Here is a 57,671-nt window from a genome sequence, read left to right as displayed (position 1 = left end):
CGAGCGGCACGGTCACACATCACACGGCCGTCGCCGGACTGCAGGCCCCCAACCAGGTCGTGCAGAACAGCCCCCAGATGGTCGACATGCTCGCCAAGGCCGGCGTCGACCTGACCGCCGACCTCACCAACCTCGCCGCCGGGGCGACCGTGTCCGCCTCCCACACCGGATCCGGCAGCAACGTCTCCGGCGCGGTCGACGGCTATCCCATCAACGAGCCGTTCTGGGGCGCGGGTTCATCCCCGAACAGCCAGGACTGGTACGAGCTGAACTTCCCCGCCGCCCGCACACTCAACGAGGTGCGTCTGTACTTCAAGGACAGCCGCCCGGCGAGCACCACCTACCGGGCACCGTCCGCGTACACCATCCAGTACTACAACGGCAGTGCCTGGGTGAACGCACCCGGCCAGACCAAGAGCCCGGCCGCGCCGCGGGCCAACTACAACCTGGTGCAGTTCCCGGCGATCAGCGCCCAACGCGTACGGGTCCTGGCCACCAACGCCTCCGGGGCCAAGACGGGCCTCACCGAGGTCAAGGCCTACAACCGGGGCGGCGTCCAGCCACCGGCACCGGACAACCTGGCCGGGTCCGCGACGGCGTCCGCGTCGTACACCTCCTCCTGGGAGAGCGTCGCCGCGGTCAACGACGGGATCGACCCGCCGTCGTCCAACGACACCGTGAATCCGCGCTGGGGGACGTGGCCGGAGACCGGCCAGCAATGGGCCGACCTGACCTGGCCGTCGGCGAAGACCCTCAACAAGGCCGAGGTGTACTTCTTCGACGACGACCAGGGCATCGACATGCCCACCTCATGGAAGCTGCAGTACTGGAACGGCAGCGCCTACGCCGACGTGCCCGGTGCCGGCGCCTACCCGCTGGCCAAGAACCAGTACAACACCGTCACCTTCACCGCCACGAGCACCACCCGGCTCCGGGTGCTGCTCACCAGCAACGGCACCAGTTCCGTCGGTCTCCTCGAAGCGAAGGCATACGGCCCCTGACCGACCCTGACCGATGCAGGGGGGACATGCCTCCCCGTGCACGTCCCCCCTGCATCGCAAGAATGCCAGGAGGATCATCGTGTCTGAACATTCTGACCATGCTGTCTCCCGGAGGACGGTCTTCAAGGCGGTCGGCACCGCCGCGGTGGCCGGCACCCTGGGCACCACACTCACGGCAGGCCCGGCGCACGCGGCCCGGACCGACTTCGACGTCTCGGTCCATGAGTTCCCGCTGACGGCGGTGACCCTGCTGGACGGGCCGTTCCGGTCGAACATGCTGCGCACCCAGGCATATCTTGCCTTCGTCGACCCCGACCGGCTGCTGCACACCTTCCGTCTCAACTACGGGATCGCCTCCTCGGCGGCGCCGTGCGGCGGCTGGGAATCACCGTCCACCGAACTGCGCGGGCACTCGATGGGACACCTGCTGACGGCGCTGGCACAGTCCTATGCCAACACCGGCACCGTGGCGATGCGGACCAAGGGCGACCACCTCGTCGCCCAACTGGCGATCTGCCAGGCACGGGCCGCGTCCGCCGGGTTCAACACCGGGTACCTGTCCGCGTTTCCCGAGAGCTTCATCGACCGGGTCGAGGCACGACAACCGGTGTGGGCCCCGTATTACACCCTCCACAAGATCATGGCGGGGTTACTGGATCAGCATCTGCTGGCCGGCAACGCCCAGGCCCTGACGGTGCTGACCGCCATGGCGGCCTGGGTGAAGTTCCGGATGGACCGCCTCACCCAGACCCAGCGGCAGAACATGCTCGACACCGAGTTCGGCGGCATGAACGAGGTGCTCACGAATCTCTACCAGGTCACCTCGGACCCGGCACACCTCACCACGGCCCAGTACTTCGACCATGCGGAGGTCTTCGACCCGCTCGCGGCGAACACGGACGCGCTGAACAACTACCACGCAAACACCCAGATCCCAAAGGTCCTCGGCGCCATCCGCGAGTACCAGGCCACGGGCACCACCCGCTACCTGGACATCGCACGGAACTTCTGGGACATCGTGGTCGGCCATCACACGTACGTGATCGGCGGCAATTCGGACGGCGAGTACTTCAAGGCACCCGACCGGATCGCGAGCCAGCTGTCGGACTCCACCTGCGAGGTCTGCAACACGTACAACATGCTCAAACTCACCCGGCAGCTGTTCTTCAACAATCCCTCCAGAACGGACTACCTCGAGTACTACGAACGAGCGCTCTACAACCAGATCCTCGCCCGGCAGGACCCGAACTCCGCGCATGGCTTCGTGTCGTACTACATCCCCACCCGGCCCGGCGGCATCAAGACCTACAGCAACGACTACTACGACTTCACCTGCGACCACGGCACCGGGATGGAGGACAACACCAAGTACGCCGACTCGATCTACTTCCACGACGGCACCACCCTCTATGTGAACCTGTTCATCGCCTCCACCCTGAACTGGTCGTCCCAGGGCATCACGCTGCGCCAGGACACGACCTTCCCGGAGACGCCCGGCTCGAAGCTCACCATCACCGGCCCCGGCACCTTCACCCTGAAGATCCGCGTGCCCAGCTGGGCGACCGGTGCCACGATCAAGGTCAACGGATCAGCACAGAGCGGCGTCACACCGGGCTCACCAGCGACCATCACCCGCGCCTGGGCGTCCGGTGACGTCGTCGACATCACGCTGCCGATGGCCGTCCGCCGCGAGGCCACCCCGGACAACCCCGCGACCCAGGCGGTCCTGTACGGGCCGATCGTGCTCGCCGGAGCCTACGGGACGACCAACCTCGCCAGCCTGCCCACGCTCACGGCCTCCTCGATCACCGCGACCGGAACCCCGCTGCGGTTCACCGCGACCGCGAGCACCGGCACCGTCTCACTCCTGCCCTTCTACAAGCTCCACGGGCAGCGTTACACCCTCTACTGGAACATCACCGGCACCACACCCCTGCCGCAGTTCGTGGCGCACTACCCCTTCAATGAGTCGGCGGGCAGCACAGCCGCCGACGCCACCGGCAACGGCAAGACCGCCACCCTCACAGGTGGAGCCACCTGGACCACCGGGCGTACCGGCAACGCCGTGAACCTCAGCGGCTCGAACCAGTACGTGAGCCTCCCCTCAGGCATCCTGTCCGGCGCCGCCGCCTGCTCCATCGCCACCTGGGTCCGGTTGGACACGGTGGCCGCCTGGTCACGGATCTTCGACTTCGGCACCGGGACCGAGAACTGCATGTTCCTCAGCCCGCAGTCCGGGTCCGGCGGGGTCCGATTCGCGATCACCACCGGAGGATGGCAGGCCGAGCAGCAGATCAACACCGGCACGGCGCTCGCCACCGGGGCATGGACTCACGTCGCGGTGACCCTGTCCGGCGGAGTCGGCATCCTCTACCTGAACGGCGCCGAGGCGGCCCGCAACTCCACGATGACCGCCGGCCCGGCGGCGCTGGGCGGCACCACCCAGAACTGGATCGGCCGCTCCCAATACGCGGGCGACCCCTATTTCGACGGCGCGGTCGACTCCTTCCGGATCTACAGCAGGGCACTGAGCGCCGGCGAAGTGGCAGGCCTCCACACCACCGGCGCCTGACCGCCGGGCGGAACACCCTCCTACCGATGAAGGATGTGGATCAGTGACTCGATCCAAAATTTTGTTCGCGCTCACCGCCGTATTCACGATGGTGCTCGCCTTCCTGGTGGCGCCGCCCGCAACCGCCGCCGTCGCGTTCACGTCGACGGGGGCGAACCAGAACGGCGGTAACTGCCTGGAAATCCCGAACAGTTCGTCGGCCAACGGGACGCAGCTCCGTGCCTCCACGTGCAACGCCGGTGTGAACCAGAACTTCGGCTTCACCCCGGTCGCGGGGACGACAGACACCTACACGATCAGTACGCACGCCGCCGGCCAGTGTGTGGACGTCTATGGCGCGTCCACGGCGGACAACGCCACGATCATCCAGTGGAACTGCCACAGCGGAACGAACCAGCAGTGGCGGCTCGTCCCTGTGTCGGTCGCCGGAACCGACAAGACCTTCAACCTGGTCTCCGTCAGCTCCGGCAAGTGCGTCACGCCGAGCGGCGGCTCGTCGGCCTCGAACACCAACCTGGTGCAGCTGCCGTGCGGCACGGCGAACGCCAGGGTGTGGCGGCTGCCTGGCTTCACCGGCGGCGGTACGAGCCCGCACACGTTCACCAACCCGCTCTCCCAGCACGGGCCCGACCCCTGGCTCACCTACCACGACGGGTACTACTACCTCGCGACCACGACCTGGAACTCGACGGTCACGATGCGCAAGGCCAGCACCTTGGCAGGGCTCAAGACGGCCACCGACACGGTGATCTTCAACCTCACCCGGCCCAACGGGGCCGGCACGATGTGGGCCCCGGAGTTCCACCTGCTCGACGGCCCCAACGGGAAGCGGTGGTATTTCTACTACACGGCCGGGCAGGAGCCGTACAACCTGGGCACCCAGCGGATCCACGTACTGGAGAGCGCCGGCCTCGACCCGATGGGGCCCTACAGCTTCAAGGCCGACCTGCTCGACCCGACCCAGAACAACACCTGGGAACTGGACCCGAGCATCCTGCAGCTCAACGGCAACCTCTACCTCCTCGGCACCTACTACAACGGCTCGCAGCCGATGTTCATCCGGCCGCTGTCGAACCCGTGGACCGCCAGCGGCACCCGCAGGGTGCTGTCCACCCCGACCTACAGCTGGGAGACGGTGGGCGGCGCGGTCAACGAAGGCGCCGAGGCCATCCAGCGCAACGGCAGGACATTTATCGTCTACTCCGCCAGCCACTGCTCCACACCGGACTACAAACTGGGGCTGCTCACCTACAACGGTGGCGACCCGCTCAGCTCCTCCTCCTGGGTCAAGTCACCGAACCCGGTCTTCCAGCGGTCCAACGCCAACAGTGTGTACGGCCCCGGCCACAACGGCTTCTTCAAGTCGCCCGACGGGACCGAGGACTGGATCGTCTACCACGCCAACGACTCCGCCGGCGGTGGCTGCGACATGAACCGCACCACCAGAGCGCAGAAGTTCACCTGGAATGCCGACGGCACGCCGAACTTCGGCACCCCATCGGCGCTCGGCGTCACGCTGACCTCACCGGCGGGGGAGTAGCAGGGTGAAGTGATCCAGGTTCCTCGCTCTCTTCGAGGCCGCCGCCGCTGCCGACGTGGTTCGGCAGCGGCGGCGGCATGCCCACACCCCCTGACAGTAGATTTTCAACAAACTGTTGACGTTTCCGTGCCGGAGGGCGTTAGCTGTCCGCAGCCCGAACAGCGAAACCCGCACAGAGACACCCGCACAGATCAATCAGCTGAATCAGCCACGGAGGCTCCCGTGACGTCGATGCCGAGTCCGCCGCCGGGCCTCGCCCGGTTCAACACCTCACCCGACGGCGCGGCCCTGGCCGCCCTGCACGAGGTCTGCGCCAGCGCGGCATGGGGCACAAAGGTGCTCGCCCACCGGCCGTACGCCACCGTGGCCGCCCTCCTCGACGCCAGTGACGCCGCCATGGCCGAGCTCACCACGGCGGACCTGGCCGAGGCCATGGCCGGCCACCCGCCGATCGGCCGGCCGAATCCCGGGGACCCCGCCTCCTCCCGTGAGCAGCGTGGAATGGCCGGAGCCGCCGAGGAACTCAAGGCCGAAATGCTGGAACTGAACCTGGCCTACCAGGAGAGGTTCGGTCATGTCTTCCTGATCTGTGCCACCGGCGCGACGGGTGAGCAGATGCGCGACGCGCTCAAGGCGCGGATCGGCAACACCCCCGAGCAGGAGCGGGAGAATGTCCGTACCGAGCTCGGCAAGATCAACCGAATCCGGCTCTCCCGCCTCCTGGACGAACCCGCAGAGAAAGGTGAGTGACCTCGTGAGCGGCCAGACCACCGGCACCGCCTCGGTGTCCACACACATCCTCGACACCACCATCGGACGACCCGCCGAGGGCGTGGCCATCTCCTTGTCGGCCCGCGGCGGCGCCTCCGACGCGCAGTGGGTCGCGCTCGGCGGCTCCAGGACCGACGCCGACGGGCGCTGCAAGGACCTGCCGACACCACCGCCGGGCACACGCCATGTACGTCTCGACTTCGCCGTAGAGCCATACCTCACCCGCTTCACCCAGCCGGCCGACAGCGGTGCGTTCTTCCCGGAGGTGGCGATCACCTTCGCCGTCACTCCGGGCGAGCACTACCACGTACCGCTGCTGCTCAACCCGTTCGGCTACTCCGTATACCGAGGGAGCTAGCAGCAGTCATGCCCACGATTCTCGGCCAGAACCAGTACGGCAAAGCAGAGAACCGCGTCGTCAAGATCACGCGGGACGGCACAGGTGGCACCCACCACATCAAGGACCTGAACGTCTCCGTCGCGCTCTCCGGCGACATGGACGACGTCCACTACTCCGGCTCCAACGCCAGCGTCCTGCCGACCGACACCACCAAGAACACGGTGTACGCGTTCGCCAAGGAGTACGGCATCGAGTCGGCCGAACAGTTCGGCATCCACCTCGCCCGGCACTTCGTGACCAGCCAGGAACCGATCCACCAGGCGCGTATCCGCATCGAGGAGTACGCCTGGGAGCGCATCGGGACGGACAAGTCCCAGCACTCCTTCGTCCGCAAGGGCCAGGAGACCCGCGTCGCCCAGATCACCTTCGACGGCGAGAAGTGGCAGGTCATCTCCGGTCTGCGGGACCTCACCGTGCTGAACTCCACCGACTCCGAGTTCTGGGGTTACGTGAAGGACAAGTACACGACGCTCCAGGAGGCGTACGACCGTATCCTCGCGACCGAGGTGTCCGCGAAGTGGCGCTACAACTGGTCGTCCGAAGCGGAGCCGATGCCCGACTGGGACGAGTCCTACGAGCAGGCGAAGACCCACATGCTCCAGGCCTTCGCCGAGACATACTCCCTCTCCTTGCAGCAGACCATGTACCAGATGGGCGCGCGCGTCATCGACAGCCGCGGCGAGATCGACGAGATCCGCTTCTCACTGCCGAACAAGCACCACTTCCTGGTGGATCTGGAGCCGTTCGGGCTCAAGAACGACGTCGCCGACGGAGCTGTCTACTTCGCGGCGGACCGCCCGTACGGCCTGATCGAGGCCACTGTCCTGCGGGACGGCGCCGAGCCGCGCATCCCGGTCGACCTGACCAACCTGTGAAGGAAGGAAGAGCAACCGCCATGGCGGCTTCGCGCATCGTCATCGAGAACTGCGCCATCGCGACCGTGGACGCGCAGGACACCGAGTACGCCTCGGGCCACATCGTCGTCGCGGGCAACCGCATCGAGTCGGTCGGTGCGGGCAAGGCACCCGAACACCTGGAGGGCGTGGTCCGCCGTGTCGACGGCACGGGCCACCTGATCACCCCCGGCCTGATCAACACCCACCACCACTTCTACCAGTGGCTCACGCGCGGACTCGCCACGGACCACAACCTCTTCGACTGGCTGGTGGCCCTCTACCCGACCTGGGCGCACATCGACGTGCCGATGGCCGGCGCGGCGGCGCAGGGCTCCCTCGCCATGATGGCCCGCGGCGGCGTCACCACCGCCATGGACCACCACTACATCTACCCGCGCGGCTCCGGCGACCTGTCCGGCGCGATCATTGGCGCGGCGAAGGAGATGGGCGTCCGCTTCACGCTCGCCCGCGGCTCCATGGACCGCGGTACGTCGGACGGCGGCCTGCCGCCGGACTTCGCCGTCGAGTCCCTCGAAGGCGCGCTCGCCGCCACCGAGGAGACCATCGACAAACACCACGACGCCTCGTTCGACGCGATGACCCAGATCGCCGTAGCGCCGTGTTCGCCCTTCTCCGTCACCACTGAACTCCTGCGGCAGGGAGCCGAGTTGGCCCGCCGTAAGGGCGTACGGCTGCATACCCACGGCTCCGAGACCATCCAGGAGGAGGAGTTCTGCAAGGAACTCTTCGGCCTTGGCCCGACCGACTACTTCGAGTCCACGGGCTGGCTCGGCCCGGATGTGTGGATGGCGCACTGCGTCCATATGAACGACTCGGACATCGCCGCCTTCGCCCGTACGAAGACCGGTGTGGCCCACTGCCCGTCCTCCAACGCCCGCCTGGCCGCGGGAATCGCGCGGGTCCCGGACATGCTGGCGGCCGGAGTCCCGGTCGGCCTCGGCGTCGACGGCACGGCGTCCAACGAGTCCGGCGAGCTGCACACCGAACTGCGCAACGCGCTCCTGATCAACCGCCTCGGGCCGCACGGCGAAGCCGCGCTGACTGCCCGTCAGGCGCTGCGCCTGGCTACGTACGGTGGCGCCCAAGTCCTGGGCAGGTCCGCCGCGATCGGCTCCATCGAGCCCGGCAAGCTCGCCGACCTGGTCCTCTGGAAACTGGACACGCTCGCGCACTCCTCCATCGCCGATCCGGTAATCGCGCTTGTCTTCGGCGCGGCTGCCCCAGTCTCGCTCTCCCTCATCGACGGCCGGGCCGTTGTCGAGGGCAACCGGCTGACCACGGTGGACGAGGACGCCATCGCCCGCTCGACGCGCGACGAGGCACGACGCCTCGCGCGGATCGCCGCGGAGGCGTAACGGCTCTCGACCTGCCTCGGCGGCCACCCAGTACTCCGGTCGAGGGGGACGGCCCTCGACCGGCGGCCGTGACCGGGGTGTGCGGCACCGCTCGCCGGCGCCGCACACCCCGGGACGATGGCCCCACACCTCAGGCGGACAGCAGCGGCCGCAGGAACTGGCTCGGGCTGCCGTGCCAGAAGATGTCGAGACTGTCGCGTGCCCGCGTCGCGGCGACGAAGAGCAGCGACCGGGCCCGCTGCAGCTCCCGGCGGTGCCGCAGGGCATCGACAGCCCTCAGGCGCAGGATGTTCTCACGTGGCACGAGCCCCTGCGTCACACCAGCGATGATCATCCGCTGGTACTCGAGCCCTTTGAAGCGGAACATCGTGCCGATGTGCACACCCTCGTCGCCGCGTGGCCCGTCGGGGCCGATTTCGACCGCTCGGATGTCGAACTGCGCGAGGGAATAGGCAACTTCCTGCGCCATCGCATTGGTCGGAACGCAGATGCCGATCTGCTCCGGCGGAATGTCGTCCCACTCGGCGATCAGCGCGGCGATGTCCTCCCGCTCCGACTCCCAGTCCACGTTCGGATGGAACGCCGGCAGGCCTCCGCTCAGCACGGACCGGTAGCCCCCGAGGGTTTCCTCGTTGCCGTCCAGGTCGTCGAAGGACTCCCCACGCAGCACCTCCAGCGCGGAACCGAGGATCTGGCGCGTGGTGCGATAGCTCAGCGAGAGCCTGGCCGACCGGCCGCGGATGTTGATCCCAAGGCTGCCCAGCGTCACCTGGTTGCTGTAGATGCGCTGGTGTGTGTCGCCGACGAGGAAGATGTCGTTGCGGTCCCGGGCGACCATCGCGCGGAGCATCTTCCAGTGGCCCGGCTGCAGGTCCTGCGCCTCGTCGACCACGATGTGCCGGTAGCGATAGCGCAGCCAACCCGCTGAAGTGTCCTGCAGGTGGATGTTGTCGAGACCGCCCGCTTCCTCGCGCTGCCGCTCCACGGCCTGGATGCGCTGTTCCCGCTCCAGCTCCAGCCGGGCAGCGCGCTCGGCGACCTGCGCCCAGGTCTGCCTGCCCAGCCCGTCCAGCCGCTGGGCGAACCGCTCCGTCAGCTGCCAGATCTCGGCGCGCTCCGGCCGGGTGACGTTCCGGCCGCGGCCGGCCCGGCGGGCGCGGAAATAGTCCGTACGGGACGCGACGGCCTGGCCGAGGATCACCTGAGTCCACTCGTCGTGCAGGAATTCCGCTTCCCAGCCCGACTCGCCCAGCTCATCAAGCATCGACCGCCACTCGCGCAGCGCCTGACTGTCGTCGACGGTCTGCTTGCTGCTGCCTGGCTCCGCCTCGCGCACCACCCGCAGGGAGAGCTGGTCGACATGGCTGATTTCCACCCGCGCCAGCAGTTCCTCCCCGCCCAGTGCCAGCAGCCGGGCCCGCAGGTCCGCCGCCAGGTTCTTGTTGTACGTGGTCAGCAGCACCGGCTTGGTACGGCCGGGCGGCAGCTGTGACACCAGGTGCCTGACCCGGTGGAGCGCGACGATGGTCTTCCCCGTGCCGGGACCCCCGCCCACGCGCGCCGGACCGGAGTAGTCGCGCTCCACAAGCCTGGCCTGTGTGGGGTGCAGGAAGACCTTCCAGCGGCCGAAGTTGCCGCCCTCCAGTGCCTCGCGCAGCGCGTCGTCCGTGGTGGTGACCATGGTCGCCGGACGCTCCGCGGCTGCCTGGAAATCCTCGGTGTCCACCGGTTCCGGGGCGGCGACCGGGGCCGTGACGTACTCCAGGACCTCCTGGTACGGCTTGCCGTCGTAGAGGGAGAGCAGCACTTCGCCGGTCAGCTGCGGCGCGTACTCGACGAGGCCGAGCAGCTGGTCCTCCGTGGTGAGGGTGCGTACCACGGGCAAGAGGGGCAGGGCCACGCCGAGCTCGGTGAGCTGCTCGTCGGTGACCTGAGCGAACAACGGGACGGGCGGGGCAGAGGGGGCGGGCCGGTGCTCAGGAGTGGCCGGGTGTCCGGCCTGGGCCGGCGGCGCCGGTTCGGCGTGCGCAGGAGGAGGGGTCTTCGGCAACAGCCGCTTGGCGAGAGACTCCTCGACCACCTGTAGATCGACGTACTCGATGCCACCGGTGACGGGGTTGACGCCGTAGGCGACCCGGTCGTACACGTCCTTGCGATGCCTGACCGAGACGATCAGCCAGTCGTCGGAGTCGAGCCGCAGCAGCAGCGCGCGGTAGTCATCGCTGACCCGCGCGGACCACAGCCGGTTGTCGCCGCGCAGCTGCTTCAGCCGCAGCCCGGAGGCGTTCGGATTGGCCTTGAACTTGTGCTGGAAGTCGTAGATCGCGCCCTTGACCGTACGGGGGAGTCTCAGGATCTCCTTGTCTGCCTTGTCCAGCAGACGCAGAGTCACGCTCGCTGCGCTCATCGGTGGGATCCCCCTTGGGTTGTTCCGTCGTTGCGCTGATCACGGTGTCCGGCCGCGCCGCCGCCCTGCCCACCGAACCGGTCCGCCAGTTCCTTCGCCGACCAGGCTCCGGCCGGGCGCACCTCCCAGCCCGCCGCGGCGAAGGCCCGGTCCCGGTCCTCCGCCTCCGCGTCGGGTTCCCCGCCGAACGGTCTGTGGGCCAGGACCACCCCGACCTTCGCGTCCGGCCAGGCCAGTTCGGCCATCCAGCCGCGGTCGTCGAGCTCGTAGCCGTCCCTCGGCGCGGGAGCGCCGAAGGAGGCGAGCGCGACCGCCAGCAGTTCGAGACCCGGCTCGTCGGGATCGAGTAGTTCCAGCACCGACTCCCAGCCGCCGTCCCGCGCCCCGGCCGGCATTCCTCCCACGACCGGCTCCACCGGAGCTGCGACCAGGGGCGGTCCGGCGACCGCCGGCGGCCGTGCGGAGGCGGCCTCCTCGACGAGCGTGGTACGGGTGGACTCCAACCAGCCCGCACCGCCCGCGACGGAGAACTCCTGAGCCGAGAAGCCGTCCAGCAGGCTCGTGGTCAGCTGGGCACTGTCGCCGCCGCCACGCTCAAGGAACTGCAGCAGGTTGCTCCAGTACAGCCACGCCCGCCAGCGGCGCTTATGGCGTTCGTCCCCGGCGACGGCCGCGTCGCTGTCGTCGAGCACCGTGATCGCCGACCACACAGGCGGTGTCACCCGGCCGTCGGCCACGGCCACCACCCGGCAGCCGGATCCGTCGGTCGCCGCGAGCAGCCGCAGCTTGCCCGCCTCTGCCTTCGGAGGTGTCCCGCGCAGCGCGGCCTCGATCTGGGCAATCACCGATTCCCCGCCGACGACGGCGGCATCGGCCTGCGCCCCGGTCAGCCCCGCCACAGCGGCCTCCGCACGTGCCATCCAGCCGTCGGCGTCCGGTGAACGCAGATAGGCGATAAGCAGCTCGGCCGGGTTGACCCACACCGTCTCGGCGAGTTCCCCCGGCAGGCCGCGCCGGACCTTCTCGTAGTAGGCGCGCGCCTGGGCGAGGGCCTTCTCGCCGTACGGCCGCCACACGGGGTCGGCAGCGGTGGCGGGGGAGTAGCCCGTTTCGCGCACGCGGGTGCGCCACTCCTTCACGTCGTAGTACGTCAGCTGGAATACGCGCACCCCGTCGGCGCGCAGCCTGGCGCGCTTGACGGCGTCGTCGGCCAGCCGGTTGTGCCGTGGGCCGGCGTGGAACTCGTAGCCGTCCAGATAGAGGGCCAGTCGCGGTCCGGGTGCGTCGAGACGCTCGAAGAGCACGTCGGGGCGCGTCCCGTCCAGGATCCGTTGCTGGGACACCCGCCACCTGACCGTCGTGCCGTCGCCGCCGGTCAGGCGCAGGTCCAGGGAGTACGTCCCGGCGGCCGTCGTGTAGGCGTCGGCGGCGGCCCTCGCGTCGGGTTGCTCCGCCCACTCCTTCAGCGTCTCGACGTACATGACCTCAAGGTCGCTCTCCGCCTGCCGCTCCAGCGGAATGTGCTGGGTGGTGCCGACCGGTGTGGTCTTCCACGCCTCGCCGTCCTTGCCGAGCAACTCGTCCAGCATCTGGCGGACTTCGTTGCGGCTGACCCGGTCGTAGTCGCCAGCCGGCACCCGACGCAGCAGACAGCGGTGGCAGCCGTCCTGCCCCTTCTCGATGCAGGGGCAGTTCTCGATGACCTCGCGCGCTTTGAGCAGTACCTCGCGGAAACCGTCCGCCGACGCCAGCCGGTGCAGATACCCGGTGCCGCCGGGCAGCCGGTCGTATACGACGAGGAAGCGCCGGGTCCAGTCCGAGTCACCCCGGTCGGGCATGGACGCGGACGCGATGTCGATGTGGTCCGGGTCGCCGCCGTAACGGGCTGCGATACCCGCGAACAGAGCTGCCGTGAAGGAAGCGAGCCGTTCCCCCGCCCGGGCGACGGAGGCGGGCAGCAGAATCCGCACCGCTTCCGTGGTCAGCTCGTGCGCGAGCAGCAGCGGAAGGTCCTGCCCCTTGCCCTGCGCCTCGCCACCGCCCTTCGTCCTGCGGCGCGGGCACCACAGCAGATGGTGGGCGCTTGCCTTGGTGCCGGCAGCGAGTGAGTCGGTGAGCGCCTCCTGCGGCTTGTCGGCCACCGGTCGCCCGTCGGCGGTGGCGCCGCCGCAACTCGCGCACACATAGAAGGGGTTGATGCGTACGTCGTCGCCCGCGAGCGGGACCGTGCTGCTGCCGTCCTGCCGGTCGACGCCCAGATTCAGGGTGCGGATGACCGCACGCCGGGTGAAGTCGACGCCGAACGTGGCTGTTTCGTGCCGCCAGGAGTCCGGCGCGAGATGCACCGGGTCGATGTCAACGGTGGTGAGCATCGCGTACCGTCGCCGGTCGCGCTCGTCCTTGTCGTCCCGTACCCGGGCGTCGTCGCGTTTGTCACGGGCGATGACCCGCCTGGGCTGGAGCACGTACTGCACACACCCGGCGTCCGCGATCTCCCGCCCTGCGCAGCGCGGGCAGGGCGAGGCATCGGCCTGGGCATTGTCCGTACGGACGTAGCCGCAGGCCGGGCACAGCCGCCATACGGACCAGGCGCGGCGGTCGGGACTGCCAATGTCGAGGGCGCGCACCTGGTGGCGGTAGCCATTGACGTAGAAGCTGTTGCCGGGGGCGAGTTCGGAGAGGGCGAGCCGCCGTGAGCGCTCGTAGTCGCGCACCTCGCTGCGGTAGGTCTTGCGGCCACCCTCCGCCGCGTCGGCGCCGGTGGGCTCCTCGGTCCAGTAGAGCGTGGCCTCCAGCTGTGTGGTGGTGTCCGCGAGGCTGTAATTGGGCAGCAGCCCCAGGTCGACCAGGGCGCCATGAGCACCGGCCCGGCTGAGCTCGCGCAGCAGGTCGCCGGTGGTACGGCGCTCGGCCAGCAGCTCGCGGTACTCACGGTCCTGTTCGTCGTCGCCGCGGACCAGGCCGACCATGGCCTCGTCAATGGCGGCGATGCGCCGCCGCAGCTCCTCGCGCCGCCCGGTCCAGTCCTCCTCGGCCTCCTGCAGGACGCGGACGACGTCGCCGGTCGCGTACGCCCGCAGCTCGTCGGCGGCATGGATGGTGACGCCCTCGCCGTCGTCCGCACCACCGGCCGGGAACAGCGACAGGAACTCCTCCACTAGACGGGCCCCGTGGGTGACAGCGGCGTCGGCGAGATCCTGGCACCAGCCGGAGGACCCGAACAGTGCGGACACCAGCCGGGGCACGGGCATCAGCCGCTCGCCGTCGGAGGTGGTGAGTGCCCCGCGGGCTGCCAGGTCCAGCAGATGGGCCGTGTACTGGCGGCGCAGGATCTCCACCGCGGAGAGGTAGCAGCCCGGCGGCACGATGTCGCCCGCGATCATCTCGCGCGGATCGTCGAGGTAGTACAGGTCGCGGGCACGGCGTCCGCCGAAGGCGACGATCAGCGCGTTGCCCGTCCTGCGCCCGGCGCGGCCCGCCCGCTGGACGTAGTTGGCCGGGCCCTTGGGCAGTGACCCCAGCAGTACGGCCGACAGGTCGCCGATGTCGATGCCGAGTTCAAGGGTGGGCGTGCAGGACAGCACATTGGGATCGGTGTAGTGCGTCCCCGACCGGAAAGTGCGCTCCACCCGTTCGCGCTGGGGGCGGGTCAGCATACCCGTGTGCTCGGCGGTGACGACCCGGAAGGTCCCGCCGGTCAGATACAGGCGCCGGTAGTAGTCGTCGCGGTAGTCGCGGGCGCGCGTCCCGCCGAAGCCGCCCGACGCGAAGCCGCCGGAGCCGCCCGAGCCGGTGGAGGTCAGGTCGACCTGGGGGGCCAGCAGCATGCCCTGGCACCGGTACCGCGGGCAGGGATGCCCGTACCAGCGAGTGCGGCGCTCCGGCGGCACGACCTGCTGCCAGCCGCAGTCCGCGCAGCTCACGAACGCCTTGTTGACCACGTCGTCGTTCAGCAGCCGCGCCTCGACATGGCCGGGCTGGAGACCGTAGACCCTGGTCGTGCGGTCCTGCGCGGTACGCACCGACAGTGCGTGTTCCTCCACCAGGACGGGCAGGAGCCTGCGCAGATACTCCGTCGCCCCGGCCGCGTCCAGCCCGAGGCACCGCTTCGTCCAGTCCTGGTACCAGCCGAGCCGCCCGGTCACCGCGTCGAACACCGACCGGTCCTTCTGCCCGTCCAGCAAGAACCGCGGTGCAGCGATCCCGTCGGGGAAGGCGGGCATGCCGTCGGGACGGCCGCCCCAGATCTTGTAGCGGGCCACACCGGCATCCTTGATCCACGGCTCCAGCCACCGGTGCCGCACACCACCCCTTAGTCGGATGCGCTCCAACAGGCCGCGCACATAGGCGAGATACCGCTCCGGCGTCGGCAGCGCGTCCATGACGACCAGCTGACCCGGAAGCGAAAGATGCAGGTCGCGGGCGAGCGAGGCGATCCGGTCGGGCTCGTCGATGACAACCTCGGCCGCAGCCGTACGCGTCAGCTCCAGGGTGCGCCCCTGGCGTGAGCGCAGCCCGAACTCCATCACCGTGGCGAACGCCAGCCGCTCGCCGATGAGCTTCCAGGTCCGCGCGTCACCCGTGCCCCGCCCGGACAGCAGCCGGTCCACGCCCGGCTCGTCGTGCAGGTCGGGCGGCACCACGGCGGCCAGCGCCTGCGGGTCGTCCACCGAGTTCAGCACGTTGCCGATGAGGTCGTTGAGTGCCACCGGGGCCCCGGACTCGTCCAGGTTGTGCGCCAGCAGCGATCGCAGCGAGAACTTGTACGACGCGTTGGCCACATATCCGGCCCGGTGCGCGGCGTCCTGCGTCGAGTCGTTGAACAGCAGCGTCTTGCGCTCTTCCGGTACGAGTGCGATGTCACCGCCCGTGAACAGCTGGGTCACGGTCGCCGAGGCGAGCGCGGCCAGCGAGGTGCCGAGGAACCGTATGCCGTTGTCCGTGTTGCATGCGGGGCAGCGGTCGTCCGAAGCCGCCTTGTCCGCCGATTTCTTGTCCGTGATGGCGAGCGCGAACCAGGCGTCCTGCAACTCCTCGGCATCGCTCAACGCCGGCAGCCGGTACGTGCCCTGGGCCCCGTCCAGCACCAGCACGGACAGCGGATCGGTGGAGCCGGACTTCGGCTTCGCGCCCGTCAGGGCGTTCAGCGCGTCCTCGGCCTCCGCCGGGGTGGCGGCGATGAAGTACCGGATACGCCGCTTGTCCCGGCCGAGCCCCGCCCGCCACACCTTGTCCTGTGCCATGACGAGCTGCTGCGGATCGGACTCCGGCGACAGTGCCGCCCAGCCCGAACGGCCGCAGTTGCGGCAGTAGACGGCGGGCAGCGAGACCGCCGCCTCGCGCCGTGCCGTGTCCGTGCCCGGGATGGCCTGAGGCCGGCGTGTGTCGGCCGGCCGGCCGCCCGAATCCTCACCCTCGCCGCCCGTCGGCGGCGCGGCGATGAGCGCGGCCCGCCTGGCGGCCGTGCGGTCGTCCTCGTACCACCGGAACTCCGGCGCTCGCCCTACCCCGCGCAGCACCCGGGACACCGGCCGCACCCACAGATGCGCCTCGATGTGCAGCAGCGGCCTCGGCCGCTTCTCGCTCGACTCGGGGTCGCGTGCCGCGGACAGCAGCGCCACGAACCGGGACAGCGCCTGGAGCGCGAGCCTCGGATTCTCCCGGGCGGTGCGCCCCCACGCGTATCCGAGACTGCCGAGCAGGTCCCGCAGCTCCCACTCGCCCCGCGGTTCACCGCCGAGCAGGGAAAGCACCTTGTGTGTGAAGTCGTGGCGCTTGAGCAGCCTGCCGATCCGGAAGGCGTCCAGCCCGCGCCGGTCCAGCAGCCGCGCCGCGAGCCCGTCGAGGTCCAGCAGGTCGGGGTGCGCCTCCACCCCCGGCCCGCCGGAGGCTTCGATGACCTCCTTCGGCCCGGGCGGCTCGGGCAGTTCGTAGTCGACCTCACCGGCGAACTGCCCGGCGGTCATCCGTTCCTCGCCGATCACCGCGTCCGCGCCGAACTCCACCCCGAACACCTGCGTCGCGACGTGGAGTATCCCCGTGTGTCCGCCGTCGCCCCGGCCCTCGCCGAGGGTGGCCGACGTCGCCACCGGACAGATCCCGCCGAGCGGCCGCCCCGGCCTGCTCTGCCCGGTCGCCGCCGCAAGCCGCCGCAGCAGCATCGCCACGTCCGTGCCCTGTGCGCCGTCGTACGTGTGGAACTCGTCCAGCACCACATACGTGATGTCGGCGTCCTGCCACAGCGGCAGGTCCTCGCCGCGCTGCAGCAGCAGGTCGAGCATCTTGTAGTTCGTGATCAGCACGTCCGGCGGCGAGATCCGCATCTCCTCGCGCCGCGTCATCACCCGCCGGAAGTCCGTGTCCGGCCGGTCGCCGATGTACAGACCGGCCGTCACCTGAGCCAGCTCCGGCCGCGCCAGATAATCGCCGATACGCCCTGCCTGGTCGGTGGCCAGCGCGTTCATCGGGTACAGCAGCACGGCCTTGATCCCGCGGTGCCCGAGCGCCTTCTGCCTGCGGCAGTGGTCGAGCACGGGCACCAGGAACGACTCGGTCTTTCCCGACCCGGTCCCGGTCGTGATCAGCGTCGGCCGCGCGGGCCCGTGCAGGGTGCTCAGCCGCTCCCACGCCTTGGCCTGATGCCGGTACGGGGCGAAGGAGGGCACCCAGTCGAGATGGCGCTGCCACCCGTCGTCCGCGGTGTGGAACGGCGTCCTGATCCGCAGATACGGCCCCCGGAAGATCCCGCTCTCCGGATGCCCGAGGAAGCGCTCCAGCGCGAGCCGGGTGTCCTCGTCGGCCAGCGCGTACGTCGTCGTGAGGTACTGGGTCAGACTGCCCCGCAACTGCGCGGCGGCCAGCGTCGGCCTCACGTGGTGCCCCCTTGGTCCTGCTGCGTGCGGGTGAACTCGATCAACCGTATATCCCACCTCCGACATCGCGTCCCGTATCGGTCATGACGGAATACAGCCCCTGGCCACAAATGCACCTATTTCGCAGAGAAACGCCACGCTTCGCCCTGCGACCAGGGGCGATACGACGCAGAGCGGTGGGGGAGCTGTGATGGTCGAGTCGACGTACCTGCCGGACCAGTGCGGCGGGGTCGCGATCGGGTGGCGCCCGGGGGCGATCCTCCAGAAGGTTGTCCTGATCCCCCGCGCGAGCTACCGGGGCACGGGCACCTCGACCACCGCCCACACCGTCTTGCCGGGACCGGCAGTGCGCGGCGTGATGCCCCAGCGGGTGGCGAGCGCGTCGACGAGGAGCAGGCCGCGGCCCGACTCCTCGTCGGGGGATGGCCGTTGGGGATCGCGGCGGGGGCACTTGTCGGTGCGGGTGTCGGTGACCTCGATCCACAGCGCCGTCGGGGTCCCCGCGAGGCGCAGATGGAAGTCCCTCCCGGGTACGTGGCCATGGCGGACCGCGTTCGCCACGAGCTCGGCCGTGATCAGCGTGACCGTCTCATTGGCGGTGGACTCGTACGGGTGGCCCCACTCGTGCAGCCGGTGCGAGACAAGCCGCCGGGCAAGCCGCGCGCCGCGCGGCGTCGAGGTGAACCGCATCGTGAACTCGTGAAGGGCCGCAGGGTCGTGAACGAGCCCCGCCGACGGGGTGGTTGCCGGTTTCATGGCGCCAACGCTTCCGCCTTGCCACCAGCGTTGACCAGTGGCGACGCGCGGACGGACACACGGTGTACGCGCATGTGAGAAGGGTGTACGTGCCCGTGGTGCGGGGCACTCGACGAGCGGGCGGCCCGCCGTAGGCGACGGCCGCCAAGCGTTTCCCCTCATCGCGGCATTGTGCCGGGGGGCCGGGGTGCGGCAACATACCCCGGCTACCCGACTGGGGCGGACACCCCCTCCTCAACGCCGCATGACAGGGCGGGCCGCGAGCAGGCTCAACCGACAGGGACCCTCTCCTTGAGAAAGCCGATCAGTAGATCGGTAACGACCGTTGGCTGCTCCAAGCTGGGAAGGTGACCTGCCCACGGCAGTTCAACGTGGTCGGCGTTCGCGAGCAGCTGCGGCAGCCGGGCAGCGATCTGCCGGAAGTCCGCCAGATCATGCGCGCCCGACAGGACAAGGCAGGGCGCTTGAATTGCCGCCAGATCAACCACGGCCTCGACTGGCTCTAACTCCTCAGCGGCTGCCAGCTGCAGCTCGAAGGCGTGCCGCTGCATCTGGCGTACCGCCTCGCGCGCGGTCTCGTCGGCGTCCGGGCCGAGCCACGTTTCGACCATCAGTTCCGTCGCGCCGACGATGTCGCCTCCTTCGGCGTAGCGACGAAGGGCGAACCGACCAAGGTCAACGGCAGCCCCGCGATTCCGTTGGTGGTGACCGACGAGGCGGACAAGGGGGGCTCCTACACCTTTTACGTCGCCACCGAGGGCAAGCCGTACATCCTCAAGGTCGTCTACAAAGGCGCCGAGTATCGCAGCACCACCTCGTTCAGCGCCTTCGACAAGCCGTTGGATGTGCGGCCTCCGGCCAAGGCCGACGTGCTGGACGCGAGCGGCATCGGCCGCTGAGTCACGCGAAACGCGTCCGCGCGGAGACCATCACGCGGAGGAGCGAGGGTGGTGCTGGTCGCGCCAGGCCCGAGGCGAGATTCCGTATGCCTGTTTGAACACCTTGCTGAAGTGGGTCGCGTCCACGAAGCCCCAACTCCGTCCTATCGCCGCGATGGTCCGCAGCCGCCCGTTCGGGTCGGCCAGCTCCCGCCTGCATTCGGCCAGGCGGTGTGTACGGATCCAGTCTCCGAGGCTGATGCCCGACCGGGACAGCACAGCGTAGAGGTGACGTACGGAGATGTCGTGTGCGGCGGCTATCCGTGCCGCCGACAGATCGGGATCGGCCAGGTGCTTCCGGATGTAATGAGTGACCCGCAGGCTGAGCGTCGCCTCCAACGGCGCCTTGGCCAGGCTGGAGTTACCGTGCTGGGACGTCAGGACGGCACGGAGCAGTTCGACGCTGGGTTCCACGACGGCCTCGGCGTGCACACCCTGGTGCAATTCGTCGCTGACGGCCAGTTGGGAGAAGTACGTGAAGGCGAGGCGCGCAACGGGGTTGTCGGATCCCAGGGGGACCGCGGTGATGTCTCGTAGCAACCGGTCGGGGAGCGCGAGTGCCGCGCGGGGGAAACGCAAGAAGCGGTAGTCGACTCCCTCGTCGAAGAGAAGTGTGTAGGGAGCGATCGATTCGTAGACGGCGCAGTCTCCCGGCCTCAGCAGGCACTCGCGACCGTTCTGCACCACCACGCTGCTGCCCGTCATCTGAACACCGAGAGTGACGGCCGGCTCCTCGTCCTCCCGGGCCAGCCGCTCCGTCCGACGGAGCGTGGCCGCGGTCGCCCGCGCTGAACAGATCCTGATGGGCCCCACGGTGCCGAGCCCTATGCGAACGGAGATGTCCTCAGCCGGAGGATGGTGGTCGATATCGACTGCCACCATGGCTTCCCACACCGCGTTCCGGAGGACTTCCTCCCGGTCCCGCGGCGGAATGAACGCGGTGTCCAGGACCGGGCTCATGAGGCAGACCTTCGTCTGCGGCGGTCATAGATCCGGCCTGACAGTACCTCGGCCCGTTCCCCCACAAGCCACCTTTCGACACGGACGGTTCCAGACATGAGTTTGGCGGGATTCTCTCTTGTGCGCAATGGCTTTCGACGGGCACGCGCGGGGCCCCTGCCTGATGCGGCGTCAACTTGAGGCGGTGCAGGCGGTGCACTACTGACAAAGTTCCCTGCATGAATGACAAAGTCCGAAGCCCACGATGTCCCTAAGGTCCATGGGTGAGGCCGTCACTGAGACGACATCACCGACCAGAAGGATTGCATCGTGCAACGAGTATCCATGACGCTCCGCATGCGGATCGCAGTGTTGGGGGCTTTGGCTCTCCTCCTCGCCTCCGGCCTGATAGCCAGCCCGATGATGAGTACGCCGGCCCACGCCGCCTACGGTCCCTGCAATACCACCTCGTTGCGCGACGTGCCCAATCTCGCCGGGGACAACGTATACAAGTTCCCAGCCCGCTCGGACAACGGGCTCTCCTGCTACATGGGCTACCAGCAGGGTTCCACGTCGGCGGTCCGAGCTCTGCAGGAGGCCATCATAGTGTGCTACGGCGGCACCTGGGCCGCCCAGAGGGTCGGCAACTCCGGTGGCGCCGACGGCATCTACGGCACTGCCACGGTCGAGGCCGTCAGGTGGCTCCAGATCAACAAGCTCGGACTCTCCGGCAGTGCCGACGGCGTCTACGGCCCCCTGACCCGGAGCCGTATGCTGTGGCCTTACAACTACCATGGTGCGGTGCTGTACCACTGCGACAACCCATCGGCGTACTGACCGAACTGGCTGGGTCGCATCCGATGACGTGACCAGACAGACGCGAGGGCCACCAGCGACTCATCGTCGCTGGTGGCCCTCGTGTGCGTCGTCTCCGCAGAGCCTGCGCCGTCCGCGCACATCTATGACGTAGCACCGCAGCGGTGGGCGATCCGGCGGGTCGAGATCGCGAGGCGGACGGGTACGCGTCGGGCCTGAGATTGGCCCGTCCCCCGCCTCAGTTCAGCGCATAGTTTGTGGGTGACGCACCGAGGCGAGCTCCAGAAGGGATGTATGAGATGCCCAGGACCACCCAGCTCCGTACGTACACCGTTCGCGACGGCATGCTCGACGAGTGGGTGGAGCGGTGGCGTACGGAAATTGTGCCGCTGCGGCTGGAGTTGGGATTCTCCATCGGCGGGGCGTGGGTCGACCGCGAGCGTAACCAGTTCGTCTGGCTGATCTCCTACGAGGGTTCTGAGACGTTCGCGGAGCGCAACGCGATGTACTGGTCGTCACCTGCCCGCAAGGCGATGAATCTCGTTCCTGACGACTATCTGCTGCACACCGACGACCGGACGGTCGAGGAGCGGTACTGACTACGACGGGGCGAGCGACAGCATGTGCTGACGCCGTTCATCCTCGCTGAGTGTCCGGAAAACCCGTCCGCGCGCGTGTGCTTCGAGCCGGTCGAAATCGGGGACTGCGGACCATACGCGGGCTGTTCCGTCGAAGGAGGCGGTGAGCAGCCGCGTGCTGTCCCGTGACCAGGCGACCGCCGTCACCTTGTCCTGGTGGACGCCGACGACGCCGATCTCCTCGAAGGTGGCGGAGGACCAGACGCGGACGGTGTGGTCGTCGGAACCGGTGGCGATGAACCGTCCGTCGGGAGACCAGGCGATGGCGCGGACACGTCCTTCGTGGCCCTTCAGCGTGTCGACACGGCGTCCTGTGGTCGCGTCCCACACCGCGGCGGTCCAGTCGCCGGAGGCGGTGGCAATACGCTGCTCGTCCGGGGACCAGGCGACATCGTCCACGTAATTGTCGTGGCCGCGCAGGACGGTGAGCTGTCGGCTCTCGGTGACGTCCCACACGCGGCAGGTGCGGTCGTCGGAGGAGCTGGCGAGCAGCCGGCCGCTGGGTGACCATGCGATCCGGCCCACCCAGTCCTGATGTTCAGCCAGGGTGATGAGTTCGGTCCCGGCGTGCACCGACCAGACGCCCACAGTGCCGTCGTGCCCGCCGGTGGCGATCCGGTTGCCCTCCGGTGACCAGGCACAAGCCTCGATGACCTCGCCATGATGCTCGAACAGAGTGCTCCCTGCCTCGTCCACGACACGGAACACCCCGTCGTTGGTGCTCAGCGCGAGCCGATCACCCTGCGGCGACCACGACACGCTCCACACCCGGTCGCCGAGCCGGACCGTCCGTCCGGTTGGAGCCCCGGTTGCCGCGTCCCAGACGCGGACGGTGCCGTCGTCGGAGGCGGTGGCGAAGCGGCTGTCGTCACAGGACCACGCCACCTGGTTCACAGGACCGCGGTGCCCGTCGGCCCGTACGTGCTCGGCACCTCGCGGCCGGAGGTCCCAGACCATCCCGGTGCCGTCGGTCGAACTGGTGGCGAGCTGCGCGCCCGAGGGTGACCAGGTCACCCCCCAAACCGTGTCGGTGTGGCCACGCAGTACGGCCAGGACCTTGGCGTCCTTGGTGCTGACGATGCGTACGGTCCGGTCGGACGAGGCGGAGGCGAGCATACGGCCGTCCGGGGACCAGGCCACGTTCCATATGTAGTCGGAGTGTCCGCGCAGCAGCAACCGCAGGTCGCCGCTCTGCGCGTCCCAGATGCGCACGGTGTGGTCGCCGGAGCCCGTGGCGATGCCGCGACCGTCCGGGGACCACGCGATGCCCTCGACGAAGTCCGAGTGACCGGTCAGCGTCGTCACGGCCGCGCGAGTCGCCATGTCCCACACGATTGCCGTCTGGTCGTGGGAGGCGGAGGCGAGAGGCGTGCCGTCCGGTGACCAGGCGACGCCCCAGACATCGTCGCGATGCCCACGCAACTCAGCGACGAGATCGCCGGTTTCGGCCTCCCAGACCCTTACGCCACGGTCCCTCGATGTGGCAGCCACCAGTCTTCCGTCGGGTGACCAGGCCACCTGCCTGCCGATGTCGGTGGCGCCGGTCAGCAGCCGGACCGGAACGCCGGAGGCGGCGTTCCAGATCCGCACCACGCGGTCCCGGCCCGTGGTGGCGAGACGGCAGGAGTCGGGTGACCAGGCGACCGACTCGACCATCGTGCCGTCCGACGGGAGGATGAGCACCGACCGCCCGGAGCGGGCGTCGAAGACGCGTGCGGTGCCGTCTCTCGACGCCGTGGCCAACCGGCGGCCGTCCGGGGACCAGGCGATGTGGCGGACGGTGTCCGTGTGTCCGTCGAGTCGGGTACGAAGGTGGCTCGACGCCAGCGCCGTCATGAGACCGCGGAGTGCGGCCGGCGTGGGCGTGCATTCCCCGAGGGCAGCCAGGGAGAGGAGGATGGCCCGCTCGGGCCGGCTCTCCGCGCTGCCGAGTACATGACGGCCGATGCTGTCCGAGACGCGGCGTAGGAAGGCCAGATCTCGTCGCTCCGAGGAGTGGACGAGTGAGCGTGCTGGTTCCGAGGCCTGTCCGGCCTCCTCCAGTGCGGCGAGCCAGCGCTGTGCCAGAGCGAGTCGTTCTCCGGTGAGAAGGTAGTCGTCGCTGCGGCCGGAGTGCTCCCAGTCCTCGGCCCACCGTTCGAGCTCGGCGCGTTCGCGCAGCTGCTCGACGCGTGCTTCGACCTCCTGCCTCAGCGGAGCCCACTGGCGGAACAGCGCCTCGTGCGTCACCTGAGCGTAGGGCTCTTGGCCAGAAGGAGAGTCGCCGCGTACGTCGGACATCAGCAGCCGTGCGTCCACGAAGGCGTCCACGACACGGCGCTCCCGGTCCGTCAGTTCGGACAACGGAACGCGCCTGCGGGCGACTTCCTGTCCTTGGACCGTGACGAACCTGAGCAGGACCCGGAGCACGAAGTCGATTCCGTCGCCGGTGCCGAGCTCGGCCACGGTGTGATCTGCCTGCCGCGCGAGGGCGCCTGCCGCACCGCCAAGGTTCCGGTACAGCTCATTGGTGACCGTCTCACCGGGGCCGGAAGCGAAGTAGAGTTCTTGCAGGAGGTAGGCGAGCAGCGGCAGGGCGTCGTCCGTGCCCACGTCGTCCACGATGGAGTCGGTCACTCCGGGCGCGAAGGAGAGACCCACCAGGGCTCCGGGACGCTCCACCACCTGGACCAGCTGGCTTCTGCCCAACGCGCCGATGGCGATGGGACGTTGGACGAGGTCGGCGTGGCCGGTGCCGAGAAGCTGCCCCAGGAAGTCCACCCGGAGTGTGGCCAGCACCCGGATTCCGGAGTCCTGCTCCACGCAGGAGCGGAGCGCATCGAGGAACTGTGCGCGCTCCCGTCCGCCGGCGAGAGTGACGACCTCTTCGAACTGGTCGATCACCAGGAGCGTGCGTCGGAACCGGCCGCCGCGCAGCCGCGACAACTCCGCACCCAGCGAACCCGGCCCCTGGCGTAGACGCCGCAGGACAGCGCTCACCTGTTCCTGCCCTCCACCGGCGACCGCGATGGCCGAAGCCAGGGCCCCGAGAGGGTTCGGCCCGGGAGAGACAGCGGGCAGGACCGTCCACCGGCGCCCTCGCAGCCGAGGCATTACACCGGCTCTGACCAGCGAGGACTTTCCGCTGCCGGATGCACCGACGAGTACCAGGAACCGGTCGCCCGACCGCTCCGCCGATGCGTGCAGCCTGCGCGTCAGTTCTTCGGCCTGGGCCTCCCGGCCGAAGAAGACGGCCGCCTCGTCTTCGACGAACGCGTCCAGACCGGGATAGGGGACGCGGTCACGCGGCCATTCGACCGGCGGCGGAGCCGGGTTCTCCAGCCGGTACACCACGACCTGCCCCACCACCATGGCAACGACCAGCAGCCCGATGGCGGGTACGGACGCCTGTTGAATGGCCTGTAACAGCCAGGGCGCGTCGTCCGCATTGGTGGCGTAGTTGGTCACGATGCCGAGCAGGCTCGCGACAAGTACCAGCATGATCTGGAGAGCCAGCTGCATGCGGTGCCTCATGAGGCACCAACCTCGGCCTGGTCGATTGCCGCCAGCACTCCCAGCCTCCGCTCCCACCGCCGAAGATCCGGCACCGGCTTCGGCCGGTGAACGTCCGGCACCGGTGTCCACGAACATCATCGGAGGCAGGGGAGGCGAACTCAACACCGTGCGGGGAAACGAGCCACGCACGTGTGACCCGTCGCCGGTCCGAGGGACGCCTCACGCTCATCGACGAACTGGGGTGGGCGCGGTGGCGGTGGCGAGGGCGCAGCGCGCCCGGAGTGACTGGGGTCGGGCTGCGGGAGTTCGTCCGCTGTGCTTTCAGTGGCTTCGTGTACGCCGATTCCCATCGGACTGGAATTGGCGTACACGAGAAGAGGCCAACGACCCATGCGGCGGTGGCGTCGCCTTCGACGTCGACCCGACGGCAGCGGATGGGCGGGGCGGGCTCGCCCAGATGGGGGATTCGTGGGGATCTGCGGCCGAACTGGGTTGTGGCGTGCGTACCGTTGATCGGGGACGGGGTGTGACGGGAGGCGGACGCTGTGTACGTGCGGGCGGGGTGGTTGTACGCGGCGCGGGGCGTGCCCGACGGGGTGGTGGGGGCGTTGGCGTTAGTCGGGGTTCTGGGAGGTGGCGGAACATGATGGACGAGCGGGAACGTGAAGCGGACCGGGATGTGGACGCGGAAGTTGACCGGCAGCCGGATCGCCAGGCCGGGTCGGGCATCCTGCATGTGTTCGGGCGGCAGTTGAAACGGTTCCGGGAGTGGGCGGGCCTGGAGCGCGCGGAGCTCGGGTCAAGGACGGGGTACTCGGCGTCGACGATCGCGTCGTACGAGCAGGGGCGACGGATCCCGCCGCCGAGGTTCATCGAGCAGGCGGACGAGATCTTGGGCGCGCGGGGCGTGTTGCTGGAGATGAAGGAGGAAGTGGCGCGGGCGCAGTTCCCGGCATTCTTCCGCGATGCGGCGAGGTTGGAGAGTCAGGCGGTCGCGCTTCATGTGTACGACAGTCACGTGGTCAACGGCCTGTTGCAGACGAAGGAGCATGCACAGGCGGTATTCGCGATGTGGCGGCCCTTACTGGACGAGGAAGTCATCGAGCAACGGGTGGCGGCTCGTCTTGCCCGGCAGTCGATCTTCTCTCGGCGGCCAGTCACACACATGAGCTTTGTGATCGAGGAAGCGGTACTACATCGGCCCACCGGTGGGATGGCCGTCTGGCGGGGCCAGTTGGAGCAGATTCTACTGATTGGGCAGAGGCGGAACGTAGAGATCCAAGTCATGCCCTCGGCTCGCGAGGAACACGCGGGACTGGCCGGACCGTTCACCTTGATGGAGACCGCAGAAGGGCGGAGGATCGCCTACACAGAAGTTCAGGGCGACAGCCGGGTCCACACAGAGCGCGGCAAGGTACGGGAACTTGAGACTGCTTATGGCACCATCCGTGCGCAGGCTCTCACTCCGTCGGAGTCGCTTGCTTTGATCGAGAGGTTGTTGGGAGACAGATGAACGGGCAGGTGGCCGGTCAGAGCACGCAGAATCTGGCCTGGTTCAAGAGCAGTTACAGTGCCGGGGACGGCGGTCAGTGCGTTGAGGTGGCCGTCACCTGGCACAAGAGTGGCTACAGCGCTGGCAACGGTGGCGACTGCGTCGAGGTTGCGTCCTGCCCCGACGCCTTGCATGTCCGGGACTCGAAGAACACGAGCGGTCCCATGCTCACGATGACGCCTGGTGCTTGGGGTGCGTTCGTGGGCTACGTGGTGGAGCGTCGTACCGCGTAGCGGGTGCGTGTGGCTTGATGTGGGGCGGCTCCCGACGAGTATCGGGAGCCGCCCCACGGTTGTTCGTACGTCAGCCCTCGGTCGGGACACTGATGACCGGTGCTGGGTCGGGTGGGGACCAGCGCCCAGCGGCGACCTCGGCATCGAGGCGAGCTTGGAAGTGCGCGTGCGCGGCACGCATCTCGCTCTCGCGGTCGGCCTTGTAGAAGGGGACGGTGTAGCCCTCGGGGGGTGGAGTGGCGGCGGGGTTGGCCAAGTGGTCGAGGAGCGCAGGGTAGGACACCTTGTTCTGACCGTGGCCGTAGGTGTTGTGGTTGCGGGCGATCTTGCGGCCGTTCGCGTCGAAGTACATTTCCGCCTCGTAGTCAGAGAGGACGGGGTAGCGGGATTTGTAGATCGCCACAAGCTGGTCGGCGGTGATTCCGAGCCATACAGACACGAGTGCGTCGAGCTCAACGAGGGCGGCGCGACGCTCGTACTCAGTTCGGAGAGGGGTGCTGTACTTCCAGGTTGGGGTGAGATGTGTTGCGAGGGCGGCCAAGTTGGGCCAGGCGTTGGCCCACACTTCGTAACCCGGCCAGGTGCGGTGGAATAGCTCCTGCCAGAGGGGAGCGTAGGCATTCGTCAGGCTGTTGAGGCGGAGGGTTCGCACCAGAAGAGGATGGGCCAGTGGGTGGCCGGGGACGGCAGCAGGCATCTTCCTGGCCTCGGCTACTTGCAAGTCGGAGCGACCGGTGATGCGAAGAAGGTAGTCCAACGGAAGGGCAGCCCAAAACCCGGCATTAAGCACAGTTAGCTGATTATTTTCCAAAGCCATGGACTGCACAGTGTGGACGTGAGCGGGGCCAGGGGGGATGACTGCGGCGAAGAGGCTGCGCTCATTAGAAGAGGGAATCATGCGCCGCCAAGCCAGCCTATAGTGCTGGGTGTATGGATGTTCGCCCCACATATCCTGATATTTGATGTACTTTGCGGAATCACAGGCGCGGATGTAGTTGGTGACTGGAACGATTGCTGCAGGGGTATTAGAGTGATCCCAAGTCGACCAGTCGTTCTTGTTTCGGCACGGAATATTTGGCTGCTTGTTGAATGGTGTAGCGACTCCGAAATGCGGACCCTGTAGTACCACGTCGGCAATCGAGTCGGGCAATTGGGATTCCCACCGAATGAAGCCGTCTTCCTTTCCCATCTTCTCGTGGTAGCCCGAGCTGATGTGTGGACGATAGAAATTCAGTCGTGGCGCTGCGGCCGATAGGGCGGTAATGGCGTCCTGCTCCTCCGTGGTCACCGGGTAAAGAAGTGCTGTTTGTGAGGTAGGGGTTTCGCTATCTCCGGCGAGTCGACTCCACTCGGTCAACCTGTTCGCGTCCACTGTGACGAGGCGGGAACTGTGTGGTCTAGTGTCCCACCGCCTGTTGAATTTAGTGCCGGGGGCTTTCCCTTCTCCGGAATGTTTGATTGAGTCGAGCACGGTTTCTGGGGTGAATAGCCAACTCATATGGGTAAAGGTGATGCTCCCCTTGGCGGCGTAGATGTTGATTGAGAACTCATTTCGATCTCGAATGTCGAACAGGAATAGCGAGTTCATGAAATGTGCATGGAATCTCAGGTGCTTATATGCCTCGGCTCGAAAGCGTCCTTCCTGTGCCCCGGTAAAGTGTGTTACGGGATGCACCAGTCCAATCGATCCGACACTGCGCAGGTGACTCCAAGTTTGGCACATGAATGCCCGATAAAGATTCGGCTGAGTCCCTGTAATCAGCGGGTAGGTTGAAGGTGCACCAAAGAATGTAACGGAACCGAAATTGGCCGCCAGTGCGTCAAGGCAGTAGTCCAGTGCATTTCTCGACTGATTGAGTACTCTTTGCTTGCGGAGCCTCCACTCGGTCACACTAGGTTTCTCTGTGAGGGCGAACCATGGCTCCAGTTCAGCCAGCACCAAGTCCTCCCGCCAGGTGGGCCTCACCCACGGCGGATTCCCCACCTGCAAGTCATACCCACCCCGCCCAAACACCTGGGCGAACTCCAACTCCCAGTGGAAGAACCCCTGCTGGACCGCCACATCCCGCGCGACCCCCGCCCACGGGTACCGCTCCTCCAAGTGATGCGCCCGGTCCATGCCCATGAGGTCCGGCAAGTCGTCCTCATACGGGGTCAGTTCCGTCAGCGACTCGAACTCCGACACCAGCGAGTCCGCCGGGACCTCCTGCGTGCCCAGCAGCGACTCCGCGAAGTCCAGCCAGTCGTCAAGGCCCGCCAGCGGGATGACCGCCCGGCGCTGCTCCCGCACGGCCTCCTTTCGGCTGCCGCCCCGCGCCCGGCGCTTGTCCACGTCCTCCCGCGTCAGCTCCAACTGCTGTGCGTCCGCCTCGAACCCCGGAAGCGCGTCAACCTCCCACGACATGAGCACACCGTCGTTGCCCTCTGCTTCCACCGCGAATGCCCCCGCAGTCTCCGACGGCGCCACCCCCCGCGCGTACCGCGCATCACTCCCGTCCAGCAGCCCCGCGCTCTGCACCGGCCAGAACCACAGCGCGCACCACGCGTCCATCAGTGTCTTCAGCCGCCAGTACGGTGTATCCACCGCCTCCAGGTCAGCCAGCACGTCCTCGCGCTGCACCGCCTCCACCGGCTGCCGCAGCCAGTCGCCATCCGCGCCCCACACCTCGATCCGCCGCGAGATGTCCCGCTCCGAGATCTCCAGGCGTCGACAGACCAGCCCCCACAGGTACTCCGCCCGCCGCGCCAAGCCCTGAAGTCGCGCCGTCTGCTTGGCGCTCGGCGACTTGGTGATCGCCTTCCGCCACCCGCCCAGCTTCTTCGCGTCCTCCGGGGCGAGCGCCCTTGCCTCCTTCTCCCCGGCGACCGCGCCCCACTCCTTCGCCGGCAGCAGGAAGTGGTGCACCGCTCCCTCGGGCAGGCCGCTCGCCGCCTCCGTCAGGGGGAAGCGTTCCGGGGTCGTCCCGAGCCAGCCGCCCTTCTTCAAGCGCTCAGCCGCGTAGATCTCCCTGCGCCCGCCGATCAGCGAGTTGCCCCGCCGCAGGTGCAACCCGAACCACGGGGCCTCCATGCCCGGGTGCATGGTGTTGAGCCAGAGCGAGACCTCCGCCAGCTCCACCGCCGTCGAGTTGAGGTCGACGCCGTACGAGTTGTGCAGCGCGATGTACGCCTTGACCTTTTGGAATTCGACCGTGTACTTCTCCGTGTCGATCGCCTGCCCGGTCTCCTCCTGCCGTCGCCGCAGGTACTCCGCCGCGACCTGGTTGATCGCCTCGTTGAGGAACGCGCCCGACCCGAGCGCCGGTTCGCAGATCTTCCAGTCCAGCAGTTCCCGCGCCTCGGTGGTCGTCCCGTCCTGGTCCAGGCGGTGCTGCAACGCCAGCTGCACCGTCACCTTCGTCAGCGACTCAGGCGTGTAGTACGACGCCGACGTCTGACGGTCGCGCCCCGACAGCCGGTACACGAACGCGCCCGGCCGGTACCGGACCCGTAGCTCCTCGCCGGTGTCCTCGTCACGGCGGCGTACGAAGACACCGTCCGCGTACTCGTCGGCCTTCGACGCGGGCACCAGCCACGAGCCGTCCTTCGGGTCGCCGCCCTTCGCGACCTCGTACAGCTCCTCGCCCGCCACGAAGCCCGAGTACGACATCAGGCCCTCGTACACCGCGCCCAACTGGTTGATGCCGAGCTGCGCGTACGAGATGAAGCCGCCCCGCTCGCCCTTCTTGCCCTTGGTGAGCATCAGCAGCCGCAGCACCTTGTACAGGGTGGCGTTGCGCAGACGCGTGTCCAGGTACTGCGGGCCGCCCTCCGCGTCCTCGTCGTGCCGGGGGTCCGGTACGGCCTGCGCGCCGATGAGGCGGATCGACGCGGACTCGAAGAGCTTGGAGTGCAGCGGCTCGAAACGCAGGCCGATGTCCTCGGAGATAGCGGTCCCGGAAGCCTCGGCCGCCGGCTTCTGCGCGTCCGCGCCGTGCGTACGCCGGGGGCGGTAGCCCTCCTGCACCTTGCGGAACAGCAGGTCCAGCGACTCGTACAGGTAGTAGCCCTCGCGGGCTTTCTCGCCCACCAGGTCGCGTTCGGCGACCAGTTCACCCAGGCGCCCGAGGCCGTAGCCCTGGTGGTACTCGGGGTAGTCGGACGGCAGGATGCCCAGCTCGGGGCGGGCCTCCGCGTACAGCAGGAACAGGATCCGGTACAGGTAGCGCAGCGACTCGCGCGTCAACTGCTGGGCAAGTTCCGGGAGTTCCTTGAGGTCCGCCAGCCGTACGCCCTCATGGGCGCGGATACGGTCCAGGACCTCGTTCGCGATCAGCTCCACCGACAGGCGCAGCCCGTCGCGCAGGTCGGAGGAGACGCCCACCGCGTGCTTGGTCGACTTGCCGACCAGACCCGCGAGGGGGTTCTCGCCGCCCTCCTCCGGAGTGCGCAGCGAGTCGGCACCGAACAGGGCGGCCAGAGTGTCGAGTTCCTGGCCGTCCTTGGTGTTGTTGCGGTCGAGCGCGGTGTCCAGGGAAGCCGCGAGGTAGCGGCCCTCGCCCCAGACGGCCCGGTCGGCCAGCACGATCACGCCGCCCGCGAGCAGCAGCACATACCGGGGGGCGTCCTCGCAGGCGAAGAGGAACGAGGCGAGCTTGGACCCGGTCCGCAGCGTGTTCGCCGCGTCGAGCTGTACCGGGTTGAGCAGACGGCCCGAGCCGTCCGGGTCCAGGGCGGCGTCCGGCTCGGCCGCCCAGCCGCAGTCGAGGGCGACCAGGCCCGCCTCGGCGTGCGCGACCTCGATGTCGTACGGGTTGTCCGCGCGGCGGACGGTCAGCGTCTGCGGCTTGGCGTCGTAACCGAGCGCGCGCAGTACGGAGCCGTTGAGCTCGGCGGCCCGCCCCTGCCACTCGGGTGTGCCGTACGTCGTCGCCTCTTCGCCGGTCGCGGCGGCCTCGGCGAAGAAGGCGCGGGACCTGAAGTACGGGCGGCGCAGGGCACGCAGGCCCATGCGCGGAGTGACGGGCAGGGCGTCCGCGGCAGGCTCGGAGTCCTCGGCTGAGGCAGAGGCCGTGTCGGCGGTCGCCGCCTTCGCCTCCTCCTCGCGGACCTTCCACGTCGTGAGCAGGCCCGACTTGAGGTCCTTGGGGAAGACCTCGGCCAGGTAGTGCGCGGAGAAGTAGTCGCCGCGGTTGACCAGGGAGTCGTACGTCATGGTGCGGGAACCTCCTGGTTCAGTCGCGGGCGGAAGACGAGGAAAGGGCGGCGGGGCCGGGGGAGTCGAGGACGGCGAGCACACGCAGCATCGGGCGGCCGGTGGTCAGCAGCGAGTCGGCCAGCCGCGCCAGGTCGGTCCTGGTGGTGCCTCCGGTGAGGGTGGGCTGCTCCCAGTCGCCGAGCCGTTCCTTGTACTGCCTGATCGGCTCGCGCAGGGCCTTGTCCCAGTCGCTGCTGCGCCGTTCGAGGAAGGTCTCCGCGGCGGTGAGCGCGGCGGGGATGCCCGCACGAAGCGCCTGAAGGTCATGGCGGTGCAGAGGGTTTGCCATGGTGGGGCCGACCCCGGTGCGGCGCAGTGTGGCGACCATGTCGTCCGTGACGTCGCCGCCCGTGACGGTCATCCACTTGATGACCGTGGGGCGGCCGAGCGCGTTGGAGTAAATGCCCTGGATCAGATACGTGGGCGCCTCGACATCGGCGGTGATGACGGGGGCCTCCTGCCGGCCCAGGCTCACCAGCACCTTGTCGGTCAGCCACTCCACCACCGGATGCAGGTCGGTCAGCAGCGAGATCTCCGGCCAGCTGGAGGTGGCCGACTCCCGGGCCCGTACCAGGGACAGGTCGGCGAGCTTACGGTTGAGGGTCACCAACAGCCGCTCGTGCAGGCGCTGTTCACGCCGGTAGTCGGGCGGCAGGGACTTCATGCGGTGGATCAGGTCCGACGGCGGCCGGAAGGAGATCAGGCCCGTCTCGGTGTCCCGGTCCATCTCCAGCTGCCGCTGCGCGTCCGGGAACACCTCCGCCAGCGCCTCGTCGATGAACTCGCGGGTGCCCTGGAACAGGCGCGGTACGTTCGCGGGCGGCGGGACCGCGTCCGGGTCCTCGGCCGGTACGTCCTCGCCGACGGAGCCGACCGAGCCGAAGAAGCCGGCGAGGAAGTCGTCGTCCGCGTCCGCAGCCTCGGCCGCTGTGTGCTGGAGCGACTCGTCGACCGTGCGGCCCCGCAGGAGATCCTGGATGAGGGACTTCTCCTCGGCCTCCGCCCGGTACAGCCCGCTCACCGCCTCCGCTGTGCCCAGGCTCCGGTGCGCCTCGTCCTCCCGCTCCATCAGACGTTCCGCCACTGTGCGGTCGTCCTTGGCGTCCGTCACCGCGCTGGTGAGGATCAGCGCGCGGAACTCGGGCCGGTGGGCCTGGCCGTAGCGGTCGATACGGCCGTTGCGCTGCTCGATGCGGATCAGCGACCACGGCACGTCGTAGTGGATCAGCTGGTGGCACTGGCGGTGCAGGTTGACTCCCTCGGAGGCCACATCGCCCGTGAACAGCATGCGTACGGGGGTGTCGGCGAGACCGAAATCCTCCACGCACTGCATCTGCTGCTCGTCGGACAGTCCGCCGTGCATGACACGGGCGGCCTCGTCGAGTGACTTGCCCCTGAAACCGAGCGCCACCGGCACGGTCGCGCGCAGCCACTCCAGCGTCTGCACCCGCTCGGAGAAGACCACCACCCGGGTGTCGGACCTCGGGCCGACACCGATCGCCCGCAATTGCTCGACGAGCGCGGTGAACTTCGCCGAGTCGGACTCCGACATCCCGTCCGTCAGCTCCGCGAGCCGCCGCAGGGCCAGAAGCTCGGGTGAATCGGGGTCGGCGAACTCCTTCCCCAGCAAGGTCTTGATCCGTGCCCCGACCGTGGACCGGAAGGCGGTGTGCGAGGAGAGGAAGGACTTGAGCAGCGTGTACGGGAAGAGGGGCACATCACTGACCGACTTGCCCTCGGCCGGCAGCCACACCTGCGCCAGCTCCTCGAACACCTTCTCCTCGGCGGGGGTTGCCGAACAGCGCACCGACTCGGAGGGGCCGCGGTCCGCCCACTGGCCCTTCATCTGGTCGCGGACCTCGGGGCTGACCTTCGTCCGCCGGATGAACAGGTGCTTGATGTCCTCGGCGTCGTACCGCTCGGGGTCCCGGATCGCGGCCGGGTCGAGCAGGGCGATCAACTCGGCGAAGGAGCGGGCGTTGCCGTTGTGCGGGGTCGCGGAGGCCAGGATCAGGGCGTCGGTGCGCGGGGCGAGGAGCTGGGCGAGCTGGTTGCGCAGCGAACCGCGGTTGATCAGATTGTGGGACTCGTCGATGACGACCGCGTCCCAGCGGATCTGCTCCAGATGATGCTTGTACTGGTCGGTGTTCTTCAGGGTGTCGATGGAGACGATGACCCTCTTGAAGTACGTGAACGGGTTGCGGCCCGCCGGGATCTCGCGCTGCACCTTCTCGATGCCCGCCGAGTCGAGCCGGATCAGGGGGATCGCGAACCGCGTCCACAGCTCGTGCTGGAACTGCTCCAGGACATGCTGTGGGGTGACGACGAGGATGCGCTCGCCCCGGCCGCGGCGGATCAGCTCGGCGAGGGTGAGGCCGATCTCCAGCGTCTTGCCGAGACCGACGACATCGGCGATCAGCAGGCGCGGGCGCAGGTTGCGGCCGGAGAGCGCGAGCTGCGCCGGGCGGTGCTGGTAGGGGAGCGGATCGAGCAGGAAGCTGTCGGCGAGGGCGAGACCGCGCTCGGACTGGGGGAGCGGGGTCTTGCGCAGTACGGCCTCCAGGAAGAGGCGGCTGCGGCGGAAGTTGGCCGACGTGTCGTCGATGAGCTTGGTGCGGGACGGGTCCATCAGCTCGACATCGTCCAGAGCGGTGAAGAAGACCGCTTCCTGGTCGCGGACGAACTCCGAGACGCCGACCGCCTCGATCCGGTCGCCGTCGTGGGCGGTGCGCGTCACGTTCCGTACGAGCCACTCCTCGTCGCGTACGACGATCTGCGCGCCTGGTGGGTACTGGGCGTCCTCGGCGGCAGCGCCGCCGGTCCGGTCCACGCGCTCCTGCTCGACGGTCACGGGCGCTGCCTCCTGGGCTGGTGGTTCTTGCGGGGCTGGGCTGGGGTGGTGCGGGGCCGGTCGCGGGCGGCGGTGGTGGCCAGTTCGTGAAGGGCGGGCGCGTCAGAACGCGGCGCGCTGCGCGTAGGTCTCGCGGAGCTGCTGGGCGACCTTGCGGGCCTGGACCGAGTGGATCAGGGGCGCGGGGGCGGCGGGGCGTTTGGGCCGGTCCCGGGGCGTCTGCTCGCGCGGCGTCCCTTTGCGATGCGTTTCCTCGCGTGGCGGTGGAGCATCGCCCGTACCGCTGCCCGCATAGGCATCGGCATAGGCAGGGGCCGGCTCGGCCTTGACGGTGGGCGTGTACGCGTCGACGGGCTGCGGGAGGGGGAGCGTCGGGGCCGGCACGGTGCTCACCCGCGGCAGGGGGTGCGTCGTCTGCTCGGCGAGGATCGCGGTATCGGAGGCCGACGGCGGGGCGGACGGTCCTGAGGACGCGGTGAAGGACGTCAGCCGACGGCGCGCCTGCGCGACCTTCAGGCCCTGGGCCTCGATGACGGCCCGGCACTGCTTGACCACGTCGGGCAGGCCGGGACGGTCACCGGGGGCGTACGACAGCATCACGGTCAGCAGCGGCACGAGCACGTCCGGCGCATCCGTCAGGTCAGGTTCCCTGGACTGGTCGGTGATCATGTGGAACAGCACCTGGATGTTGTCGGCCTGGTACGGGTAGTGGCCGGTCGCCGCGTAGAGCAGGACGGACCCCAGGGCGTACACATCCACGGGAGCGGTGAGCGGCTTGACGCCGCCTGCCTGCTCCGGGGCCATGCACGCGGGGGTGCCCATCACCGTGTTCGGCGCGGTGAGCGTGACGTTCGACTCCATGAAGACCGCCAGGCCGAAGTCGATGACCTTCGGGCCGTTCGGGCCGAGGAGAACGTTCGCGGGCTTGAGGTCGCGGTGTACGAGACCCTGCTTGTGCACGCCGGCCAGCGCTTCGGCCAGGGTCGCTCCGAGAGAGGCCACGAGTACGGAGGGGAGCGGCCCGTGCGTGGTGATGTGCTTGCGCAGATCCGGGCCGTCGACGTACTCCGTGGCGAGCCAGGGGCGCTCCGCCTCCGGGTCGGCGTCCAGGAAGGCGGCGATACGCGGGCCCCAGATCGTCTTGAGGACCTCGATCTCCTGCGCGAAGCGCAGCCGCGCCTCGGAGTCCACCACCGACGCCTTGATCACCTTGACGGCCGCGGGCTCACCGCCCTGCGACTCACCGAGATAGACCTGGCCCATGCCGCCCTGCCCGATCCTGCCGAGCAGCTCGAAGCCGCCGAGTTCGGCGGGATCCTCGGGGCTGAGCGGGGTCGTCTGCACGCGGGTCCTTGTTCGGGCTGATCAGGCAATGTATGGGCGGGTAACACCGTAGTCGACTGTGATGCCCGGCAGGAGGCGGACCGGGGATTCACATCCGCGACAGCCTGCGACGGGCGGGGCCGGCGAACTACCAGGTCCTGCGCGCCGTCGGCGGCCGAACGCACGAGGCGCGGTCGTGGGGCGGTCGTGGGGCGTCTGCTCGGCCGATGCGCCGCCGACTCCCGCTCGGTCGAGGCGCCTCGGCTCACGTCGAGCGGGCGATTCGCTTCATCGCGCCATTGGCACCGACTGGGGCGTTGTGATCAGCGCACAGCCCCCATCTCTCCGGCGGGTTGGGAACAAACCACATCGGCCCACGGTTCCGCCGATCATGACGACGAAGCCCGCAGTGCTGCGCTACACCGCCTTCTCCGATGACCCGGAGGGCGGCAACCCCGCCGGTGTCGTCCTCGATGCCTCGGGACTCGGCGACGCCGAAATGCTCAAGATCGCCGCCGACCTCGGGTACAGCGAGTCCGCGTTCCTGTCCGCGCCGCCCGAGGGGCTTGGCGGGGAGCCCGGACGGGCGTTCACCATCCGGTACTTCAGCCCCAGAGCGGAGGTGCCGTTCTGCGGCCATGCCACGGTCGCCACGGCCATCGCCCTCGGCGAGCGCATCGGGACCGGCGGCCTGGTATTTGCCACGCGCGCGGGGACAGTGCCGGTCACGGTGAGCGGGGAGGACGGGGCACTGCGGGCCACACTCACCACGGTCGAGCCGCACAGCGAAGCGATCGCGGACGCGGACCTCGCCGAGGCGCTGGCCGCGCTGGACTGGCCCACCGCCGATCTGGAGCCCGCACTACCGCCTCGTATCGCTTTCGCCGGCGCCCGGCACCTGGTGGTCGCCGCCGCGACCCGCGAGCGGCTGGCGGATCTGGCGTACGACTTCGAACGCCTCGAAGCTTTGATGCGCCGCCTCGATCTGACCACGGTGCAACTGGTGTGGCGGGAGTCGGAGAGCGTCTTTCATGTGCGCGATCCCTTCCCGGTGGGCGGCGTGGTGGAGGACCCGGCGACGGGCGCGGCGGCAGGCGCGTTCGGCGCGTACGCCCGCGAACTCGGCCTGGTCCCTGAGTCGGCGGTCCTCACCCTCCACCAGGGCGAGGACATGGGCCGCCCCGGGGTGCTGACCGTGGAACTGCGCGAGGGTGACCCGCGGGTGCGGGTGAGCGGGACGGGGACATCGATCGTGTGATGCGGGGCCGGCCGCCCTGCTGGGTCTCCACGGCGCATCTCCGGGGCGCCGTGCCCGGAAAACCGGGTGATCAGCCTGCCCGGCAGCTGTTACGGTCGCGGGGCGCGGGGCGGCTCCCGAGTGTGCTTCCTTCTCATACTCTCCTGATGAATCAGCGTGCTCACTTCCCGCCCCGCGCGACACCCGGCCGTCCGGGAGGGGGAGAACCAGCTTGTCCAGCACCAAGGCCGTCGGCCCTGCCACCATCGCCGGCCCACGATCCCTTGCCACCGTGCTCCTGTCGCGCCGTGGGACCGTGTATCTGCCGACACCGGCAGTCGTCACGGACCCGGCCGGCGACAGCGGAGCAGCACTGATCGAGGCCGACCTCATCAACCGCGGCTACCTGCTGGCCCCGCCGCTGCGCGCCGCGTTTGCCGCGCTCGACGCGCGCGCCATGGGCGCGGTGGGCCGGGCACTGCTCCACGACATCGACCGGGCCCTCGGCGCCGACCGACCGCACGTGCCCCTGCTGCGCGACTTCCCGGACAGCACCCCGCGCGACACCTCCGCGCACTACGCCGACCGTGTGCTCACTGTGCTGTTCCAGCGGCCGGAGCAGCCGTGCGTACTCTGCGGCACGGTGGACTCCGTCGTGCCTGTCTCGCCCTGCGCCCACCTGGTGTGCGGCTCGTGCTTCGACGGCGCCGACTTCTCGGCGTGCCCTGTGTGCGAGCGCCGCATCGACCCCGCCGATCCGTTCCTGAGCCCCAAGCGCCCGCGCCGCAGCATGTTCCGCCGGGCCGCGCCGCCCGAGCGGCTGCGTCTGCTGTCGTACGGCGGCGACTTCGCGGCCCGTCAGGCCGACGCTGCCGGCGAACTGGACACCCTGCTCTCCCGCACGGGCGCCCTCAGCCCCCAGGACACCGACGACCTGGAAACCCTGCTCGCCGCCAGGACCCGCGACGACCTCGACGACCTCGCCCGGCTGCCGGCCACGGTGCCCGGCCGGGAGACGAAGGCCCGCCTCGTCGCCTGGCTGCTGGCCGACCCCGCGGCCGTCCCGGCGACCCTTCCCGTAGCGACCGGGCTCATCGACACCGCCACCGATGTGCTGCGCGTGCTCGTGGTCCGCTCCGGCGGAGACGCCGGACTTGTCGAGATCCCGCGCTTCGCCCCCGTACCCCGGCCCCTTCGCCGCGCCCTGCTGTCTGTTTTCGACACGCTGAACCCGGCACAGGCGGCCCAGGACATGCGGCGGCACCGGCGGGCCTGGATCCACGCGGCGGAACTTCTGCACCCCTTCGAGCACACGGGCCGGTTCCCGCGAGCGGCGCTCGCCTTCGCCGCGCTGCGCGGCACCCGACTCGGCGACGACGCCCTGTCCGCGGCCCTGCGCGCGGCGGCGGAGACTGCCGACGACATCGACGTCACCGGCCCGGCCGTTACGGCGTACAGCTGGAGCGGCCAGGTCGAGGCCGCCCTCGCGGCCCGTGACCTCGCGGGGGCGCTCACGCTGCTCGAACAGCGGCCGGGGGAACTCGTCCGCCGCCTCGACCACCTGCTGCGCCTCATCGGCGAGGAGAACCAGGAGAACGAGGGGGACGAGGACACGAGCGTCGTCTCCGTCGTCTCCGCGCTGGAGCGCGTGGTTCCGCGGGTGGCGCCGGCCGTTCTGCTGTCCGCGCTCGGTGCCATCCGCACCCGGACCCGGCAGCGGGCGGCACGGGTGTTCTTCCCGAAGGGCGCGATGGCGAAGACCCATGTCATAGACGACGACAGGCCGGCGCTGCCCGCCGCCCTTGTACGGATGGTGGCCGACGTGCTGACGGCGGAGCTGCTGCGCAGGGCGGGGACGGGGGCACCCGTGGAGGTCGCGGTCGTCGACGCCGCGCTGGACGGCGTCGTCGCGCCGTTCACCGAACGGACCGCGTCCCGAGCCCTGGTGACCCTCCCGCGCGGCAGCGAACTCGCCGTACCGGACGGCAGGACGCTGCGTCTGTTCCTGCACTGGATGGAGAGCCCCACCTCGGGAAGGACCGACCTGGACCTGTCGGCCGCGATGTTCGACGCGGACTGGCGCCAGGTCGGGGTCTGCGACTACACCAGCTTGCGGTTCGCGAGCCAGGCCGCGGTCCACTCCGGAGACCTTCAGGACGCGCCGCCTCCGCTCGGTGCCAGTGAGTTCGTGGACCTCGACCTGGAGCGGCTCGGCGCAGCCGGGGTCCGCTACGTCGTCGCGGTCGTCTACTCGTACAACAACGTTCCCTTCGGCGACCTGGCGGAAGCCTTCGCCGGGCTCATGCTGCGGGACGGACCCGGGAACCGGGGGCCGGTGTTCGACCCGCGCTCGGTCGAGCAGCGCTTCGACCTCACCGGGAGCAGCCGCGCCTGTGTGCCGCTTCTTATCGACGTACGGGCGCGCACCATGCGCTGGTTCGACGTCGTCAAGGGCGTCACCGGTACGCACCACGCTGTGTGGCGGCACGCGGACGCGCTCGCCACGCTCGCCCACCGGCTGACGGACCTGTTCGCCTCGGGCTCGCGCGTCGGCCTGGGCGAGCTCGCGGTGTGGCAGGCCGCGGCACGGGCGGCCACGGTCGTCCTGCGCCACACGGACGGTTCGCGAAGCGTGTACCGGCGGCGGGACGGCGAGGACGTGGGCGGCTTCGCCGCCCGGATCGGCTCGCCGGAGACGGACACGGACGCTCCCGAGGGCGTGGGCGGCGAGGGTGACGGGCCGTCGGCGGGACCGCGGCTGGCCTATGTGCTCAGGGGCGACCTGGAACTGCCCGAAGGGAGCGAGGTGTTCGCTCTGTATCCGCTCGGCCAGGACGCGGCGCGGGTACGTCTGCTTGCTGCCGCCGACATGGTCACGGCCCTCGCCCCTCGGTGACCGACCGTCGACGGCTCAGTCGATGTGGAAGCTGTCGCCGTACACCTTCCAGTCCAGTGGCGTGTTCAGCCCGAAGTTGTTCTTCTGGACGAAGACCCGCTGGGCCGTGTCGACCCGGCTGGTGTCCTCATGCGCCTCCTCCTGCTTCATCGCCCACACCCGGGCGTCGAGGAAGGCGTTCAGATAGGCCTTCTCGTTGCCGCCCTGCGCCGGGGACTTGGCCTTGGCCAGCGCCTTCTTGCGGATACTGCTGAAGCTGGTGGAGTCGCCGCCGTCGCCGTGCATCACGATGGCGTCGTAGTAGATGAACTGCCCGAGGACACCGACCCCGTCCTGCTTGCCACGCTTGACCGCGGGGTTGAAGTAGACCCGGTCGCGCTCGTCGTTCTGGGCCTTTTTGAACTCAGCGTCCTGGGCTGCCTTCTTCCAGTCACGCGTGTAGGTGGGGTCGAGTCCCTGGTGAGAGTCGCTGCCGTCCACGTTGCGCAGGGCGGGCAGGTACGAGGCCAGTACGTTGCCGGGTTTGCGGGCGGTGTAGAGCTCAACCAGATCGAGCATGTCGCCAGTGCCGGAGCAGAAGCCGATGATGCCCGCGGTGTAGCCGCGGCCGTCGTCGATGTCCTCGATGTACTTGTACTGCGCCTTCCAGTCCAACGAAGAGTTCTCCGCGCTGGAGACCAGCTTCATCGCGATTTCCTTCTTCGCCGGATCGTCGAGCCCGATGGCCGCGGCGGCCTCGGCCGACTCGGGGGCGGTGGCCGCGACGGCGTTGGCCGGTAGTGCGACCAGTGTCAGGCCGAGCAGTATGCGGGAGAGAAACTTGAGCGGGTGGTGCGGGCTGCGTAAGCGGGGGGTGGCCACTGTGCCTCCATGGGGAGTTTTCGTTGGCTGCACTTGTTAGGAAACTTTCCTACCAGTAGGACGACGGTGGCGTACACCCCTGTTCCTCCGGCAATTCAGTCACTGTGCGGGCCGCAGTTGCGGTACTCCGGTGGCTGTCGAACAGTGGGACGGAGTGGAACGGCGTCTGGTCCAGGACGCCTTGTTCAGGAAATTCCCCGTCGAAAGGGCGCAGTGATGAGCCTGCACATCGACAGCATCGAGCCTCCCGAAGGCCGGCAGGGCCAGGAGTACGTCACCCTCCGCGGTGAACTGGAGAGCGTTACCAAGGTGGTCTGGGGAGACACCGAGCTCAGCGAGAACGACTGGTACGAGGAGACCTACCCGGACGGACACACGGAGCTCGACGTCACGGTTCCGGCGGGTGCGGGGACCGTGCACGTCGTCGCGGTCAGTGAGGGCGAGAGAAGCAACGACGTGGAATTCACCTATGTGTGACCCGGACCGGGGAGCCTGCCCGGTGGGTGGGCCGTTGGCTACGCACCGGACACGCTCTCAGTCACCCGGTCCCGCTCACGAGCGCCGCGAACAGGGCGTCTCCGCCTGACGCCGGTCAGTCGCCCGGCTGCCAGTCGGGCCGACGGCCGCTGAGCCCGATGACCCGGTCGAGCAGCGGCGCGCTCTCGGGCACCTCCACGACGGGCCCGAAGATCTTGTCCCGGAACGGGTCCTCTTCCCCGGACGGCTCCAGTAGCCCGTACGACACCCGAAGGCTCGCCTCCCCGGGGTCGTACTCCTGCCCGGTGGCACGAGCCAGGTCCCAGCCGTGGATCACGACCTCGTTGAGGGCGACCTGCCCGGCGACCGGGGCAGGGAGTGCGACCCCGCCGGCCTGGGTGTCGCCCTCCCAGGCCGCGGGCTGCCGCCAGGCCTCCGCCAGCTCGTCCAGCCGCTGCGGAAGCACGACGCGCCAGTCCGAATCGAGCACGGGCAGCGCGGACCCGGGGTCGGTATTGGTCGTCGGCCCGAACTCCTTCCGCGCGGCATCCCGGAAGGCGGTGGCGAGCCCGACGAGATGGCCGAGCAGCTCCCGTACGGCGTACTGGGGGCAGGGCGTGGGATCCGCCAGCTGCTCGTCCTGGATGGAGCCGAGGAGCCGGGCCACGGCGCGGGCGGCGGGGTAGAGGTCGGGGAATGGGGTCTGTGTGTGGGAGTCCATACAGACCAGACCGGACCGCCGGCCAAAACTCATCGCTCCCGGTCTCCTCGATCGACTCGATGTCCTCCAAGGCCACCACCGGCCCGGTGCTCACCCTCCGCCCCCGACGCCTGGAACGCCTTCCTCGGCTTCGCCACCGCGAGGTCTTGAAGTCGGGCCACCGTGCGTGTCATATAGGTCTGGACCAATCCCGTCATCCGCGGAGGTCCGACCGTGCAACGTCCCCCCACATTCGCCGCGTTCGCCTGCGCCACCGCCGTCATCCTTCTCACCGCCTGCGCCGGTGACGACAAGGACACCGAGCCCCCCGCGCCTCCCCCCGGAGTGACCGCCCAGGTCGGCAGCGCCACCTCCGTGCACGTCATGTGGGAGCAGGCCGCCGACAACAAGGCCGTCACCGGCTACGACGTGTTCCAGAAGGGCGTCAAGGTCAAGACCCTGCCCGCCGCCAAGCGCATGGTCGACATCGACCGGCTGGCCCCGTCCACCGCGTACAGCTTCACCGTCCGCGCCCGTGACGCCGCCGGGAACCTCTCCGCGCCCAGCGCCGCCGTGCCCGTCACCACTCCGGCCCCCACACCGGAGGACACCAAGGCCCCCACCCCTCCCACCGCGCTGCGGGGCCAGGTGGACGGGAGCCGGGCGGTCACCCTGTCCTGGGCGCGCGCCGCCGATGACCTGGGTGTCACCTCGTACGACATCTACCAGGAGGATTCCCGGATCCACAGCGTCCGCGGGAGCGAGGCCACCGCCCGCGTCACCGGGCTGCGGCCCGGCACCGTGTACACCTTCACGGTCCGGGCGCGCGACGCCGCCGAGAACTCCTCGTCGGACAGCGACGCCGTGGACCTCACCACCGCTTCCGCGCCCGGCGACGACGTGCCGAGCACCGCGCCAACGGATCTGAAGGCGACCGTACGGAAGGGCAGCGTCGATCTGAGCTGGACTCCGCCGGAGACGGGCGAGCCCGTCAAGGTCCATGAGCTGTTCCTCAACGGGAAGCCCGCCACGACGATCGTCTGGGGCGTGCAGCCTCCCGCCGGGACGGTGACGTACACGCTCACCGTCACCGACAAGCCCGGCACCCGCTACAGCATCAAGATCCGCGCCAAGCTCCCCGACGGGAAGTGGGGCGACTTCTCCGCGCAGCGCACGGTGGTGATAGGGAGCCAGAGCCAGTGAGCGGACGCGCGAGACGGGGGCAGGGGGAGAGTCCCCCGCCCCCCAGGGCATCGTCGGAGTGCCGACTCAGCCGCAGTTGATCGTCGCCGTGGGGCCCGGCTTCGCCGGGCTGGTCTGGCCGTCGGCGGTCGCCCAGACCACGAGCCTGTGGTCGTGGACTCCGGCGCATCCCGCGCTGAGCACATGGGACTGGCTGCCCGTCCAGGACCGCTCGGCGTCCGTGTACCAGCCGTACCAGCGGGAGCTCTGCAACTCGACGCGCCACCCCACGCCGCCGCTGCAATCGCGGGTGGCGACCCTTGCGGACACCTGTCCTCCGCCCCCGGTCGGGGCGTCCATGTCGACCAGACAGTTCAGGACGCGCGTGCCGGAATCCGCGCCCGCTGTGGCCGCCTGCGCGGGACCTGCGGAGAGCAGACCGGCGGCGAGGAGCAGGGGACCGGCCATGGCTGCGGCAAGGTGGCGACCTTTGAGTGACATGTAGGAACCTTTCTCAATATCTCGCGCAAATACGAGACGGAATGCTGAAAAGCTATCTATGTTCCGTAATAACCCACAGGGCGCATTGGGGTATGAAAGGCCCTCCACGATGTGCGCAGGCGTGACACACGCACGGGCGCACGCCCGCAACTCAGTGACCGGTGATCACCGATTACCCTTCACCGGAACGGGTACGGCCGGTCCGGTTGAGTGCCAAGTCCGGGTGCCGTTCTTTAGGCTCGTGAGGTGACCACGAGCCTCACTCCCAGCGCCGGACTTGACCTCTTCCGCCAGGAGGCCCCCGGCTTCGACAGCCCTTCGTCCACCCGAGTCGCGGACGCGGTACTGACCCTGCTCGCGCTCCGCGGCGGTGACCGCCGGACCGGCCTGCCGGAACCCACCCCTGACCTGGTCCGGCAGCTCCTCATCCACGACGTGCCGGTTCTCGTCTGCGCGACGGAGTCCGAGCTGGACCTCTTCCCCGCCGTCCTGAGCGCGCTCGCCGACCTCGTACGGGCCAAGGGCAGACTGAACGCGAAGCGGCATGCCCGGCTGCTGGCCGCGATCGAGGCCGCCGTGCCGGAGTTCCGGCGGGAGATGGCCGCCCCGTCCCGTCTGACCTGGCCGCGCTGGTACGCGTCGCTGATGCGGGCCGACGGGACACCCGTCGAGGACCGTGACGCCGTACTGGCCTGGCTCGCCGCGTACGACCGTACGCCCCGCGCCGACCGCCCCGCACTGCCCGCCCAGCTGCTGCCGGCCAACGTCATGGAACAAACCGACATGACGCGGATCGCCTTCACCGAGACCCTGCTGCGTGCCTTCGCCGCCGATGTCGAGCAGCCCTCGCCCGCCGGGCCTTTGCTGCCCGGTCTTGCGCAGGAGGCGACGGACCTCGCGGCGGACACGCACGACGATCCGACCGAAGGTCTGATCGCCGAGCTCGATCGCGTAGCCGCCACGCTGATGGACCGTTGGACGGCGGCCGGGCTGTCCGACGCCCTCTCCGGGCCGTACGCGCATCTCGCCCCCGGCCCCGAGTCCTCGCCGCATCTCGTCCTCGCCGACGCGCTGCTCGACCACCACCTCAGCTACTACGGCGACTCCACCGTCCCGCTGCCGCCACCGCCCTCCCCGCCCGCCCCGGAGGAACTGCGCGGCTTGCTCCAGCGCGCCCCGCTGCCCGCGCTCCTCACGGCGGCGGTCGAAGATCCCGGCGCGGCGACCGAGGACGTACGCCGACTCGCCGTCACCTGTGGTCTGCTCCAGGAGGGTGACAACGGAGGCCCGACGCCCGGCCCTGCCGCGGAAATCTGGGCCGAGGGCGGCACCCCGCAGGACCTCGTCGAACTCGCCGCCGACATCCTCGCCACCGTCGTCGGACGCCTGACGGACGACCCCGAAACGGCCGGGGAGTACGCGGACGACGCCGACCACCTGCTGTACGCCCTGTACGAACGCGGCTGCGCCCCCGAGTCCGTGGCGCGCAAAGCCGCCGAGTACGGGGACTGGCTGATCGCCCCGGGCGTGGAGAACAGGCCGGTGCCCGTCCCGGACAGCGTCCCGGCCGAGTACGCGACGCCGACCCCGCAAGAACTGACCGCCCTCCTCGGCCTGCCCGCTCTCAGCGACGAGGACCGGACGGCGCTCGATGCTCCCGCGCGGGAACTCGCGGCCGTCGTGGACCGGCTGGCCACCACCGGCGCGGTTTTCCGGACCGGGGACACCTTTGGCCTGACCCCCCTTGGCATGGTCACCATCCAGTACGCGCTGAGGGCGGGCGCGGTCGCCGCGCCAGACCGGGAGACGGTCACGGGCTGGGACGCCGCAACCCTGATCGAAGCGGCCCGGGTCTGGCCCCCGGACAGCGCCAGCCGCACCCTCGCGGACTGGCTGGCCGTCCGCACGGAGGCCGCATGGGACGAACTGCTCGCCACCCTGGCGTCCGCGAGGAACGCCATCGAGGATCTGGCTCCCGCCCGCCTCCTCTTCCGGTGTCTGGACACCGCCGCCGCCCCCGTCGAGTCCCTGCGCGGCCTGCTCACGGACCCCGTGCTCGGCGCGTACGCCCTGGAGGCGCTGTGCGCCCGCGGCGAACAGGATGAACAGCACGAACAGGCGGACGCAGACCTGGTCCCCCTGCCGGCGCGGGCGACTCTCCTCCTCGATGACCTGGACGTATGCCACCGCGAGGACCGCCGGGCCGAATTCCTCGACGAGGAAGCCCCGTATCCCGAGTCCGGTGTGGTGACCGCGTTCGACGCCGCCGCCGCCACCTGGCCCGGCGGGGCCGGGGCCCTGATCGCCGCGCTCGCCGAGGCCGACGCGTACCGCGCGCACCGGGTGCTGGACCACCTGAGCGCCCGCCACGGCGACCCCGGCGTCGCGGCCCTTGCCCGGCGCGCGGCCGAGGCGGCCTCTCCCTTGTCGCAGCTCAGAAAGAACCGGAAGAAGAGCAAGAGGAAGAAGCCGCGGCGCTAGGAGCGAGACGGGGCCGGATCAGCCGCGCAGTTGCTCGTACGCGGGCAGCGTCAGGAAGTCCTCGTAGTTCTCGTCGAGGGCCACCTTCAGCAGCAGATCGTGCGCCTGCTGCCAGGTGCCCGCCGCGAACGCCTCGTCACCCAGCTCACCGCGGATCGCCGCCAGCTCCTCGGCCGCGACCTCGCGGACCAGTTCCGGAGTGGCCCGCACCCGCGTCCCTTCGTGCTCGAATTCGACGCCCGCGTTGATCCACTGCCAGATCTGCGAGCGGGAGATCTCCGCGGTGGCCGCGTCCTCCATCAGGTTGAAGATCGCGACCGCGCCCACGCCGCGCAGCCACGCCTCGATATAGCGGATGCCGACCTGGACGGCGTTGCGCAGCCCTTCGTACGTCGGCTTCGCGTGGAGCGAGTCGATGGCGATCAGGTCGCCGGCCGCCACTGAGACGTCCTCGCGGAGGCGGTGCTTCTGGTTCGGGTCGGTACCGAGCACCGCGTCGAACGAAGCCATCGCGAGCGGCACCAGGTCGGGGTGGGCCACCCAGGAGCCGTCGAAACCGTCGCCCGCCTCGCGGTCCTTGTCCGCCTTGACCTTCTCGAAGGCGACCTTGTTGACCTCGGCATCCCGCCGCGACGGGATGAAAGCCGCCATACCGCCGATCGCGTGCGCACCGCGCTTGTGGCAGGTGCGGACCAGCAGATCGGTGTACGCGCGCATGAAGGGCGCGGTCATCGTCACCGCGTTGCGGTCCGGCAGTACGAACTTCGCGCCGCCGTCACGGAAGTTCTTGACGATCGAGAAGAGATAGTCCCAGCGGCCGGCGTTCAGGCCGGACGCGTGGTCGCGGAGCTCGTAGAGGATCTCCTCCATCTCGTACGCCGCGGTGATCGTCTCGATCAGGACGGTCGCGCGGACGGTGCCCTGCGGGATGCCCACGTAGTCCTGCGCGAAGACGAAGACGTCGTTCCAGAGGCGGGCCTCCAGGTGCGATTCCGTCTTCGGGAGGTAGAAGTACGGGCCCTTGCCGAGCTCCAGCAGGCGCTTGGCGTTGTGGAAGAAGTACAGGCCGAAGTCGACCAGCGCGCCGGGGACCGGGGTGCCGTCGAGCCGCAGGTGGCGCTCCGCCAGGTGCCAGCCGCGCGGGCGCATGACGACGGTCGCCAGCTCGTCCGCCGGCTTCAGGGCGTACGACTTGCCGGAGGCGGGATCGGTGAAGTCGATCCGGCGCTCAAAGGCGTCAAGCAGATTGAGCTGGCCGAGGACGACATTCTCCCAGGTGGGAGCCGAGGCGTCCTCGAAGTCGGCGAGCCAGACCTTCGCGCCCGAGTTCAGGGCGTTGATGGTCATCTTGCGGTCGGTCGGCCCGGTGATTTCGACGCGGCGGTCATTGAGCGCCGCGGGCGCGGGGGCGACCCGCCAGGAGTCGTCCGCGCGGATCGCGGCGGTCTCCGGGAGGAAGTCCAGGCTGGAGGTGCGGGCGATCTCGGCGCGGCGCTCGGCGCGGCGGGCGAGGAGCTCGTCACGCCGCGGCGTGAAGCGCCGGTGCAGCTCGCCGACAAAGGCCAGGGCCGCATCGGTGAGGACCTCTTCCTGCCGGGGCAGGGGCTCGGCTTCGACAACGGCCGGCGAGGACGGCGCTGGTGCGGGCATGAGGTGTCACTTCCTTTTCCACGGATACGGCACGATGGATAATAATTTCCTCATCGTGGAAGTTCAATGTTTTGCTGATGTCGAGATTCTCCGAGTCGACATTGGCGACATTCACTCCTCAAGGCGCGCCAGATCCTCCATCGTGTCGATGTCGTACGGCTCGGCGATGTCGCCGCACTCGACCAGCGTGATCGCCTCCGCATGCGCCTTCAAGTAGGCGCGTGCTCCGCGGTCGCCCACCGCGCTCGCCGCGATGTCCCGCCAGCGGTGCGCGCCGAACAGGACGGGGTGGCCGCGCTGTCCCTCGTACGCGGCGGCGGCGAGCGTCTCCGGGGAGCGGTACGCGGCACGGACCCGCGCGACCGCCGCTCCGCCGATTCCCGGCTGGTCCACGAGTACGACGAGCGCCGCGTCCGCGGCCATGGGGAACGAGGTCAGGGACTCCAGGCCCGCGCGCAGGGACGAGCCCATGCCCTCTTCCCACTCCGGGTTGTCGACCAGTACGCAGCCGGAGAGGTCGGCCTCCTTCCGTACGCGGTCGGCCGAGGCCCCCAGCACCACATGCACCGGGCCGCAGCCGCCATCGCGCAGCACATGGGCCGCGTGCTCCACGAGGGGTCTGCCCCGGTGGCTGAGCAGCGCCTTCGGGCGCCCGCCCAGCCGCCGCCCACCGCCCGCGGCAAGCAACAATCCAGCCACGATCGGTTCTTGAATTGGTTGTGCCATACGGATTCCTTACCTCATATACGGGCGAAGTGCCCGGCCCTTCGGATGGTGCGGCCGGTGGTCCGGAACCGCCCGGCGGAGGGGGGTCGTCTGACGTGGAGAGCCCGGGGTGACCTTGGATAAGGTGCACCTTCAATACTGAAGTTGGCTATGGGGGACGAGAGTCGATGAGTGGGCGCGCACACCAGGGAACGGTCTTCCAGCCATTGGGCGACGAGGACCCGCAGCACGTCGCCGGATACAAACTGGCCGCGCGCCTCGGCGCGGGCGGCATGGGCAAGGTCTACCTCTCGTACACGCCCGGCGGCCGACCCGTAGCCATCAAGGTGATCCGGCCCGACTTCGCGCAGGACGCCGAGTTCCGCCGCCGCTTCGCCCAGGAAGTGCAGGCCGCGCAGCGGGTGCAGGGCCTGTACACCGCGCCGGTCATCGACTCCGACGCGGAGGCCAAGCAGCCCTGGCTCGCCACGGCCTACGTCCCCGGGCCCTCGCTCGCCGACGCGGTCATCGAGCACGGCAAGCTGCCGGTCGAGACGGTGCTGCTGCTGGTCGCCGGGATCGCCGAGGCGCTGCACGTCATCCACGGCGCGGGCATCGTCCACCGCGACCTCAAGCCCGCCAACGTACTGCTCGCCTCGGACGGACCGCGCGTCATCGACTTCGGAATCGCGCGCGCCGCCGACGCCACCTCGCTGACCAGCAGCGGCGTCACCATCGGCACGCCCTCCTTCATGGCCCCGGAGCAGGCGGCCGGCAGCCATGTCACCCCGGCCACCGACATCTTCGCGCTCGGCCAGGTCGCGGCGTACGCGGCGACCGGCAGTCCGGCCTTCGGCGAGGGCACCTCGCACGGTGTGCTCTACCGGATCGTGCACGAGGAGCCCGACCTCACCGGACTTCCGGAGCAGCTCAGCGAGTTGGTGACCCGCTGCCTGGCCAAGGACCCGGAGGCGCGGCCGTCGGTCGCGGACCTGCTGGCCATTTGCCAGTCGGCGAATGCCGAGACGGTGCTGCGGCGTCCGGAGGAGTGGCTGCCGGGGGTGGTGGCGGCCGAGATCACGACGCGGAAGGCCGCACCGGCGCCGCCGCTGACTCCGCCGGCCGGTCAGTTGCCCGCCGGTCCGCCTCCCGCCGGTCCGCCGTCGGCCGCGCCGCAGGTTCTGCAGGTTTCGCCCGCGGCACAGAACCTGCCCGCCGCCCCGGCGCACGCTCCCATGGCGCAGCAGCCCCACGTCCCCCAGCCCCAGGTCCCGCAGGCTCCGGTTGCCGGTCCGGCCCCGGTGATTCCCGCGCCCACCGAGGCCTCGGCCCCGGCGACACCGCCGCCCGGCTTCGGCCCGCCGCCGCAACCGCAGTCACCGACGTACGGCTATCCGCACCCGTCGGCCGCCCAGCAACCGACGCCGCCCCCCGTCCCGTACCACCACCAGCCGGTGCAGCCGTATGTGCCCCCCGGCGGGCCCACCGCGCCCAAGCAGAAGAAGACCGGCCGCAACCTGGCCATCGCCGTCGTCGCCATGCTCGTGGTGGGCGCGCTGGCCGGCGGCGGCGTGTACGTCGCCATGTCCGGCGACGACAAGGACAACGACAAGAGCAATCAGTCGCAGGAGAAGGACAAGACCCAGGACCCGACCGCGCAGGCGGACACCACTCCCTCGCCCAACCCCACGACCTCGGAGCCGGACCAGTCGTCCTCGCCGGCGGAACCGATTGCCGACCCGGTGCCGAAGACATACACCGGTCTCAATGTGGTGGACGACTACGCCATCAACATCGGCGACGAGCCGGTCGGGCCGATTCCTGCGGACTCCGGCGACGGCGACTTCGAGTACGAGTGGGACCTCGGCTGGATCAGCGCCACCAACGCAAAGCTGATCCTGCTGCGCACCGGCCAGAAGGCTGAGCTGGCGACCTGCCGGAGCGAGACCCGGTTCGCCAGTCGGTTCGAGCTCGACAACCTGTCGAAGGGCGCGAAGTTCTGTGTGCTGAGCGACTCGGGGAACGTGGGCCTGGTGACGTACCAGGGGAAGGCGCCCGACTCGGATCCCAGCCGGTTCATCACCCTCGACGTGACGGTCTGGCGCGGTGCGATCGACGCCGTACAACCCACCAACTGAATTCCGTCCGCGGAGTGGCGCGTACCGCATCGGATGGCGTTAACTTGCCCGCGTCTCAGGGGGCGTGCGAGGGGGGCTTCGTTGCGGAGCGTGGAGCAGACGCGGGTGACAGAGAGCGGCGACGAGGACGCGGAGAACGCGAGGGAGGCGGAACTGGGAGCTGCTGTCTCCCGGCTCCGCCGTGAACTGGCCGGGCATCCGGCGCAGTTCCCCGACCGGACCATCGCTGAGGACGAACTGGCCGTGCTGGCCTCGATGATGGCGGCGGGTGACCCGGAGATCGCGCGGATGCGCCGCTCGCTGCTGCTGATAGCGGGCGCGATCGGTTCGGTGAGCGCGCTGGCGCCGGGGCTGATGGACGTACGGAAGGCGGTCGACCTCTTCGGCGAGGTGCCGCCGAAGCCCCGCGCCTAGCGCCCTAGCGCCCCAGCGTCCGAGGTGACCGGGTGACCGGGGGGCTCAGCTCTGCGCGGCAGTGGTCGTCAGCGCCGCCGAGAGCTCGCGGGCGACCTCCTGAAGGATCGGGACGATCCTCTCCGTGGCCGACTCGGTGACCCGTCCGGCTGGTCCTGAGATCGAAATCGCCGCTGGTGTGGGCGCGTTGGGTACGGGGACCGCGAGGCAGCGCACCCCCATCTCCTGCTCGTTGTCGTCCACCGCGTACCCGGCGCGGCGCACCTGCTCCAGCGCGTCGAGGAAGCCGTCGGGCGTCGTGATCGTCTTCTCGGTGGCGGCGGGCATACCGGTCCGGGCGAGCAGCGCCCGTACCTCCTCCGCCGGGATGTGCGCGAGCAGCGCCTTGCCCACGCCCGTGGAGTGCGGCAGCACCCGTCGGCCCACCTCCGTGAACATACGCATGGAGTGCTTGGACGGCACCTGTGCGACATACACGATCTCGTCGCCGTCGAGCAGCGCCATGTTCGCCGTCTCGCCGGTCTCCTCGACCAGGCGGGCGAGGTGGGGGCGGGCCCAGGTGCCGAGCAGCCGGGAGGCGGATTCGCCCAGGCGGATCAGGCGGGGGCCGAGCGCATAGCGTCGGTTCGCCTGCTGGCGTACGTAACCGCAGACCACGAGCGTTCGCATCAGCCGGTGAATCGTGGGCAGCGGCAGACCGCTGCTGGCGGAGAGCTCGCTCAGCCCGACCTCGCCACCGGCGTCGGCCATTCTTTCGAGCAAGTCGAAGGCGCGCTCCAGGGACTGCACGCCACCACCGCCGGCGGCGGCGGTCTTGGCTGCGTCGGTGGTACTGGCGCTGGACGTCGGCACGTCACGGTCCTTTCGGGCAGGCGGGCGAGTAAGCAGCGTACCGGGCGGCTGCGCCGGGAGACACTGTCCCCGGTCACGGCGTCTTTGCCGGTCAGGGCCCGTTTGTCCGTGTGTCTGACGGTCTTCCTGACCAAAGCTTCCTTCTGCTTTGTGAAATTACGCTTCCATTCTACGGAAGTGTTGGTCTCGACATCCTTGACGGACCAGGCTCGGAAGGGAAGACTTCTTCAACAGTTCGTTGAAGAAGTGAGGGATGCGGGTGGTTCGGGTGTCGAAGGCTGGTGTGAACCTGGTGCTGCGCTCGACGCGCGTCATCACCCCGGAGGGGACGCGGGCCGCCTCGGTCGCCGTCGCCGACGGAAAGATCGCGGCGGTCCTGCCGTACGACGCCGAGGTGCCGAACGGGGCCCGGCTGGAGGACGCCGGGGACGATGTCGTACTCCCCGGCCTCGTCGACACGCATGTCCATGTGAACGACCCGGGCCGTACCGAGTGGGAGGGATTCTTCACCGCCACCCGCGCGGCTGCGGCCGGGGGTGTCACCACGCTGCTGGACATGCCCCTCAACTCCCTCCCGCCGACCACTACGGTCGGGAACCTCGCGGTCAAACGGGAGGTCGCGCGCGCCAAGGCGCACGTCGACGTCGGCTTCTGGGGCGGAGCCGTACCGTCGAACGTGAAGGACCTGCGTCCGCTGTACGACGCCGGGGTCTTCGGCTTCAAGTGTTTTCTCTCGCCGTCCGGCGTGGAGGAGTTCCCGGAGCTCGGTCAGGAACAGCTCGCCCGGTCGATGGCCGAGATCGCAGGCTTCGGCGGGCTGCTGATCGTCCACGCCGAGGACCCGCACCGGCTGGCCGCCGCGCCGCAGGAGAGCGGACCGAAGTACGCCGACTTCCTCGCCTCCCGGCCGCGCGACGCCGAGAACACCGCGATCGCGGGCCTGATCGCGCAGGCCAAGCGGCTGAACGCCCGGGTACACGTACTGCACCTGTCCTCCTCCGACGCGCTGCCGCTGATCGCGGAGGCCAAGCGCGAGGGCCTGCGGATCTCGGTGGAGTCCTGCCCGCACTTTCTCACGCTCACGGCCGAGGAAGTCCCGGACGGGGCGACGGAATTCAAGTGCTGCCCGCCGATCCGCGAGGCCGCGAACCAGGACGCGCTCTGGGCGGGCCTGGCCGACGGGACGATCGACTGCATCGTCTCCGACCACTCGCCCTGCACCACTGAGCTCAAGACGTCCGACTTCGCGTCCGCGTGGGGCGGTATCTCCTCGCTCCAGCTGGGCCTTCCGGCGATCTGGACCGAGGCGCGCAAGCGCGGTCGCGGCCTGGAGGACGTGGTCCGCTGGATGTCGGCGGCGCCGGCGGAGCTGGCAGGACTGAGCAGCCGGAAGGGCGCGATCGAGGCGGGCCGCGACGCCGACTTCGCGGTCCTCGCGCCGGAGGAGACTTTCACGGTCGACGCGGCCGAACTGCACCACCGCAACAGGATCACCGCGTATGCGGGCAGGACCCTGTACGGAGTCGTCAAGTCGACATGGCTGCGCGGCGAACGAATCGCAGAGAACGGCACCGTGGCCGAGCCGGCCGGACGGCTTCTGGAAAGGAACAACCGATCTTGACCACCCCTTCCTTCCCTTCCTTTACCGCTGTGACCGCCTTCACCGGTGACGCTGATCCGTACGGCGGCGGCGACCCGTACGCCGACTACCGCACGGCCGCATTTCCCTTCACGCACTACGCCGACCTCGCCGACAGGCGGTTCGGCGCGGGCGTCGTCGCCGCCAACGACGAGTTCTTCGCCGAGCGCGAGAACCTGCTGAAGCCCGGGGCGGCGGAGTTCGACCCGGAGCGCTTCGGCCACAAGGGCAAGATCATGGACGGCTGGGAAAGCCGCCGCCGCCGGGGCGTGAGCGCCGAGCAGCCGCACCCGACGGACGAGGACCACGACTGGGCGCTGGTACGGCTCGGCGCGCCCGGAGTCGTACGCGGCATCGTCATCGACACGGCCCATTTCCGTGGCAACTATCCGCATGCGGTGTCGGTCGAGGGAGTGTCGGTCGCGGGGTCACCGTCGCCCGCCGACCTGCTGGCGGAGGGGGTGAAGTGGACGACGCTCGTTCCGCGTACGGCGATCGGCGGCCACGCGGCGAACGGCTTCGCGATCACGGTCGAGCGGCGCTTCACGCATCTGCGGGTCAACCTGCACCCCGACGGGGGCATCGCCCGCGTACGGGTCTACGGCGAGGTCGCGCCGGACCCGGCGTGGCTCGGCGCGCTCGGTACGTTCGACCTGGTCGCGCTGGAGAACGGCGGCCAGGTCGAGGACGCGTCGGACCGGTTCTACTCGCCGCCGACGAACACCATCCTGCCGGGGCGCTCGCGGAAGATGGACGAGGGGTGGGAGACGCGCCGCCGCAGGGACAAGGGGAATGACTGGATCCGCTACCGGCTGGTGGAGGAGGCGGAGATCAGGGCGGTGGAGATCGACACGGCATGTTTGAAGGGCAACAGCGCGGGGTGGGCGGCGCTGTCTGTCTCCTCTGTCTCCTCCGACTCCGACGACGGGTCGTCGGAGTCGGAGGGGTGGGCTGAGGTGCTGCCCCGGACACGGTTGCAGCCCGATACGAACCATCGCTTCGTGCTGGAGAAGCCGGTGGTTGGCCGGAGGGTGCGGCTGGACATCTTCCCGGACGGGGGGATTTCGCGGTTGCGGGTGTTCGGTGGGTTGACGGGGGAGGGGGAGAGAGGGCTGGCCTCGCGTCACGAGTCGCTGGGCGGGGAGCGGTAGCCGGTAGCCCCTGCGGGGTGCGCCTGCGGCGGGCTTTGCCCCCACCCCGCCCTTTCCCGTAACTGGGGCTCCGCCCCAGACCCCGTACCGCCCTTTGGGCGGTGTCCTCAAGCCCCGCCGACGGAAAACCCAGCCTCGCCGGCGTTTGAGGCGCGGGGTTCGGGGCGGAGCCCCGACAAGGGCCCGAGGGCGAGAAGTCAGCCTCGCCGGCGTTTGAGGCGCTGGGGGTCCCCCCCACGCCGTCAGGGCGTAGGGGGAGGGTTCGGGGGCAGCGCCCCCGACAAGGGCCCGAGGCGCCAGGTACGGCTACGCCGCATGCCCCCCGTCCACCGAAACCTCCGTCCCCGTCACATACCCCGCCTCCTCGCTCGCCAAGTACGCCACCAGCGACGCCACCTCCTCCGCACTGCCGAACCGGTCCAGCGCCGTGTCCGCCCTCTGCGCATCCGCGTACGGGCCGTCCGCCGGGTTCATGTCCGTGTCGATCGGGCCCGGGAGGACCAGGTTCGCCGTAATACCGCGACTGCCCAGTTCCCGGGCCAGCGCCTTGGTCAGGCCCGTCAGCGCCGACTTGCTCATCGCGTAGAGCGTGCCGCCCGGGCCCGGTACGTGCTGGGCCATGCAACTGCCGATGGAGACGATCCGCCCGCCCCGCTCCATCCGGGCCGCCGCCGCCTGGGAGGCGAGGAACACCGCCCGTACGTTCACGTCGAGCACCCGGTCCACATCGTCCGCCGACAGGCCCTCGATCGGGCCCAGTACGCCGACGCCCGCGTTGTTCACCAGAATGTCGAGCCGCCCCCAATGGTCCGCCGCCCGGCCGACCGCCGCGCCGGGAGCCGACGCGTCCGACGCGTCCGCCCGCAGGGCCAGCCCGCGCCGGCCGGTCGCCTCGATCTTGTGGACCACCGCCTGCGCGGCCGCCTCGTCCTGTACGTACGTGATCGCCACATCCGCGCCGTCCTGCGCGAGCCGCAGAGCGATCGCCGCTCCTATGCCACGGCTGCCACCCGTCACCAAAGCCGTCCTGGCCATGCTGGACATGTCGTACCTCTTGCTTCTCATTGGTCAGTAGTGGTTACGGGTTCAAGGAAATCGCCTCTGCCTCCTCGGCGCTGGCGGCAAATGGACGTTGAATCTCCGGCGCCGCCGATGAGTTTCCGCTGCGAGCGGGGTCTGACCTGATGACAGGAACAGACACTCCCGAAAGCAGGCACCTGCCATGGCACCGCTCACGATCACCACCTTCGTCACCCTCGACGGCGTGATGCAGGCCCCCGGCGGGCCCAACGAGGACACCAGCGGCGGCTTCGACCTGGGCGGCTGGTCCGTGCCGTACGGGGACGCCGACTTCGACCAGTTCATCGACGAGGTCTTCGGCCGCGTCGGCGCCTTCCTGCTCGGCAGGCGTACGTACGAGATCTTCGCGGGCTACTGGCCCAAGATGACGGACCCCGCCGACCCGGTCGCATCGAAGCTCAACTCCCTGCCGAAGTACGTGGCGTCGACCACGCTCGACAAGGCCGACTGGGCGGGCACCACCATCATCGGCGGTGACCTCGTCAAGGAGGTCACGGCACTCAAGGAGCGCACGGAGGGGGAGCTCCAGGTCCACGGCAGCGGAAACCTCGCCCAGACCCTCATGGCGCACGACCTGGTCGACACCATCAACCTGCTCGTCTTCCCCGTCGTCCTGGGCAAGGGCCGCCGCCTCTTCGCGGAAGGCGCACTGCCCACCGCGTTCCGGCTTACAAGCTCCCGTACGACAGCCGCGGGCGTGGCCATCCACATGTACGAGCGGGCGGGCCGCCCCGAGTACGGCACCTACGAGCTCGACGAAAGCGCGTAGTAAGCCGCGTAGTAAGTAGCGAGGCGCAGCCGTCGGCCACAGACTGAGGGCATGCGTCTCCTGCTGCTCGGTGCGACCGGACCCACGGGCCTGCAGGTGGTCACTCAGGCCCATAAGGAGGGCCACCACCTCACCGTCCTCGTCCGCAGCCCCGAGAAACTTCCCCGGCTCGACGAACGGCTGACCGTGATCGTCGGTGATGTCACCGATGAGCAGGAACTCGCCCGCGCCGCCGTGGGCCAGGACGCGGTGGTGAGCACGATGGGGGCGGGCAGGAACCTGATGTCCGACATCGTCGGCAGGTCCGTGGACGCCCTCATCCCCGC

General features: G+C 69.3%; 39 protein-coding genes (2 of these 39 only partly in view). 23 read left to right on the top strand and 16 right to left on the bottom strand.

The window, feature by feature from the left end:
- From ACIHCQ_RS26790 to ACIHCQ_RS26760, 7 genes are all read left to right on the top strand, one after another.
- Positions 1-1,001, top strand: the final stretch of a protein-coding gene (locus tag ACIHCQ_RS26790) for an MGH1-like glycoside hydrolase domain-containing protein (RefSeq protein ID WP_399667289.1). 2,257 nt of this gene lie to the left of the window's left edge; the window shows 1,001 of its 3,258 coding nt (coding positions 2,258-3,258); its start codon lies off the left edge, out of view; its stop codon occupies positions 999-1,001.
- A gap of 79 nt (positions 1,002-1,080) precedes the next feature.
- Positions 1,081-3,573 carry a beta-L-arabinofuranosidase domain-containing protein gene (locus tag ACIHCQ_RS26785; RefSeq protein ID WP_399667286.1) on the top strand — a complete coding sequence of 831 codons (2,493 nt, stop codon included), beginning with the start codon at positions 1,081-1,083 and terminating at the stop codon, positions 3,571-3,573.
- A gap of 43 nt (positions 3,574-3,616) precedes the next feature.
- Complete coding sequence (locus tag ACIHCQ_RS26780; protein WP_399667283.1) at positions 3,617-5,113, top strand: family 43 glycosylhydrolase; 1,497 nt, start codon at positions 3,617-3,619, stop codon at positions 5,111-5,113.
- A gap of 231 nt (positions 5,114-5,344) precedes the next feature.
- Positions 5,345-5,863, top strand: coding sequence for a 2-oxo-4-hydroxy-4-carboxy-5-ureidoimidazoline decarboxylase (uraD, locus tag ACIHCQ_RS26775; protein WP_399667400.1), 519 nt, complete (start codon positions 5,345-5,347; stop codon positions 5,861-5,863).
- A 4-nt stretch (positions 5,864-5,867) separates the two neighbouring features.
- Positions 5,868-6,242, top strand: a complete 375-nt coding sequence (gene uraH, locus ACIHCQ_RS26770) for a hydroxyisourate hydrolase (RefSeq protein ID WP_399667280.1) — start codon at positions 5,868-5,870, stop codon at positions 6,240-6,242.
- 8 nt (positions 6,243-6,250) lie between these two features.
- Complete coding sequence (gene pucL, locus ACIHCQ_RS26765) at positions 6,251-7,159, top strand: factor-independent urate hydroxylase (protein ID WP_399667277.1); 909 nt, start codon at positions 6,251-6,253, stop codon at positions 7,157-7,159.
- Positions 7,160-7,179: 20 nt separating this feature from the next.
- The gene (locus tag ACIHCQ_RS26760; RefSeq protein WP_399667275.1) at positions 7,180-8,556 is read left to right on the top strand and encodes an 8-oxoguanine deaminase; all 1,377 of its coding nucleotides are present in this window, start codon (positions 7,180-7,182) and stop codon (positions 8,554-8,556) included.
- A gap of 130 nt (positions 8,557-8,686) precedes the next feature.
- On the opposite strand, the gene ACIHCQ_RS26755 is transcribed toward ACIHCQ_RS26760, so the two are convergent.
- The 4 genes from ACIHCQ_RS26755 to ACIHCQ_RS26740 form a co-directional block, all read right to left on the bottom strand.
- The gene (locus ACIHCQ_RS26755) at positions 8,687-10,963 is read right to left on the bottom strand and encodes a UvrD-helicase domain-containing protein (RefSeq protein WP_399667272.1); all 2,277 of its coding nucleotides are present in this window, start codon (positions 10,961-10,963) and stop codon (positions 8,687-8,689) included.
- The gene (locus ACIHCQ_RS26750) at positions 10,960-17,835 is read right to left on the bottom strand and encodes a DEAD/DEAH box helicase (RefSeq protein WP_399667269.1); all 6,876 of its coding nucleotides are present in this window, start codon (positions 17,833-17,835) and stop codon (positions 10,960-10,962) included. The genes ACIHCQ_RS26755 and ACIHCQ_RS26750 overlap by 4 nt, the downstream gene beginning before the upstream one ends.
- 291 nt (positions 17,836-18,126) lie before the next feature.
- A complete protein-coding gene (locus ACIHCQ_RS26745; protein WP_399667266.1) occupies positions 18,127-18,591 on the bottom strand; it encodes an ATP-binding protein in 465 nt (154 codons plus the stop codon).
- A 269-nt stretch (positions 18,592-18,860) separates the two neighbouring features.
- Positions 18,861-19,142: an alpha/beta fold hydrolase gene (locus tag ACIHCQ_RS26740; RefSeq protein WP_399667264.1), complete on the bottom strand. Its 282-nt coding sequence runs from the start codon at positions 19,140-19,142 to the stop codon at positions 18,861-18,863.
- Between ACIHCQ_RS26740 and ACIHCQ_RS26735 the strand changes: the two genes are divergently transcribed.
- Positions 19,131-19,490: a hypothetical protein gene (locus tag ACIHCQ_RS26735; RefSeq protein ID WP_399667261.1), complete on the top strand. Its 360-nt coding sequence runs from the start codon at positions 19,131-19,133 to the stop codon at positions 19,488-19,490. The two genes, ACIHCQ_RS26740 and ACIHCQ_RS26735, sit on opposite strands and share 12 nt — an antisense overlap.
- A gap of 30 nt (positions 19,491-19,520) precedes the next feature.
- On the opposite strand, the gene ACIHCQ_RS26730 is transcribed toward ACIHCQ_RS26735, so the two are convergent.
- Positions 19,521-20,489, bottom strand: a complete 969-nt coding sequence (locus ACIHCQ_RS26730; RefSeq protein ID WP_399667258.1) for a helix-turn-helix domain-containing protein — start codon at positions 20,487-20,489, stop codon at positions 19,521-19,523.
- A 324-nt stretch (positions 20,490-20,813) separates the two neighbouring features.
- Between ACIHCQ_RS26730 and ACIHCQ_RS26725 the strand changes: the two genes are divergently transcribed.
- Together ACIHCQ_RS26725 and ACIHCQ_RS26720 are read left to right on the top strand one after the other, a co-directional pair.
- Complete coding sequence (locus ACIHCQ_RS26725) at positions 20,814-21,305, top strand: peptidoglycan-binding protein (protein ID WP_399667256.1); 492 nt, start codon at positions 20,814-20,816, stop codon at positions 21,303-21,305.
- Positions 21,306-21,583: 278 nt separating this feature from the next.
- Positions 21,584-21,883: an NIPSNAP family protein gene (locus ACIHCQ_RS26720; RefSeq protein WP_399667253.1), complete on the top strand. Its 300-nt coding sequence runs from the start codon at positions 21,584-21,586 to the stop codon at positions 21,881-21,883.
- On the opposite strand, the gene ACIHCQ_RS26715 is transcribed toward ACIHCQ_RS26720, so the two are convergent.
- Complete coding sequence (locus ACIHCQ_RS26715; RefSeq protein ID WP_399667249.1) at positions 21,884-25,423, bottom strand: AAA family ATPase; 3,540 nt, start codon at positions 25,421-25,423, stop codon at positions 21,884-21,886.
- Positions 25,424-26,063: 640 nt separating this feature from the next.
- Between ACIHCQ_RS26715 and ACIHCQ_RS26710 the strand changes: the two genes are divergently transcribed.
- Both ACIHCQ_RS26710 and ACIHCQ_RS26705 read left to right on the top strand, forming a co-directional pair.
- Positions 26,064-26,930, top strand: coding sequence for a helix-turn-helix domain-containing protein (locus ACIHCQ_RS26710; protein ID WP_399667397.1), 867 nt, complete (start codon positions 26,064-26,066; stop codon positions 26,928-26,930).
- The gene (locus ACIHCQ_RS26705; protein WP_399667246.1) at positions 26,927-27,202 is read left to right on the top strand and encodes a DUF397 domain-containing protein; all 276 of its coding nucleotides are present in this window, start codon (positions 26,927-26,929) and stop codon (positions 27,200-27,202) included. The genes ACIHCQ_RS26710 and ACIHCQ_RS26705 overlap by 4 nt, the downstream gene beginning before the upstream one ends.
- 70 nt (positions 27,203-27,272) lie before the next feature.
- Here the strand turns inward: ACIHCQ_RS26705 and ACIHCQ_RS26700 are convergent, their stop codons facing one another.
- From ACIHCQ_RS26700 to ACIHCQ_RS26690, 3 genes are all read right to left on the bottom strand, one after another.
- Positions 27,273-32,396 (bottom strand): class I SAM-dependent DNA methyltransferase, encoded by a 5,124-nt coding sequence (locus tag ACIHCQ_RS26700; RefSeq protein ID WP_399667243.1) that lies wholly within the window; start codon positions 32,394-32,396, stop codon positions 27,273-27,275.
- A gap of 19 nt (positions 32,397-32,415) precedes the next feature.
- The gene (locus tag ACIHCQ_RS26695; protein WP_399667240.1) at positions 32,416-35,289 is read right to left on the bottom strand and encodes a DEAD/DEAH box helicase; all 2,874 of its coding nucleotides are present in this window, start codon (positions 35,287-35,289) and stop codon (positions 32,416-32,418) included.
- A 102-nt stretch (positions 35,290-35,391) separates the two neighbouring features.
- Complete coding sequence (locus ACIHCQ_RS26690; RefSeq protein ID WP_399667237.1) at positions 35,392-36,633, bottom strand: serine/threonine-protein kinase; 1,242 nt, start codon at positions 36,631-36,633, stop codon at positions 35,392-35,394.
- 370 nt (positions 36,634-37,003) lie between these two features.
- Between ACIHCQ_RS26690 and ACIHCQ_RS26685 the strand changes: the two genes are divergently transcribed.
- Both ACIHCQ_RS26685 and ACIHCQ_RS26680 read left to right on the top strand, forming a co-directional pair.
- Positions 37,004-37,870 carry a PhzF family phenazine biosynthesis protein gene (locus tag ACIHCQ_RS26685; RefSeq protein ID WP_399667234.1) on the top strand — a complete coding sequence of 289 codons (867 nt, stop codon included), beginning with the start codon at positions 37,004-37,006 and terminating at the stop codon, positions 37,868-37,870.
- Positions 37,871-38,081: 211 nt separating this feature from the next.
- Positions 38,082-40,745 carry an MXAN_6230/SCO0854 family RING domain-containing protein gene (locus tag ACIHCQ_RS26680; protein ID WP_399667232.1) on the top strand — a complete coding sequence of 888 codons (2,664 nt, stop codon included), beginning with the start codon at positions 38,082-38,084 and terminating at the stop codon, positions 40,743-40,745.
- 15 nt (positions 40,746-40,760) lie between these two features.
- Here ACIHCQ_RS26680 and ACIHCQ_RS26675 read toward each other — a convergent pair whose 3' ends face one another.
- On the bottom strand, positions 40,761-41,606 hold the full coding sequence (locus tag ACIHCQ_RS26675) for a chitosanase (RefSeq protein ID WP_399667230.1): 846 nt from the start codon (positions 41,604-41,606) through the stop codon (positions 40,761-40,763).
- Between the two features lie 216 nt (positions 41,607-41,822).
- Here ACIHCQ_RS26675 and ACIHCQ_RS26670 point away from each other — a divergent pair, with 216 nt between their 5' ends.
- Positions 41,823-42,083 (top strand): hypothetical protein, encoded by a 261-nt coding sequence (locus ACIHCQ_RS26670; RefSeq protein WP_399667228.1) that lies wholly within the window; start codon positions 41,823-41,825, stop codon positions 42,081-42,083.
- Positions 42,084-42,198: 115 nt separating this feature from the next.
- Here ACIHCQ_RS26670 and ACIHCQ_RS26665 read toward each other — a convergent pair whose 3' ends face one another.
- Positions 42,199-42,837, bottom strand: a complete 639-nt coding sequence (locus ACIHCQ_RS26665; protein WP_399667225.1) for a TIGR03086 family metal-binding protein — start codon at positions 42,835-42,837, stop codon at positions 42,199-42,201.
- Between the two features lie 180 nt (positions 42,838-43,017).
- Between ACIHCQ_RS26665 and ACIHCQ_RS26660 the strand changes: the two genes are divergently transcribed.
- Positions 43,018-43,986: a fibronectin type III domain-containing protein gene (locus tag ACIHCQ_RS26660; RefSeq protein ID WP_399667222.1), complete on the top strand. Its 969-nt coding sequence runs from the start codon at positions 43,018-43,020 to the stop codon at positions 43,984-43,986.
- A gap of 66 nt (positions 43,987-44,052) precedes the next feature.
- Here the strand turns inward: ACIHCQ_RS26660 and ACIHCQ_RS26655 are convergent, their stop codons facing one another.
- Positions 44,053-44,466, bottom strand: coding sequence for a hypothetical protein (locus ACIHCQ_RS26655; RefSeq protein WP_399667219.1), 414 nt, complete (start codon positions 44,464-44,466; stop codon positions 44,053-44,055).
- A 246-nt stretch (positions 44,467-44,712) separates the two neighbouring features.
- On the opposite strand from ACIHCQ_RS26655, the gene ACIHCQ_RS26650 reads away from it, so the two are divergent.
- Positions 44,713-46,947 (top strand): hypothetical protein, encoded by a 2,235-nt coding sequence (locus ACIHCQ_RS26650; protein WP_399667217.1) that lies wholly within the window; start codon positions 44,713-44,715, stop codon positions 46,945-46,947.
- Between the two features lie 18 nt (positions 46,948-46,965).
- Here the strand turns inward: ACIHCQ_RS26650 and aceB are convergent, their stop codons facing one another.
- Both aceB and ACIHCQ_RS26640 read right to left on the bottom strand, forming a co-directional pair.
- Positions 46,966-48,597: a malate synthase A gene (gene aceB, locus ACIHCQ_RS26645; protein WP_399667214.1), complete on the bottom strand. Its 1,632-nt coding sequence runs from the start codon at positions 48,595-48,597 to the stop codon at positions 46,966-46,968.
- 111 nt (positions 48,598-48,708) lie between these two features.
- Positions 48,709-49,323: an NTP transferase domain-containing protein gene (locus ACIHCQ_RS26640; protein WP_399667210.1), complete on the bottom strand. Its 615-nt coding sequence runs from the start codon at positions 49,321-49,323 to the stop codon at positions 48,709-48,711.
- Positions 49,324-49,490: 167 nt separating this feature from the next.
- Here ACIHCQ_RS26640 and ACIHCQ_RS26635 point away from each other — a divergent pair, with 167 nt between their 5' ends.
- Both ACIHCQ_RS26635 and ACIHCQ_RS26630 read left to right on the top strand, forming a co-directional pair.
- A complete protein-coding gene (locus ACIHCQ_RS26635; protein WP_399667207.1) occupies positions 49,491-51,440 on the top strand; it encodes a protein kinase in 1,950 nt (649 codons plus the stop codon).
- A 33-nt stretch (positions 51,441-51,473) separates the two neighbouring features.
- Positions 51,474-51,854: a DUF5955 family protein gene (locus ACIHCQ_RS26630; protein ID WP_399667205.1), complete on the top strand. Its 381-nt coding sequence runs from the start codon at positions 51,474-51,476 to the stop codon at positions 51,852-51,854.
- A gap of 45 nt (positions 51,855-51,899) precedes the next feature.
- Here the strand turns inward: ACIHCQ_RS26630 and ACIHCQ_RS26625 are convergent, their stop codons facing one another.
- The gene (locus tag ACIHCQ_RS26625) at positions 51,900-52,706 is read right to left on the bottom strand and encodes an IclR family transcriptional regulator (RefSeq protein ID WP_399667202.1); all 807 of its coding nucleotides are present in this window, start codon (positions 52,704-52,706) and stop codon (positions 51,900-51,902) included.
- Between the two features lie 253 nt (positions 52,707-52,959).
- On the opposite strand from ACIHCQ_RS26625, the gene allB reads away from it, so the two are divergent.
- Positions 52,960-54,327, top strand: a complete 1,368-nt coding sequence (gene allB / locus ACIHCQ_RS26620) for an allantoinase AllB (protein WP_399667200.1) — start codon at positions 52,960-52,962, stop codon at positions 54,325-54,327.
- Positions 54,324-55,496 (top strand): allantoicase, encoded by a 1,173-nt coding sequence (gene alc, locus ACIHCQ_RS26615; RefSeq protein ID WP_399667197.1) that lies wholly within the window; start codon positions 54,324-54,326, stop codon positions 55,494-55,496. The genes allB and alc overlap by 4 nt, the downstream gene beginning before the upstream one ends.
- A 306-nt stretch (positions 55,497-55,802) precedes the next feature.
- Here alc and ACIHCQ_RS26610 read toward each other — a convergent pair whose 3' ends face one another.
- On the bottom strand, positions 55,803-56,561 hold the full coding sequence (locus ACIHCQ_RS26610; protein ID WP_399667194.1) for a 3-oxoacyl-ACP reductase family protein: 759 nt from the start codon (positions 56,559-56,561) through the stop codon (positions 55,803-55,805).
- A 157-nt stretch (positions 56,562-56,718) separates the two neighbouring features.
- Between ACIHCQ_RS26610 and ACIHCQ_RS26605 the strand changes: the two genes are divergently transcribed.
- The gene (locus ACIHCQ_RS26605) at positions 56,719-57,345 is read left to right on the top strand and encodes a dihydrofolate reductase family protein (RefSeq protein ID WP_399667191.1); all 627 of its coding nucleotides are present in this window, start codon (positions 56,719-56,721) and stop codon (positions 57,343-57,345) included.
- Positions 57,346-57,396: 51 nt separating this feature from the next.
- Positions 57,397-57,671: the start of an NAD(P)-dependent oxidoreductase gene (locus ACIHCQ_RS26600; protein WP_399667188.1), read on the top strand. Its footprint extends 358 nt past the window's final position; the window shows 275 of its 633 coding nt (coding positions 1-275); the start codon lies at positions 57,397-57,399; the stop codon falls past the right edge of the window.

The sequence above is a fragment of the Streptomyces sp. NPDC052236 genome (genome assembly GCF_044548015.1).
Lineage (GTDB): Bacteria > Actinomycetota > Actinomycetes > Streptomycetales > Streptomycetaceae > Streptomyces.
Note: the sequence above shows the minus strand (reverse complement) of the source record. Positions and strands in the feature narration are given on the sequence as shown.

What these genes read in the sequence shown, in the direction of transcription:
- pucL (WP_399667277.1), top strand. Translation starts at nt 6,251, where the DNA reads ATGCCCACGATTCTCGGCCAGAACCAGTACGGCAAAGCAGAGAACCGC.
- uraD (WP_399667400.1), top strand. Translation starts at nt 5,345, where the DNA reads ATGCCGAGTCCGCCGCCGGGCCTCGCCCGGTTCAACACCTCACCCGAC.
- ACIHCQ_RS26655 (WP_399667219.1), bottom strand. Translation starts at nt 44,466, where the DNA reads ATGTCACTCAAAGGTCGCCACCTTGCCGCAGCCATGGCCGGTCCCCTG.
- ACIHCQ_RS26725 (WP_399667256.1), top strand. Translation starts at nt 20,814, where the DNA reads ATGACGCTCCGCATGCGGATCGCAGTGTTGGGGGCTTTGGCTCTCCTC.
- aceB (WP_399667214.1), bottom strand. Translation starts at nt 48,597, where the DNA reads ATGCCCGCACCAGCGCCGTCCTCGCCGGCCGTTGTCGAAGCCGAGCCC.
- ACIHCQ_RS26745 (WP_399667266.1), bottom strand. Translation starts at nt 18,591, where the DNA reads ATGAAACCGGCAACCACCCCGTCGGCGGGGCTCGTTCACGACCCTGCG.
- ACIHCQ_RS26610 (WP_399667194.1), bottom strand. Translation starts at nt 56,561, where the DNA reads ATGAGAAGCAAGAGGTACGACATGTCCAGCATGGCCAGGACGGCTTTG.
- ACIHCQ_RS26715 (WP_399667249.1), bottom strand. Translation starts at nt 25,423, where the DNA reads ATGCAGCTGGCTCTCCAGATCATGCTGGTACTTGTCGCGAGCCTGCTC.
- ACIHCQ_RS26740 (WP_399667264.1), bottom strand. Translation starts at nt 19,142, where the DNA reads ATGCAGCGGCACGCCTTCGAGCTGCAGCTGGCAGCCGCTGAGGAGTTA.
- ACIHCQ_RS26705 (WP_399667246.1), top strand. Translation starts at nt 26,927, where the DNA reads ATGAACGGGCAGGTGGCCGGTCAGAGCACGCAGAATCTGGCCTGGTTC.
- ACIHCQ_RS26635 (WP_399667207.1), top strand. Translation starts at nt 49,491, where the DNA reads ATGAGTGGGCGCGCACACCAGGGAACGGTCTTCCAGCCATTGGGCGAC.
- ACIHCQ_RS26685 (WP_399667234.1), top strand. Translation starts at nt 37,004, where the DNA reads ATGACGACGAAGCCCGCAGTGCTGCGCTACACCGCCTTCTCCGATGAC.
- ACIHCQ_RS26755 (WP_399667272.1), bottom strand. Translation starts at nt 10,963, where the DNA reads ATGAGCGCAGCGAGCGTGACTCTGCGTCTGCTGGACAAGGCAGACAAG.
- ACIHCQ_RS26760 (WP_399667275.1), top strand. Translation starts at nt 7,180, where the DNA reads ATGGCGGCTTCGCGCATCGTCATCGAGAACTGCGCCATCGCGACCGTG.
- allB (WP_399667200.1), top strand. Translation starts at nt 52,960, where the DNA reads ATGCGGGTGGTTCGGGTGTCGAAGGCTGGTGTGAACCTGGTGCTGCGC.
- ACIHCQ_RS26640 (WP_399667210.1), bottom strand. Translation starts at nt 49,323, where the DNA reads ATGGCACAACCAATTCAAGAACCGATCGTGGCTGGATTGTTGCTTGCC.
- ACIHCQ_RS26670 (WP_399667228.1), top strand. Translation starts at nt 41,823, where the DNA reads ATGAGCCTGCACATCGACAGCATCGAGCCTCCCGAAGGCCGGCAGGGC.
- ACIHCQ_RS26720 (WP_399667253.1), top strand. Translation starts at nt 21,584, where the DNA reads ATGCCCAGGACCACCCAGCTCCGTACGTACACCGTTCGCGACGGCATG.
- ACIHCQ_RS26630 (WP_399667205.1), top strand. Translation starts at nt 51,474, where the DNA reads ATGGCGTTAACTTGCCCGCGTCTCAGGGGGCGTGCGAGGGGGGCTTCG.
- ACIHCQ_RS26605 (WP_399667191.1), top strand. Translation starts at nt 56,719, where the DNA reads ATGGCACCGCTCACGATCACCACCTTCGTCACCCTCGACGGCGTGATG.
- ACIHCQ_RS26700 (WP_399667243.1), bottom strand. Translation starts at nt 32,396, where the DNA reads ATGACGTACGACTCCCTGGTCAACCGCGGCGACTACTTCTCCGCGCAC.
- ACIHCQ_RS26730 (WP_399667258.1), bottom strand. Translation starts at nt 20,489, where the DNA reads ATGAGCCCGGTCCTGGACACCGCGTTCATTCCGCCGCGGGACCGGGAG.
- ACIHCQ_RS26665 (WP_399667225.1), bottom strand. Translation starts at nt 42,837, where the DNA reads ATGAGTTTTGGCCGGCGGTCCGGTCTGGTCTGTATGGACTCCCACACA.
- ACIHCQ_RS26710 (WP_399667397.1), top strand. Translation starts at nt 26,064, where the DNA reads ATGGACGAGCGGGAACGTGAAGCGGACCGGGATGTGGACGCGGAAGTT.